This window comes from Colwellia chukchiensis, from assembly GCF_002104455.1.
Lineage (GTDB): Bacteria > Pseudomonadota > Gammaproteobacteria > Enterobacterales > Alteromonadaceae > Cognaticolwellia > Cognaticolwellia chukchiensis.
The window spans coordinates 57,672-115,342 of record NZ_NBOC01000010.1 but is presented as its reverse complement, the minus strand read 5'-3'; the positions used below and the strand labels follow the sequence as shown (position 1 = coordinate 115,342).

The following is a 57,671-nucleotide window of genomic DNA, read 5'->3' as shown; positions in this document are numbered from 1 at the left end:
CGCGCAAGTTGCTATTAATCACAACAAAAAAGGTAAGGGTAAGCTGGTTATTTCCTACAATGATTTGTCAGAACTTGACGGTATAGTCTCACGTTTTGGCTCATTTTAAGGATTTATTAACGGGAAAAAATGCCAACGCCAGACTTTATCTTTGCTAAATTATGGCGCGAAAAAGTAAAATGATGTCCGGCAATATTAAGCTTAATAATCGCGTGTTGTTAATTTAACTATTTGTTTTATATTTCGCACATAATATCAGTAAAGAAAGCCCTATTTTGTTGCATTAGCGCTGTAATTAAGTATACTTGCGTCGGATTTTTTAAAGAGAAAAAAATATCTTTAAATCTCTATAAGTATTACGAAAATTATCGTACGGAGTTTCTGGTGAGTTTATTTATTGATAATGAGTTAGCTAAGCCAGGCCGAAAATTTGCATTTAGACAAATTTTAATCGCGATAATCGTTGTGATAACGTTTTGTATAGCGACATATTTTATTTGGGGATTATCTTTTGCACACTCTGTATTAGCAGGTGGGGCAATAAGTATAATCCCTAATTTTATCTTTGCTCATAAAGCCTTTAAATATGCTGGAGCAAGATCGTCCGAAAAGGTTTTAGATTCCTTTTATAGTGGCGAAAAATTGAAATTAGTATTAACGGCGGTTTTGTTTGCGCTAGCCTTCAAATTTTTAGCGATAGAGCCGATAGCTTTTTTCAGCAGTTTTTGTTTAGTAGTGGCTTTGCCGTTATTAACACCTTTTTTGTTTAAACTTTAATCATTGGGATAATTAATATGTCTTCAGGTGCGGAAATTACCAGCCAAGAATATATTAAACACCATTTAACCAACTTATCTGTCGGCGAAGGCTTTATGGCCGTGCATATAGATACACTTGGTTGGTCGGTGTTTTTAGGCTTAGTTTTTATTATGTTGTTTCGTTCAGTCGCGAAAAATGCCACTACCGGTGTGCCCGGCAAGTTGCAATGTGCTGTAGAAATGATCGTTGGTTTTGTTGATGATAACGTTAAAAGTACCTTTCATGGTCATAACCCAGTTATCGCACCATTAGCGCTAACTATTTTTGTTTGGGTGTTTTTAATGAACGCCATGGACTGGGTACCCGTTGACTTAATCCCTACCATTGCTCAGCAAATTGCCGGTTTGTTTGGTGTTGCGCCACACGATGTTTATATTAAATCAGTACCAACGACTGACCCGAACATGACTTTTGCTTTAGCCTTAGGTGTGTTTGCCCTGATCATTTACTATTCAATTAAAGTTAAAGGTATTGGTGGTTTTATTAAAGAGCTAACCACACAGCCTTTTGGTCATTGGTCACTGTACCCCATTAACTTTATTTTAGAGATGGTTACCTTACTAGCACGTCCGTTATCATTAGCCTTACGTCTTTTTGGTAACTTATACGCTGGTGAGTTGATTTTCTTGTTGATAGCAACGATTGGTTTATTCCAATTACCAGTACATTTCTTGTGGGCGGCGTTTCATATTTTGATCATACCGTTACAAGCATTTATTTTCATGATGCTAACGATTCTGTATTTGAGTCTAGCTCACGAAGATCACTAAATTTTTTGCCTCGAAAGAAGCATGAATATAAGTTTCAACCTTAGTTTTTTAATTTTATAACTTTACTTAAATAATCGGAGATAAATATGTTATATATCGCTGTTGCTTTATTAATCGGTCTAGGTGCTCTTGGTACTGCGATTGGTTTTGGTTTACTTGGTGGCAAATTCCTAGAGTCTGCTGCACGTCAACCTGAATTAGCACCTCAACTTCAAGTGAAAATGTTCATCGTAGCGGGTCTAATCGATGCTATCGCGATGATCGGTGTTGCTATCGGCTTATACCTATTATTCGCAGTTGGTGCTTAATTTTTTAAGTTGTTTTTTTACCGCGAATCTGAATAGGAGATACATAAATGAATCTTAATATGACCTTAGCAGGTGAATTAATCGCATTTATCGTATTTGTAATGTTTTGTATGAAGTTCGTATGGCCGCCTATTATTGGTGCCATCGAAGCACGTCAGAAAACCATTGCTGACGGGCTTGCAGCTTCAGACCGTGCCGCTAAAGACTTAGAGCTTGCTCAAGAAAAAGCCACGGCGCAACTAAAAGAAGCGAAATCACAAGCAGCTGAGATATTAGAAGCTGCGAAAAAACGTGAAACGCAAATAGTTGAAGAAGCTGCTGCTAAAGCTCAAGCTGAGAAAGAAAAAATCTTAGCTGCTGGCCATGCAGAAATAGAAACGGAACGTAACCAAGCGAAAGAAGAACTACGACAACAAGTAGCGGTTCTTGCAGTAGCTGGTGCTGAGAAAATTCTCGAGCGTTCAATTGATGCCGCTGCACACAGCGATATCTTAGATAAACTTGTAGCTGAACTTTAAGAGGGAATAGAGCTATGTCTGAATTGACAACCGTCGCTCGTCCCTACGCTAAAGCAGCGTTTGATTTTGCTATTCAAGCAAATGCCGTTGATCATTGGTTATCAATGTTAGTATTTGCCGCTGAAGTTTCTGAAAATGAAACTATGACTAACTACCTTTCAGGTGGTGCGTCAGTTGAGCAAGCGACAGACTTATTTTTAAAAGTTTGTCAGGACCAGCTCGACAGCAATGGCCAAAACCTGATTAAGGTCATGGCTGAAAATCAACGTTTGTTGGTGCTACCACAAGTTTTGAGTCAATTTAGTGAATTAAAAGCTGAATATGACAAAGAAATTAACGTGGATGTAACGTCTGCTGTAGCACTTGCAGCAGAACAAGTAACGACATTAAGCGCCGCGCTTGAAAAGCGTTTGGCTCGAAAAGTAAAGCTCAATTGTGTTGTAGACGCAAACGTAGTCTCTGGCTTAGTAATTAAAGCCGGTGACATGGTCATAGATGGTTCAGTACGAGGTAAATTGAGCCGCTTAGCAACAACAATGCAATCTTAACGGGGAATAGAGCATGCAACTGAATTCCACTGAAATCGCCGAACTGATCAAAAATCGTATTGAACAGTTTGACGTCGTTAGTGAAGCTCGTAACGAAGGTACTATTGTGTCTGTAACAGACGGTATCATTCGTATCCATGGCCTTGCCGATGTAATGCAAGGTGAAATGATCGAACTTCCTGGCAACCGCTTCGCTATCGCGTTGAACTTAGACCGTGATTCGGTCGGTGCGGTAGTTATGGGTCCTTATGCGGATCTAGCTGAAGGCGTAAAAGTTAAAGGTACTGGCCGTATTTTGGAAGTACCAGTAGGACGCGGCCTTTTAGGTCGTGTAGTCAACACTCTAGGTGAGCCAATTGACGGAAAAGGACCAATCGACAACGATGGTTTTGCTCCTGTTGAAGTAGTAGCACCAGGTGTTATCGATCGTAAATCAGTTGATGAGCCTGTACAAACGGGTATCAAATCAATTGATGCAATGATTCCAATCGGTCGTGGTCAACGTGAACTTATCATCGGTGACCGCCAAATTGGTAAATCAGCGATCGCATTAGACGCAATTATTAACCAGAAGAATACTGGTATTAAGTGTGTGTATGTAGCCATAGGTCAAAAAGCTTCTACCGTAGCGAACTTAGTTCGTTCATTAGAAGAGCACGGCGCGTTAGATAATACTATCGTAGTTGTTGCGTCGGCTTCTGAAGCAGCTGCACTTCAGTACTTATCAGCTTACTCTGGTTGTACTATGGGTGAATACTTCCGTGACCGCGGTGAAGATGCACTAATCGTTTATGATGATTTGTCTAAGCAAGCAGTTGCTTACCGTCAAATTTCATTACTTTTACGTCGTCCGCCAGGCCGTGAAGCCTACCCAGGTGACGTTTTCTATCTTCACTCTCGTCTACTTGAACGTGCTGCGCGTGTAAACGAAGCATACGTTGAGAAGTTCACTAACGGTGAAGTTAAAGGTAAAACAGGTTCTTTAACCGCTTTACCTATTATTGAAACACAAGCCGGTGACGTATCTGCTTTCGTACCTACTAACGTTATATCAATTACCGACGGTCAGATTTTCTTAGAATCTAACCTATTTAACTCAGGTATTCGTCCTGCGGTTAACGCGGGTATTTCGGTATCTCGTGTTGGTGGTGCTGCGCAAACTAAAATCATCAAGAAATTAGGTGGTGGTATTCGTTTAGCCCTAGCACAATATGCTGAGCTTGCAGCCTTTGCTCAATTTGCTTCAGACCTTGACGACGCGACTCGTGCACAATTAGAGCATGGTCAGCGCGTAACTGAGCTAATGAAGCAAAAACAATACAGCCCATTGTCTATTGCTGAAACTGCCGTATCGTTATTTGCCGCTGAAAAAGGCTATTTAAACGATGTAGAAATCGCCAAAGTGGTAGATTTTGAAGAAGCATTACGTTCATACGTAAACAATGAACACGCTGAGTTGATGGCTACTATCAACGAAAAAGGCGACTATAACAAAGATATCGAGTCGGGTTTAGCGAAGGCAATTGAAGCCTTTAAAGCGACCCAAACTTGGTAATTAGTTAACCTTTTCGCGGAGAATAGTCATGGCTGGTGGTAAAGAGATTAAATCAAAGATTGGAAGTGTACAAAATACACAGAAAATCACCAGCGCAATGGAAATGGTTGCAGCTAGCAAAATGCGCAGAGCGCAAGATAGCATGGCTGCTTCTCGTCCATACGCTGAAAATATGCGAAATGTGATCGGTCACATCGCGCTTGGTAATTTAGAATATCGTCATCCTTATATGGAAGAACGTGAAGCTAAGCGTGTCGGCTATATCGTTGTCTCAACAGATCGTGGTTTGTGTGGTGGTTTAAATATTAACTTATTTAAACAAGTACTTGCAGATGCAGGTAAACATCAAGCAGCAGGCGCCGAGGTTGATTTTGCTGTTGTTGGTTCTAAAGCAACTGCATTTTTCAACAACATGGGTGCTAAAGTTGTTTCACAAGTGTCAGGCTTAGGCGATAACCCGTCACTTACCGATTTAATTGGTAGTGTGCGAGTGATGCTAAATGCCTATGACAACGGCGAAATAGACAGATTGTTCATTGTTTACAATAAGTTTGTAAATACAATGACGCAAAAGCCAACGATTGATCAACTTTTACCTTTGCCTAAGTCAGATGATGACGCAATTAAGCATCGCTGGGACTTTATTTACGAACCCGACGCTCAAGCATTGCTTGAACAGTTATTGGTTCGTTATACAGAGTCGCAAGTATATCAAGGTGTAGTTGAAAATCTCGCATGTGAGCAAGCCGCTCGTATGGTTGCAATGAAAGCTGCAACCGATAACGCAGGCGACTTAATCGATGATTTACAATTGGTATATAACAAAGCTCGTCAAGCAAGTATTACTCAAGAATTGAGTGAGATTTGTGCTGGCGCAGCAGCGGTATAAGCAAAGGTTCTTGATTTATTTATTAGTAAATAAGAGCACAGATTAGAGGATTAAACATGAGTACAGGTAAAGTCGTCCAAATCATTGGCGCAGTTGTGGATGTAGAATTCCCACAAGATGCTGTACCTCAGGTATATGACGCATTAAATGTAACTGAAGGTGATCTTGCTGGTTTAGTATTAGAAGTACAACAGCAACTAGGTGGTGGCGTAGTTCGTGCCATTGCGATGGGTTCATCAGACGGTTTGCGTCGTGGTCTGAACGTAGAAAACACAGGTGATAACATCCAAGTACCAGTAGGTACTGCTACTTTGGGTCGTATCATGAACGTATTGGGTGAGCCTATCGATGAAGCTGGCCCAATCGGCGAAGAAGAAAAATGGTCAATTCACCGTGCAGCGCCAGCGTATGCTGAGCAAGCAATGTCGAATGAACTATTAGAAACTGGTATCAAAGTAATCGACTTAGTTTGTCCATTCGCTAAGGGTGGTAAAGTTGGTTTATTCGGTGGTGCTGGTGTTGGTAAAACCGTAAACATGATGGAATTGATTCGTAACATCGCCATCGAGCATAGCGGCTACTCAGTATTTGCTGGTGTAGGTGAGCGTACTCGTGAAGGTAACGATTTCTATCATGAAATGAACGACTCTAACGTACTTGATAAAGTATCGTTAGTGTACGGCCAAATGAACGAGCCTCCAGGAAACCGTCTTCGTGTTGCGATGACAGGTTTGACTATGGCTGAGAAATTCCGTGACGAAGGTCGTGACGTATTATTTTTCGTAGATAACATCTACCGTTACACACTTGCTGGTACTGAAGTATCTGCATTGTTAGGTCGTATGCCATCAGCAGTAGGTTACCAACCGACACTTGCTGAAGAGATGGGTGTCCTTCAAGAGCGTATTACCTCTACCAAGAAAGGCTCAATCACGTCAATCCAAGCGGTTTATGTACCTGCGGATGACTTGACCGATCCATCGCCAGCGACAACCTTTGCTCACTTAGATGCAACCGTTGTACTTAGCCGTGATATCGCATCACAAGGTATTTACCCTGCTATCGATCCACTTGACTCTACTTCACGTCAATTAGACCCGTTAGTGGTTGGTGCTGAGCATTATGAAACCGCTCGTGGTGTACAATCTACACTTCAGCGTTACAAAGAGTTGAAAGACATTATCGCCATCTTAGGTATGGACGAGTTGTCTGAAGAAGATAAGCAAACTGTATCTCGCGCACGTAAGATCCAACGTTTCTTATCACAACCTTTCTTCGTTGCTGAAGTATTTACAGGTTCTCCGGGTAAGTATGTATCGCTTAAAGACACTATTGCTGGCTTTAAAGGTATTCTTGCTGGTGAGTATGATGATTTACCTGAGCAAGCTTTCTACATGGTTGGTTCTATTGAAGAAGCAGCTGAAAAAGCTAAAGACATGTAATGAAGGCTGGCGACTGGACACTGTTTTGGTTAACAGTCGCCAATTAGGAGGTCAACATGGCAATACTTTCTGTAAATCTTAATGTGGTCAGTGCTGAAGAAGAGTTATTTTCTGGCAGCATTGAATCATTACAGATCACAGGTAGCGAAGGTGAATTAGGCATTATGCCTGGTCATGCACCTTTGCTGACCTCACTAAAACCTGGTATGGCTAGAATCGTTAAGAAAGGTGGTGAAGAAGAAGTCATTTACCTTTCTGGTGGTATGCTTGAAGTTCAACCTAATAACGTTACTGTGCTGGCTGATATTGCAGTTCGTGGCGGCGATTTAGATGAACAAGCAGCTGAAGAAGCTAAACAACGTGCAGAAGAGAAGTTAAACGCTCGAAGCGATGATTTAGACTATGCTGAAGCAGCCGCTGAATTAGCACGTGCAGTTGCACAACTACGCGTTATTCAAGCGACCAGCAAAAAATAACCAGCTTATCGAGCTGACACTAAGTTTTAGTGATCAACAAAGCGACCTTTACTGCGGTAATGTGTCGCTTTTTTATTGCCTGTTTTTTGACAAGCCAATGGCCAATTTGACCAATATGCATTGTGGTGCAACAAATAATAAAAAATCTAAAAAAAACGCTCTTATAGAGCGCCTCTTCACTTTATCTACAAACTTTACAAAATCATAATTTAAGTCTACACCTAATATGTCCACACTTAATATGGTGTCATAAGAGAGCTAAGCTAATGGTGCATTAGCTTAAGGATAAATTATGTTCAATCACGATAATTACTGTAGCAAATGCTATACAAAGTTGCGTATTGTTTTAATTTCGCTAGCGACTTTCGCTTTGACAGCGACAGCTAGTGAAGAAGATGCCTTAGCAAAAGCGCAAGCACAAATGAATGCTGAGGTATTGTCAAAACCCTTCCTTGCCGAGCGACCAAAAGAAGTCGATTCCTATATAAAAAGCATGTTAGAAAAAAAAGTAAAGCCGCCTGAGTATTCAGGAACCTACTGGCGTCCAGGCTACACTTGCCGAGATTTATTGCGCTATAACTGGGTTCAATACCGTAATTGCCGCTATTACTATCGCTATTATGGGCGCTATTACCCTTATTAGTCGTGTATTTATTACAGAGCTGTAAATATAACTTAACAATAATTAACTAAAGGTATCTAAGATGAAAACATGGAATAAGTTTATAAAAATAACTTTTGTTGGTTTGCTTATCACGACATTAGCAAGTTGTTCAGCAATTCATACTTCGGTGGCAAAACGAAACTTAGACGTGCAAACCAAAGTCAGTACCGCCATTTTTGTTGACCCTGTCCCCGCTGAGCAAAGAAAAATTTACCTAGAAGTGAGAAGTGCAGTGATGGAGTTTGACCGTAATTCATTTCGCAAGGCACTTTCTCATCAATTAGTGAATAGTGGCAATGGCTACACTTTAACCGATAACCCCGACAACGCTCAGTATCGAATGAGTGTTTTTGTGCGAAACTTAGAGAAAACAACCCCTGAGGCGGCATCGTCTGCGTTAAGTGCAGGCTTTCAAGGGGTTGCTATAGGTGCTGCTGCATCAGCTGCTACAGGGGGCTCTTATCGCGGCGCTGCGGCAACTGGGCTTGCTGTTGGTTTGGCTTCAACCGTGGCTAATGCTTTTGTGCAAGATGTAGTGTATTTACTGGTTGCCGATATCCAGATCAAAGAGCGTGCTAAACAAGGGGTTATTGTACGCCGAGACTCAAAAATAAACTCGAAAATATCAGACGACGGTGCGACGACGCAAACCTACTCAGAAGCAACGAACTTGAAAGAGTACCGCACTCGGGTAGTCACCACAGCCAACAAGGCCAACTTAGAATTAGCCGAGGCGCAAAGCCTGATGTTTGATAAAACCGCATATGCCATGTCGGCGTTTTTTTAGTTAATAATAATGTTTTGACCTTAACCACTATTCTGAGCGATAGTGGTTTTTTATTTTAACTACCTGATATTAAGATACAAACACTTAGTATTACGCGGGACCAAGTATTAACTGGGTTTATATTAACCTTGCTGCTATTAATGCCCAGCTTTTCCGCTATCCACGCCAGCCCTAACACCAATATCTTCGCGCCCAGAACGCTAGTTTACTAGGCTGTAGTGTTGCTATGCCGCATTTTTAATCAAATCCATAAATTTGTTAATAAACTATTGATTTACAGAACCTTTACTCATAAAATGCAACGGAAAAAACCAATTTAACATAATATTAACAATAAGGAAGTCTCTTGATTATAGTTAAAGTATTAACCAGCTCGTTAGCCGTTGCTGTATGCGCAGCGTCATTAAATGTTTCAGCAGCTAATAAAGCGCCAGGCTCAGGTCCAAACCCATTTTCTGATTGTGGTATTGGTGCGGCGTTGTTTAAAGATACTAAATGGGCGGCAGTTACATCCAATGTGATCTGGGATGTAGGTACAACCGCTGTTACGTCAGCTACAGCTAGTCCTGAAACTTGTACTGGGGTAAAAGTGGTTGCGGCTAAATTTATCATTGATAACTATGATAATATTGTCGAAGAAATTGCTGAAGGTTCGGGTACGCACCTAACTGCTATGTATAACGTATTAGGCTGTGGCGAAACAGCACAAGCTGAAATGACGAGCAATATTCGTCGCAACATCGCAAACACAATTGCTGCTAGCGATTATCAAGAGCAAAGCTTAGTTGAAAAATCGTCGCATTTATATAGTGTTGTCAACGACTCTTCAGTGGTTAATAACTGCGCGGCCATCTAATTTATATTCATAATGCGTTTGTAATAGCTGCTGTATGGCAGCTATTTTTTTATCAATAAGAAACTCGTCGCTATGTTGCCTAGAACTATATTATTGCTGATTTTAGCATTTTTGCTGATCGCTAAAACACATGCCAGTGCATTGATCTCCCTGCCCTTTTCGGATCAGTTGCTATCGACAGTGGCAAACAAAAAACAGTGGCAACAGTTACTGAAAATAGATAATAAAAGCCTGATAAAAAGAGAAATATTTGCCATTCATTCGCCGAGCTTTTATTTTACAGAGCCAGCAGCATTGACGGCAAAAAACGAGCTGATAAATACTTTACATGCCCTACTATCAGCAAAACACTATGAGCAAAGTGATCAGCATCCGCAATGCCGGTTTCCCGCTCGCTATATTTGGCTGAAAAAGCAGTTTGACCTGTCACAGCTTACGCCTGTGGCTTGTGAAAAATACCAAAATTGGGCAAAACTGTCGTCCACTAAGTCCATTAGCTTAATATTTGCAACGGGCTATTTAGGCAACCCCGCCTCTTATTATGGTCATACTCTATTAAAGCTTAATGCGACATCTCAACAACCATCGGATTTATTGGATACCAGTGTTAACTTTGGTGCCGATGTGCCGGCCAATGAAGACCCAATCAGTTATATAGTAAAAGGCGTGGTTGGTGGTTATGAGGGGCGATTTAGCCATTCCAAACATTATTACCATAGCCAAAACTACTTAGAGAATGAACTGCGTGACCTATGGGAGTATCAACTTAATCTTGAGCAAGCTGATTTTCAATTTCTTGTTGCTCATATTTGGGAGCTTATTGCGCAAGACTATACCTACTACTTTTTTGATGAGAACTGTGTTTATCGCATGTACGAATTATTAAAGCTTATTGAAGGCGTTACCTTACCGGAATTGACTGCGCCATGGGTGATACCACAAGAGGTGGTGAGGGCTATCAATGTTGCTACCTATAAAGGCGCCCCTTTAGTTAAAAGCCAGCGTTATATACCATCTCGACAAGCAAAGTTTTACAACAAATATTGGCAACTGTCGGTACAAGCTAAAATTTTGGTGGCAAAAATAGTTGCCGAGCCAGAGCAACTGTCATTACTCGATAGTCAAAACGTCACGCCGATGCAGCGACGAAAAATATTAAGTACCTTAATCGACTATTACCAGTATTTACTTGCCGTGGATGACAAAGCAAAAGCAAAGCACAAACAGCGCTATACGCGTATTCTCGCGTATCGCTATCAGCAACCAATAGGCAAAGCAAAATTTAATAGCAAAGAGGCAGTTTCGCCGCATAATGCGCGACCATCGAGTTACCTACAACTGGGCTTATTACAAGCTAAAGATCATGGTAACGGCTATAGCATTAAGCTCAGGCCTGCCTATTATGATCAGTTAGACGCTGAAGTGGGTCATGTAAAAAATGGCGTATTAAAAATGGCCGAACTTGAATTAGCATATTTGTCTGAGCAACTCGCCATTAGTAGCTTTACTGTCTTTGAGGTGCTTAGTGTTAAAAACCAAGCCAGTGGATTGCCGCAGGACGGCTATGACTCGTGGCGTTTGTATTTAGGCATGAAAAAGCAGGCAGATAAATGCGTCAATTGTGCTGACTTTACCTTTCAAGCGGATAAAGGTTGGGCCGTGCCTTTAAGTGATAAAACCACAGTGGCGGCTTATGTTGGTGGCGCTTTAATCGAAAATTATCAACATCGCGGTAGGCTTTATGCATCTAGTCGTATCTCGTTAACACAAACCATAACTGCGCAATGGAATATATTACTGAATATAGAAGCAAGAAAATATTTAGAAAATGCGCAATTAACGCTCGTTAATTACAGCGCAGAAACTCGCTATAAATTTAACGTAAACAATCATTTTATGGACCTACGCTTGGCACTTAGTCAGTATCAAGCGCAAGTCAGTTTAGGTTATTATTGGTAGTAGCAGCGCTCAAAAATAAAAAGCTATTGTCGAAAGGCAATAGCTTTTAGCTTCTGCGCAAGCTGATGTAGTTACAGCAAGCATAAGCCTTGCGACTTATTAACTACTTGGCAAAGTTAAACTCTTTTGGTGGCGTTAACTGCAATAAATGCTGCACAAAGTAATCCCAGCGTTTGCGCATCATGTAAGGCTCTCTGGCAAAACCATGGCCGCGATTAGGTAACATTAACATATCAAAGTCTTTATTGGCGGCAATTAAGGCTTCAACCACCACTAAACTGTTATACGGGGTAACGTTAGTGTCTGTGGTACCGTGCGCGATTAACAACTTACCTTGCAAGTTTTTGGCAATTAATTGATTCGCTTGGCTATCATAGTTTGTACTGCCATCAGCTTGGCTGACTAAAGCACCATGGTATTTTTCACCCCACTCATCAGCATAGTTGCGATTATCGTGATTACCGGCTTGCGATACCGCCACAGAATAAAAGTCGGGGTAGGTTAATAAGGCGCGTGTTGAGGCAAAACCACCGCCTGAATGGCCCCAAATACCAACTCGGCTGCTATCAATCCAACTGTGCTTTTGCGCTAGTTGTTTGATTGCCGCAACTTGGTCGGGAATGCCACTATCGCCCATATTTTGATAATAAAAGTCATGAAAACTTTTTGAGCGCCCTGGCGTGCCAAGCGCGTCAATTTCAATCACTATAAAGCCCAACTCAGCAATGGCTTGGTTATCACCACGAGCGCTTCTAAAATGTCGACCACGAATGCTGCCAACTTGCGGTCCTGGATATAAGTAATTCACCACGGGATACGACTTGCTCGCATCAAAATCGCTGGGTTTATACAGTAGACCGTAGATATCGTGCTGATTATTACGATCTTTAACCACAAATGGGTTGGGGGGTTGCCAACCTGTGGCGCTAAGTTGGCTAATATCCATTTGTTCAATCATAAAGCCTGATTTACGATTAGTGCTGCGCACAAAGCTAACTTCAGGCTGGTTTGGTGCTGATACGCGATCTAAAAAAAATTCTGCATTTTTACTTAAGGTTACGCGATGGTGTTGCTGCTCAGGCGTTAATAAAGTTAAACCAGCACCATTTTTGTTAATGCTATATAAGTATTGAAAGTAAGGATCGCCACCCTCTTTACCAGCACCAGTAAATATTAATTTACCCGTATCTTGGTTAACATGTAACAGTTCAAGTACCGTCCAATCGCCTTGTGTGATCGGGTTTTTAATCTTGCCGTTAGTGGCATCGACTAGGTATAAATGTCCCCAGTTTGAACGCTGAGAAAACCAAATAAACTCTTCGCTTTGATCTAAATATTGCCAACTAATGCCATTGACGCCAGATTCGAAAAAACTGTCGGAGCTTTCGCTTAATACCGTGCGTACTTTACCTGTGTTAGCATCGGCAATTTTTAGGGTGGCGGTTTTGTGATCGCGTGTTGATGAAACAAAGGCAAAATGGCTACTATCACTGGCCCAGTCAATGTCCAATAACGCACCATCGCGACCGGCGACGTGATCAGTAATGGTTGATCTGTGCGCATCGGCTGGCATATCCAAAACAAGTACTTTAGCCTGCTCAATATCGATGACAACGCGCTTGATGGTGAAAATGTGCTCATCGCCGGGTAACGGATACTTCCATACATCAATCTCAGGGTGGCCAACCGTAGTCGAGACAATCGCCATTTCGCCGACGCGACGACTATCATGTTTAAAGGTAGTGAGTTTTGAAGAGTCAGGCGACCATTTTACCACAGGCTTAGTATCGCGTATCCAGCCGGCGTTGTTCGTGGCATAGCCATAATCTTGTACCCCGTCTGTGGTTAATTGCTTGTGGCTATTGGTGGTTAAATCACGCAACCATAAATTGTGATCTTTAATATAAACCGCAAGCTTGCCATTAGGTGCTAATGATTCACCTGCTTTGACCGTGCTTTCTAGCGCCTCACAGCTAAAGTTTTCGATATTACACTGGTAAGTTTTATCAGTGATTTTCAGTGTAATACTGTTTTTGTCACGCAAATTAAAGCGCTCAAAGGGCAGCTGGTCAGCGCGAGTATCTTTGCCAGTTGCTTGAGTTAGTGCATGAGCAAGTTTCTCATGATCAAATGCTAAATTTTTCGCTTTACTAACAGGGTCAACAATAAAAAACTGCTTACCTTGTGCCGTGTGGCTCTGATAAGTGAGTAAATTATTATCAGTCCACTGCGGATGTTCCGTGGTCGAAAATACCAGTTTTTCGGTATGTTTACTTAACTGGCGCTCTGCTTGCTGATATTTGTCGACTGATAATGACTCGGCATAGGCACTTAAGCTAGTTAAGCAGGTGAACACCAACAAAGACGATAGGTGTTTTAATTTAAAAACCATATATAACCTTTATTTATCATAAATAAAATAACAATAGTGGCGATATTATAGCACTGCTTAAATCTCAGCGTGTAAATATCCATGTTGGCGCTGTTATGATAATTTTTCGCCAATATAAGACTAAAGTCTAGGCAATTTTTCCGTTGTTTTAGACTTAGGTCTAATACCTAAATCGCGGCTAACTCACTAGTGTTATTAACACCATAACAAACTTACTTAATATTTAAGTACAACCGTCATCCTAAGCTAGAGAGTAATATGCGAAATTGTCGAGCACAACACCAAGGTTCAGTGCCATTATCCTGGCTGCAATCAAGCAATGGACAATGGCGTTATTTAACTGCGCAATATAATCAAAAACCAATAAAAAGTGCTACGACTGATCAAGATTATATCTGGTTGGTTACTCAAACATCACCAAAACATAAGGTTAGCGGTTATCGAATTGCTAATTGGCAGCTTGAGGGTGCTATCAAACAATTAGCCGGTGTTAATCAGGTGCTTGTTTTTGGTATTCCTCATGAGCAAAAAGGCAATGCGATTCATGTTTATATTGAAAGAGTGAATCAAAAAATAGATACCGCAATTTTAGCCATGGCGGTTAATGCCAAGCTAGCAAGTAGTTTTGGAGCTTTTGTTCGAGCAGATGTTATTCAATATGTCGATCAGCTGCCAGATGTTAGTAACCCAGTACAAGCAAGACAACGACTAAAAGCAAAAAAACTTATCATGAAGCTCGCGGCGTAAACGCAATAGCGGGCTCATTTACCAATAGCAATAAAAACACTGACAGAGTATGAAGCTAGTTGCTCTAAGGTTATAAAACGCCAAGCGCTAAATATAAATAGTTCAATTATTTAGACTGGTTTAACACAGGGGAAGTCACATGTTTAACAAAAACAAGCTGTTATTAGCAACTGGTCTACTGATTGTCGCGGGCAGTACACAGGCAAGTTATGAAATTAAATTGTCTGATAATGACACCATCACTTTTGGCGGCTATATAAAACTAGATACCCGTTACGTTGACGGTAATATTAACAGTATCACAAAAGATTATTGGGTTGGCGCAGGAACGGTTGGTGATATTTCACAATTTAGTTTTCGCGCCACTGAGTCACGTTTTAATACCAAATATGTGCATGGTGATGTTACTGGCTTTATCGAGTTAGACTTTCATGGTGGCGGCGGCAATGAAATAGTTTCTAACTCTGCAAACCCACGAATTCGTCATGCCTTTATTAAGTATAAAAATATTTTAGTGGGGCAAACTTGGTCGACCTTTGTCAACACCAGTGCATTAGCTGAGGCTGCAGACTTTGCGGGGCCACTTAATGCCGCCGCTTTTATTCGCCAAGGACAAATTCGTTATACCCATGGAAACTTACAAGTGGCCATAGAAAACCCAGAGTCAGATAAAGGCGACCCAAGCCAAGATTCAGTACCAGACGTGATTGCCAAATACACCTTTAACGGCGACTGGGGTAACGTATCAATAGCGGGCTTAGCACGACAGCTAAATACGGTCGGTGGTCAATCTGAATCTGCTTTTGGTTATGGTATTGCCGGTAAAATTAATACCTTTGGTAAAGATGATATTCGTTTTCAGTATCATGGTGGCGAAACCGGTCGTTATGTTGGCGTGGTTGCAGCGCGAGATTTAGTGGGTGAAGAAGTAGAAGAAACTACGTCTTATATGGTGGCTTATCGTCATTTTTGGACTGATAACCTACGTTCAACCGCATTTTATGGTAGAACCACCACAGCAACCGCAGATGCCGATAGAAGGCATTGGGGGGTTAATATTTTTAAAAATTATACCAAAGCACTATCGTTTGGTGTTGAGGTCGGTAACTTTGAATCTGTCGATCAAAACGCTGATTCAGACTATGTACAATTTTCTGCTAAATATGTGCTTTAACTTGGCTGCTGGTTAGGTAATAAAGCACGCGCCTAGCTTGGTAAAAATAGGCAAGGCGCGACTAACCAGCAACATCTTGCGTTTACAACCGGTTATAGAGGTTGTTTTGGGGAAGCTATGCTTCCCCTTTTTTTTGATAAATGCTTTATGGCAGGCGTGTATTTAAACGGTTATTTTTTTAACTTGGCAAAAGCATCAGCAAAGGCGTTACCCATAGCAGCATTAGATACGGCTTTTGCTTGGGCTTTATTTTTGCGCTGAGCTTCAGGTTTTCTGTTTTGCGCTTGGTTTTTTGTTGCTTTTGCCGCCGGTTTTCCTTGCGTTGTGGTTATCGCATCATCTAAGCGCATGGTTAAACTAATACGTTTACGCTCAGGGTCAAGCTCCAATACTTTAACTTTAACCACTTCACCCGCCTTTACTACCTCATGCGGGTCACTCACAAATTTGTTGGTGAGTGATGAAATATGCACTAGCCCGTCTTGATGAACGCCAATATCAACAAAAGCGCCGAAATTAGCCACATTAGAAATAACACCTTCGAGTATCATGCCAACTTTCAAGTCGTTAATGGTGTGAACTCCTTCTTGAAAGTTAGCCGTTTTAAACTCAGGGCGCGGATCGCGTCCTGGCTTTTCAAGCTCACTAATAACATCTTTGATGGTCATTATGCCAAAGCTATCGTTTGTTAAGCTTGTAACATCAATATTTTCAAGGGCAGATTTATTGCCGATTACGTCATCAATTTTAGTGCCTAGTTGTTGCGATATTTTAGTGACTAAACCGTAGGTTTCAGGGTGCACTGCAGAGTTATCTAACGGATTGTCACCGTTGCGAATACGCAAAAAGCCGGCGGCTTGTTCAAATGCTTTTGGCCCTAAGCGTGGTACTTTTTTTAGTTGGCTGCGGTTATTAAAACGCCCGTGTGTGTCACGAAAATTCACAACATTATTAGCCATGGTTTTATTTAAACCAGACACTCTTGATAATAAAGGCGCAGAGGCGCTATTTAAGTCAACCCCAACCGCGTTTACACAATCTTCAATCACATCGTCCAAACTTTGGCTAAGTTTGCTTTGGCTGACATCGTGTTGATATTGACCAACACCAATGGCTTTTGGGTCAATTTTAACAAGCTCTGCTAATGGGTCTTGTAAACGGCGGGCAATAGATACCGCACCACGAAGAGAAACATCTAAGTCAGGAAATTCTTTTGCGGCAAACTCTGAGGCAGAATAAACCGAAGCGCCCGCTTCGCTGACCATAACTTTTGCTGGCTTATTTTCGCCTAGTTTGGCAATGACTTCAGTAACGAGTTTATCACTTTCGCGTGATGCGGTGCCGTTACCAATGGCAATCAGTGCCACTTTATGTTGTTGACATAAATTGACTATGGTGCGTACGGACTTATCCCAATGGTTTTGTGGTGCGTGTGGAAAAATAGTTGCGGTATCAACTAACTTACCTGTGGCATCAACGATGGCCAGTTTACAGCCGGTGCGTAAACCCGGATCTAATCCTAAGGTAACTTTTGCACCAGCGGGTGCAGCCATCATTAAATCATGTAAATTGCGCGCAAATACGTTAATGGCTTCAACTTCTGCATCGTCGCGCAGCTTGCCCAATAACTCAGTGGTTAAGCTTTGTTTTAACTTGAGTTGCCAAGTTGCATGCACCACTTTTGTTAAAAACGCTGCCGCGGCTTGTCCTGTTAAACGCAAGTTTAGGTGCTCGGTAATAAGTTGCTCGGCACTGGAAAAGCCCCCGTCTTGACCAGGATCTACGTCGATACTCAGTGCTAATAAGCCTTCATTACGACCGCGCAACATGGCCAGCATGCGGTGTGACGGTACGTTTCTTAATAATTCAGTATGTTCAAAGTAGTCGCGATATTTTGCCGCTTGATTGGCTTTTCCTTTAACGAGTTTGCTACAAAGGTGCGCTTGCTTGAGTATGTGACGACGTAACTTTTCGATTAAGTTGGCATCTTCAGCAAAGCGTTCAACAAGAATAAACTGCGCGCCTTCTAGCACCGACTTTTCATCGCTAAAGCCTTGTGCTTGATTAATAAAAGCACGAGCTTCATGCTCAGGGTTAAGTTGCCAATTTTGGTAAATTTTTTCTGCCAAGGGGGCTAAACCGGCGGCAATGGCCACCTGCCCTTTGGTTTTTCTTTTCGGTTTAAAAGGTAAATACAAATCTTCTAAGCGGGTTTTGTTGTCGGCTTTGTTTAACTCGGCAGCTAACGTTGGTGTTAATTTCCCTTGTTGCTCAATATTGGCTTTAATTACCTCTCGTCGATCGTTTAAGTCGCGCAAATATACCAAGCGTTGTGCTAGCTGGCGTAAATGGTTGTCATCAAGCCCTTGCGTCGCTTCTTTGCGGTAGCGGGCAATAAATGGCACGGTGGCACCTTCATCTAAAAGTGTGATAGCCGCATTGATTTGTGTCGTTTTTACATCAAGTTCTTTGGCAATTTGTTCAGCGATCGGGGTCATTTATTTGTAGCCTTAGTGCTTTTTATACGTTGGTATGTTTACGAAATTAAACTCGGGCTCAGTATAACCGCAACACAGGCGATATGCGATATCCGCACTATGCTACTTTTGCTTTGCACCTTGGCTAAATGGATTTTAATAGAGTGAAAAATAAAAAACCGCTACAATAACGGGTAATACTGTTACGTTTTTTAATCAAATAAAAATAATCGGAAAAATTATGGCTCTCTCTGTTGTTATTCTTGCTGCGGGTAAAGGTACTCGTATGCGCTCTGCCTTACCTAAAGTACTGCACCCTGTTGCTGAAAAACCTATGGTGTCGCATGTAATTGACGCCGCCCGCCAAGTTGACAGTGAAAATATTTATTTGGTTTATGGTTTTGGTGGTGAACTATTAAAAGCAAAAATTACCGGAGACGACTTAACCTTTGTTGAACAAAAAGAACAACTTGGCACAGGTCATGCGGTAGATATGGCATCGCCCTTTTTAGCCGATGATGAAGATGTGTTGGTATTGTATGGTGATGTGCCATTAACACAAGTTAGCACTTTACAGCGCTTAATTGCGGCTAAACCTGCTAATGGTATGGCATTGTTAACCGTGCATTTAGCTAATCCAACTGGTTATGGTCGCATTATGCGCGATAGTGCAGGCACGGTAGTGGGTATTGTTGAGCAAAAAGACGCCACAGCAGAGCAGTTATTGGTTAATGAAGCCAATACCGGTATTTTGCTGGCAAACGGGGGGGATTTAAAACGCTGGTTAAGTAATTTATCGAGTGACAATGCGCAAGGTGAATATTACTTAACTGATATTATTGCCGCCTGTCATCAGGAAGGTAAAGCTATTGCGACTGCGCACCCTGACAGTGAAATTGAAGTTGAAGGCGCGAATAACCGTGTGCAACTGGCCGGCTTAGAGCGCGCTTATCAGCTGAGAAAAGCCGAACAACTGATGATTGAGGGTGCTAGCTTGCGCGACCCAAACCGCATTGATATTCGTGGCACAGTCACTGTGGGGCAAGAAGTTGAGATCGACATTAACTGTATTTTTGAAGGCAAGGTCAGTATTGCTGATAATGCCCGTATTGGCGCCAACTGTATTTTGAAAAACTGCACTATTGGCCAAGGGGCGGTAATTAAACCTAACACTCTGATTGAAGACGCTATTATTGGCGAGCTAGCGTCGGTAGGTCCCTTTGCCCGTATTCGTCCAGGTTCAGAGTTAAAGCGTGATGCCCATGTGGGTAACTTTGTAGAAATGAAAAAATCAACTTTAGGTGCCGGCGCGAAAGCAGGACATTTAAGTTATTTAGGTGACGCAGAAATTGGCAGTAACGCCAATATAGGTGCTGGCACTATTACCTGTAACTATGATGGCGTAAACAAGTTTAAAACGGTGATCGGTGCTGGTGCCTTTATTGGCTCTAACGCCTCACTAGTAGCGCCAGTGACTATTGGCGATATGGCAACAACCGCTGCTGGCTCAGTGATCGTCAAAGATGTTGCCGAGCATGAGCTCAGCGTTGCCCGCGGAAAGCAGCGTAATATCAGTGGTTGGCAGCGACCGAGTAAAAAATAGCCCTTGCCTGTTTGCTAAGTTTGCTTAATGCACTCATATTAATGGAGTGCATTTTTTTTGGATGAAAAAACCACAACAAGCTGCTGGTTTGGTAAAACACCACATTATTATTCTTCGGCTTTTAGATAATTATTGTTTTTATTTTCAGCTTTTGTTCTAATAGCTAAGTTTTAAATCGAAACTTATAAGAGCCAAACGAAAGCAATGTCAAAACGAAACACCCAACAACGTCGTCATACTATTATTGCCGAATTAAGTAATTTAGGTGAAGTAAGTGTAGATAGCCTAGCTAAAAAGTTTGATACCTCAGAAGTCACTATTCGCAAAGACTTAGCGGTTTTAGAAAATAGTGGCTTATTACTGCGCCGATATGGCGGTGCCGTGCCTTTACCTCATGAAATAATCGAGCCAAAAACAGAAAAAGTTTCGAAACGAAAGATAATTATCGCCAAAACAGCAGCATCGCTGATCCGTGACCATAATCGTATTATTTTAGATAGTGGCAGCACCACCTCAGCCTTAGTGCGCGAGCTTAGTGCTAAACAAGGCTTAGTGGTGATGACTAATTCGTTAGCAATTGCCTCGGACTTACATGCGCTAGAAAACGAACCAACGTTATTAATGACAGGCGGCACCTGGGACCCACATTCAGAGTCGTTTCAAGGGCAAGTGGCAGAAAGTGTTTTACGCTCTTATGATTTTGATCAACTGTTTATCGGTGCTGACGGTATCGACTTAGCGCGCGGTACTACAACCTTTAACGAATTGTTAGGATTAAGCCGAGTCATGGCAGAAGTGTCGCGTGAAGTTATTGTTATGTTGGAGTCGGAAAAACTCAATCGAAAAATCCCCAACTTAGAAATACCTTGGGAGAAAATTCACACGTTGATCACAGATGCAGACATGCCTGAAAACGTGCGAAGTGAAATTATTAAACAAGGCGTTAACCTCGTTATCGCCAGTTAAAAAGGATAAAAAATATGTGTGGAATTGTAGGAGCTGTCGCACAACGTGATGTCGCCGATATCTTAGTCGAAGGGTTAAAGCGTTTAGAGTATCGCGGTTATGACTCGGCAGGTGTCGCCATTATTGACAATGAAAACCAACTTAATCGTGCGCGCCGTTTAGGTAAAGTGCAAGAGCTTGCCGACGCTTTGCAGGCCAAGCCAATTGCCGGTGGCACAGGTATCGCCCATACGCGTTGGGCAACCCATGGCGCGCCAAGTGAAATTAATGCCCATCCGCATATGTCGTCAGAAACAATTGCCGTGGTCCACAACGGCATTATCGAAAACCACGAGCAACTGCGCAGCCAATTGCAAGACTTAGGTTATCATTTTAGCTCTGAAACAGACACCGAAGTAATTGCCCACTTAGTGCATCACGAATTAAAGTCAGCCAAGAGTTTATTAGCCGCAGTACAAGCGACCGTGAAACAATTAGAAGGGGCTTACGGCACAGTAGTAGTGGATACACGCGATAAAGATCGTGTGGTTGTGGCACGCTCAGGTAGCCCACTGGTGATAGGTTACGGCGTGGGTGAAAACTTTATTGCTTCAGATATTTTAGCCTTATTACCCGTGACCCGTAAGTTCTCTTTTTTAGAAGAAGGTGATGTTGCCGAAATTACCCGTTTTGAAGTTAACGTGTTCGATATTGACGGCAAACCAGCGGTGCGTGAGGCTAAAGAGTCAGAAGTGTGCCATGATGTTGGCGATAAAGGCGAGTACCGTCATTACATGCTCAAAGAAACCTACGAGCAACCGACAGCGATTCGCAATACTTTAGAAGGCAGATTACAAGGCAATATGCTTGATAATCAAACCTTTGGCGCTGGCGCAGACGCAATTTTTCAAGAAATAGAGCATGTGCAAATTATTGCCTGTGGTACCAGTTACCACTCAGGCATGGTGGCGCGTTATTGGTTAGAAGCACTGGCAGGCGTTTCTTGTAATATTGAAATTGCCAGCGAATTTAGATATCGCCAATCACATGTACCTAAAAATGCCTTATTAGTGACTATTTCACAGTCGGGCGAAACCGCTGATACCCTAGCCGCTTTGCGTTTAGCGAAAGAAATTGGCTATCGCGCCAGTTTAACCATTTGTAATGTTGCGGGCTCGTCGCTAGTGCGAGAGTCTGACTTAGCCTTTATGACCAAAGCTGGCGCAGAAATCGGCGTTGCTTCAACAAAAGCCTTTACCACACAGCTAGTTGGCTTATTAATGATGACCCTAGCCATAGGGCAGCATCATGGCATGTCAGTAGAAAAGCAAAATGACATTGCACAATCGTTAATGACCTTGCCAAATAAGTTGGAAGAAGTATTAGCCTTAGCCGGCTCGATTGAAGAGTTAGCAGAAGACTTTGCCGATAAGCATCACGCGCTATTTTTAGGTCGTGGTGATCAATACCCAATCGCAATGGAAGGCGCGTTAAAGCTTAAAGAAATTTCCTACATTCATGCCGAAGCTTACGCCGCAGGCGAATTAAAACATGGGCCATTAGCACTGATTGACGCTGAAATGCCAGTAATTGTCGTGGCACCAAAAAATGACTTAATTGAAAAGCTTAAATCAAACGTTGAAGAAGTACGCGCACGCGGCGGTTTAATGTATGTGTTTGCTGATGCCAGTGCCAACTTTAGCAGCGACGACACCATGAAAGTGATCAACGTGCCGGTATGTGATGACTTAATTGCGCCGATTGTTTACACCTTACCGCTTCAATTATTGTCTTACTATGTAGCTATCATTAAAGGGACAGATGTTGACCAACCAAGAAATTTAGCAAAAAGCGTTACTGTTGAATAGCTTAGGTTAAAAAAACTTTTTTGTGCGCGTTAAATAATGATCGTAACAGTGTTTAATGTGCGCTACTAAAAATAAAGTTTGAAACTTATAAGTTCGCTACTGATAAAAAGTAAGAAACAAAACGGTCACAATATGTGGCCGTTTTGCATATCTAGTTGAAGTAGCCATGTACCTCATTTGGAGTCTAGCAATGACTGGGAAGCCCATTTAGCAATTTAGGCTGACACAGAATTCTGAACGCTTTCAGGCCTGTCGGTTGGAAAAAGGGACACCTAATGATTAATATAAAACGGCTCTGACCCCATTTTCTTTTGTACGGTTAACCATACATCATGGCGCATTGTTTTACGTTGTTCTTCGGCTAAGCTCTCAGTAAGTTCTCGACATGCGTCACTTAAAGTTCTGCCTTAGCTTTCAGTTATTAGCTGAGCTAAACGCTTTGTTTCTTTATCAATTATAAATTGAATTCGAGTATCCATAGAAATTACCTCAAAACTAACAAGGTACACACAAATGTTAGCGCCGAGATTATATCAAGGCAATTATCAAGTTGCTCAAACGGACAAAACAGTTGGCTTGCCTCACTTGGTTCGGTATTGTAGCTAAACTATTTTTAGCTGCTTAGCAAAGAGTTAGGCATAGTGAAGTGAGGACGACCTCACCTCTCAGTTTCGTTAGGGGACGGCCCCAAGGTTAATTGAGAGGTATTTATGGGCTGGGTAATTTTGTTTATCGCTGGTCTTTTGGAGATTGGTTGGGCTATTGGATTAAAGTACACAGATGGTTTCACAAAGCTATGGCCTACTGTTGGCACGGTGATTTCGCTGGTTGCAAGTTTTTTATTGCTAGGTTTGGCTCTGAAAACGTTACCTGTTGGTACGGCCTATGCGATTTGGGTGGGTATTGGTGCTGTAGGCACGGCGCTTCTAGGAATATTATTGTTCGGAGAGTCTGCTGACGTCCTTAAGCTAGTCAGTTTAGGGCTGATTTGTGCGGGTATTGTTGGTCTTAAATTGGCTCATGCCTAACAAGGTGCTGCACTTTGATAAATTACTCGTAGCGCTTCTAATTTACCGGTGAGCGCGGCGTCAGGCAGGTAAGGATGTGTCGTGATTATCGTCAATAAAAAAAGTGAAAACTTAGCTTTTCTGGTTGTACTTGGTGTATTACTTATTTTGCTTGTTCATTATTTTAGAGATAATTATAAAACAGGCTCTACTATATCTTTATTATTGGGCGTAGCTCCTAACTTTATAACAGCCTTTTGTTTCCCTGCTGTGTTTATCGGTTTCAAAAATAAAATTGAAAAATATCGTGGTAAGATAAACCCTTTTAAATGGTTTACCTTTTGTACTTTATTATGTCTAATTATCTTAATATGTTGGGAGTTTAGACAAGCAGAACTAGATAATTTTGTCTTTGATAAAAATGATATTTTAGCGAGTATTTTTGGGGCGATATTATTTTTATTTTGTTGGCCTTTTTTACGTGGCTTTGTAAAACCTGCCTAAAAAGAGGTTTTAAGTTGGACAGAATAAAAGGGGTCAGAGCCGTTTTAAGAATAATTTGGCGCAGGTTAAAAGTTAAAGATCCTGTTACAGTTTTGTGTAACGACTTAGGTTAAATAACAACTTTTAAGCGGTTTTTTGAATTCTATCATCAATCGATTCAAGGCTGTTTTCCAATTTATTATTGGCATCATCCACTTTCTAGATGTTTGCTCAATCGCTAAATAAATAACCTTTCTTGTAGAATCTTCATGAGGAAACAACTTACGTTTCTTGATAGCTTTACGAATGATGCAATTGAGTGACTCTATTGCATTGGTTGGGGAAATGGCCTTGCGAATATCTTCAGGTTAGTTAATGAGTGTCCTGATGTTTTGTCAGTTATTTCGTCATGAGCGAGATATGCTCGGGGTAAGATCACAATATTAAGTTACACGATTAAGTTTGGTAATTTTCTAACTAAGCGCTTTAATTAAAAGGTGCGTATTGGCATCACGTTTAGGTGCTGGTGGTATGAAAATTAGCTGACAACCATAGCGACAATAACAACTGGCTGCCAGCTTGCTATAACATTAGGTTAATAGTGAGGAAAAACATATGAATAACCCTATAGGTTGGTTTGAAATTTATGTTGCAGATATGGCGCGAGCGCAAAAATTTTATGAGTCTGTTTTTAACATTAGTATGGAAGACTTAGGCGATCCCACTGATGCGAATATTAAAATGAAGGCGTTTCCGTCTAATATGGAGCAATACGGTGCCACGGGCGCTTTAGTGCAAATGGCCGGTGTTAGCGCGGGTAATAATAGTGTGATGGTTTATTTTTCGTGCCAAGACTGCGCCGAAGAAGAATCGCGTGTTGAGTCATCTGGCGGTAAAGTCGAGAAACCGAAGTTTTCAATCGGAGAGTACGGTTTTGTGTCTATAGCCATTGACTCCGAAGGTAATATGTTCGGCTTACATTCATTAGGGCAATAACATAAATTGCGTTTATTAGTGCTTGTTATAAGTGCGCGTTCAGTCATGGTTTGTAGTTTTAGGGGCAAAACTATCGATGCTGACACTGGTAACATTTTAGCGAATTTAGTGCTACAATTCTTGGTGTTTAATACAATATTTTCTTTACAAGACAAAGTGTTATAAAACCGCTATTACTATCGTAAATAGCGTATTACTTTGTAGTAGCAGCCTAGTTTAGGTCATTATATTGACTAGCCACTAAGCTTAAGCGATGGAGCCGTTTATGTTCGTTATTGATCAGGTAATTTTGTTGGCCGCGGTGTTAATTTTGCTCGGTATTATTTCGAGCAAGTTGTCAGCAAGATTAGGTTTGCCTGTACTGGTCTTATTTTTATTGGTTGGTATGCTCGCAGGTGAAGACGGCCCCGGTGGTATCATGTTTGATAATGCCGAAGCCGCTCATGCACTTGGTACGCTAGCATTAGCATTGATTTTGTTTGATGGTGGTTTGCAAACCCCGTTTAAAGCCATCAAGCAGGTTTGGCGGCCTGCGTCGGCATTAGCCACGTTAGGGGTGTTAGTTACTGGCGCTGTTACTGGCGTTGCTGCCGCTTATATTCTCGATATTCCATTACTGCAAGGGTTGTTGCTTGGCGCAATTGTCGGTTCAACTGACGCTGCGGCAGTGTTCTCGCTGTTACGAAATGCGGGTATTCACCTTAATAAAAAACTCAAAGCAACGCTAGAAATAGAAAGTGCCTCGAACGACCCTATGGCGATATTTTTAACCGTAGGTTTATTGGAAATCATAGTCAATGGTATTGAGCCAGGTTCAGGACTATTGCTGATGTTTATTGCCCAAATGGGCCTAGGGGCACTGGTTGGTTTTGCCGTAGGTTGGTTATCGGTGCGCTTAATTAATCGTATTCACCTTTCCGCGTCAGGGCTTTACCCTGTGTTAGTGGCAGCATGTGGTTTACTGTCGTTTGGGGTCACGGCTAATATTGGCGGTAGTGGCTTTTTAGCGGTGTTTATAACGGGTGTGGTCATTGGCAATAGCCGTTTTGTTTTTCAACGTAGCACGTTTTTATTTCACGACGGCTTGGCATGGTTAAGTCAAATTACTATGTTTGTGGTGTTAGGTTTGTTGATCACCCCCACATTGTTGCTTGATATTTGGTTAGAGGGGCTACTAATTGCCTGTGTGTTAATTTTTATCGCTCGACCGCTAGCCGTCACGCCCGTGTTGGCACTGTTTGGGTTTAAATTACGAGAAATTACACTCGTGTCCTGGGTGGGGTTACGAGGCTCAGTTCCTATTATTTTGGCGATCTTTCCGCTGATATTTGGCCTAGCTAATGCGGCACTCATTTTTAATGTCGTCTTTTTTGTGGTGCTCATTTCGGCAACGTTACAAGGCTCAACATTACCTTGGATGGCAAGAAAGCTAAACTTAACCTTACCACCGCCAGCAACACCGGCGGCAACCTTAGAAATAACCCAGTTGGGCGATGATGATGCAGATATTGTTGAGTATACACTTGGTCGCGAGTCGCGCGCAGTAGGTCGACGTTTATCACAACTTGCCCTACCAGATAGCACTGTCATGGCGATGATTAGCCGAAATGGCAAAATTATTCCGCCACGCGGCTCAACGCTTTTACATGCCCAAGATCAGCTATTTATTGTGCTTAAACCTCATGCTAGAGAGTTTGTTGATTGCGTTTTTTCAGCGACAGTGGCACAACAAAAACACGAACTGCCATCGCAAGAGTTACGCGTAAAAGCAAGTACTACCTTGGCAGATGTTGCGCTTTCTTACGACTTAATTATTGAAGGCGACCCAGAATACTCGCTAGCGCAGGTTATTAACTCGCAACTGCCTGCTGGGCCACAATTAGGGAGCGTAGTGCAAATCGCAGGTATTGAGCTTTGTGTTCGTGAAATGGTGGAACAACGTATTATCACGGTAGGGATAATTGAGCGCCAAGGCGATAATTAACACCGCCATGATAGTAACTTAAGGATTAGTCCGACATTAAAGGAATGAAAACATGAATAGTATGAGTTGGTTACGGGTAGCGATTATTGGATTTTTCCTCTGTTACAATAATGTCAGTGCACAGGAACAAGGTAAATTTGTTTTTGCAACTCATACTAAGCCACCCTTAAGTCAGCAACTTGAAGCTATTTATCAAGCAGCGTTTCAACATATGGGGCATGTTGCTGAGTTTGTTACTTTACCGGGCAGAAGAATAGTACATGCGGTTAACAGTGGCGATATTGATGGCGATGCCTCAAGGCTGAAATCGTTTAAACAACTATCGACGGATAAAACCGATAACTATTTACTTGTTGATGAGCCGGTTTTAAATATTGATTTGGTGGTAATTGTGCGTAAAGAGCTAGACTTCTCACCCGTTCATTGGTCAAAGGTAAATGAAGGTCGCGTTGCTTACATCAGCGGCTCGATGAAAATTCAAAAACACGTGGCAATTCCAAATAGAAAGCCCCTACCTGAAGCCATTGCGGTATTAGAAATGGTCAAGCGAGCACGAGTTCGCTCGGCAATACTTTTTAAAGCAGTTGCGGTTGAGCTTTTTAACAAGTATCCCGCATTTCACAAAGACTTGAAGATAATCTCAACCCCGATCGAGTCGTTTAATTTATACCCATTTTTACATAAAAAGCACCAAAATTTAAAAGTACCGTTACAAAAAGCGTTACAAGCTATCAAAGCAGATGGCCGCTATCAGGCAATAATAGAAGGCGGATAGTCGCAAGGTATAATCGTCAGCAAGCAGGTTAGTGAGATTGTATTTTATGCTGTTAATTATCAGTATAATAGATAGACTTATTTCTTAACTAAATAGGCTATTATAGAGACTAGAGTGGGTGACTTAAACAGTAAGAACAAATAGCAAGGAGATGATATGTCTAAATTGCAACGCATATTATATGTTGAAGATGAGCCCGATATTCAGCAAGTTGCCGAGTTGACCTTAGAAACCGTAGGGGCTTTACCCTAAAAACCTGCTCTGACGGCAGCCAAGCACGCTAACAGCAGCAGGTTAACAAATGTTGCCAATAAATGACGAGTTTTTTTGGCTGCATAACGTATAGCGCCTCGCTTAATACCTAAAACATTGCCGGCTAGCAGAATATATTTATCAGTTAATAACCTTGCACTCATGAGCATTTTTATAATTATTGATCGCTGATCATGTCACCAGTATATGCTTAAAGGCGCATAAGGGAAAGTTGATACTATGCAGAAAGCTCGCGTTAACCTAGTTGCTAACTTATTGTGAAATAAACTGAATATATTCAAAAGTTCAGGTTAACTCGGTTAGCTAGGCAAGGCTTTTGTCACGTTGAACCGACATTAGCCTTTTTTAAGATCTCTTTCTCCTCCTTCAGTTATTTGGCTTCTTTTCTTAGCCTTTTAGGCTCACCTTCATTCAAAGTGACACCTTAGGCTCACCTTCAAAATTGGCTTTCCAGTTATAACGTAATTTATCGGTAATCCCTAAAGGTGTCGCAGCCTCAGGGACGCTGTAGCGTTGCGCGGCTAATAATGCTACAGCTTTTTCTTTAACTCAGTCGTCTAAGATTTTTTATTCTTTTTTGTCATTTAACAGCTCATTAATTGGGTTGTTTTCCACTATTAAAGTGTCCTGTTTAATCAGTTTACGTGGAAAGTGCAGACAACGCTTGCGCAAGGCAAAGTAGATGGTTGAAGAAAGTAAAATCGAATCCAAGCTGGCAACTTGCGTGATTGAAAAGTAGTCGTTAGAACTCAGCCATCCTATGATACAGCCAGAAAGCCAGGCATAAATTGCTGACCAGTGATTGTTTTTTATCTTATCATGCTCGCTAGTCCTTTTGCTATTGAACCAGAAGTTAAGGCAGTAAATCGCCCCCACTGGTGGAATCGCTATTCCGAGTAAAATAAGGAACTCAATAAAATAGCTTTGCACATCGGTAAAGGCAATGGCGGTGCCCAAAATGCCGATAAATAGCGTGATGTTTCGCAATGAAAACGTAGGAAAAATGGTATTTATCGACAAACTTGATGAATACAAGGTCAGGACATTAGAGGACCAAGAAGACAGCAATAATAAAAAGAATGCTGGCGCGCCAATACCAATACCAACCATCACTAAAATTAAGTCAGACTGTTGACTAATAATCGCAGGAATACTGGTTAAGGTCAGCACTAAGGGAAAAGCAATAACCAATGCTAGGCCGGCGGCTAGAGAAGCGCCTTTTGGGCTTTTGGCAAAACGGCTATAATCGGGTTGAATGACAACGCCGGCAATATAGGCGCCAACAACAGCAGAGATAGCAGAAGTAAAAGATAGCTCACTTTTCACTTGCCAAAGTAGCTCAGCATCGGGTGACTCTAATGCCTTATATGCGGCGGTCATTATAAAAATCACCATCAAAGGCACCAACCACAAGGCCAGCTTATCAATGCCTTTAAAGCCTTTAAGTGAAACCCAGAGCATTAAAATACTGCCAACAATCAAGTAGAGCGCGTGCGGAAGGTGAACACCTAACGACGAGAGCACGGTATTGGCGGCATCACCGAACATTTTACAGATCACGCCGTACCAGCCCGCTAAAGTAAAGGCGACCATGGCATTAATAAACTTAGAGCCTTGCATGCCAAAAGCATTTTCAATAAGTTTTGAAGCCGATAGCCGAGTCACACTGCCCACCCAGCTCGTACAAGCATTCATGGATCCAAGAATTAATGCCCCGCAGATGAAGGCCGTGGTCGCGGCAATAAAGCCTAAACCACTGCCAATTTGTGCCGCCATTAAAAATGCCGGAATACCAATAGTGCCACCAATGATCACAAGGGCAATATGCCCTGATGATACGGTTTGGCTATCAGGTACCCGCTGTAGGCTATAGTCATTTGAAGGGGAAGGCATTAGCCTTCTCCATGATAGTTATAAACCGATTTTGCATAGTCAAGCGAGACATAGCCGTTTTTAAGATCATCGGCTATTGCCTTAGGGTCGCGTTGCTTAGGGTCACCAAAACCGCCGCCATTAGCCGTGATCACCCGCACTATATCACCGGTATTGGTCTTTACTTCGGTGGCCATTGCATGACGCTCAGTACTGCCGTCAGTACGCAACACCTCAATGCGATTGAAGGTACCAGCTTCACCGTCTTTAAGACCCCATGGCGGAACTTTGGCACGACTATAAGCGCAGGTTAGAAAGCTGTTATCATTGCGAATGATATAATCAAGCACTATGCCCTTGCCACCACGAAATTGCCCGGCACCGCCATCTTCATCATTCAATGCTAATTGTCCGACAGTCACGCCATAGCGCGCTTCGGCAATTTCTGCTGGACAGTTAAAAGTATCACCATGCATGGGACTGAACATAGCATTAACACCATCGAAGCCTTTGCCCGCGCCCCAGCCACCAATTTCTGGTTCGACAATAGAATAATGATTATTGGTATCGGGATGGGTCCCACCCATAATGGTGGCACAAATCGAAGAAAAGCTACCTGCGGGTAATTGGTCAGTTACCTGCTCAGCGAGACAGCGCCACAGTAAGTCGCTTAATCGGATCAAGGTTTCAAAATAAACGCCGCAAGCCGCCGGTGCTTTCGCATGGTAAAGATTGCCTTCCTCCGTGAGTACTTTCATGACCCTAAAACAACCACCATTGGCCATATTGCGATCGCCAATCAAGCCCATTAAGGTGAGCTGGCAAGCCAGCAAGGTACCATCTCGGGAGAGGTTATTGGGACCGCTGCTTTGCGCTGGTGCCTTGGTTAAGTCGACAATAATTTCATCGTTGACAATATCCAACTCGATATTGAGCTTGGTACCATCATCTAGCAGCTCTTGAATTGTGTAGTGACCGTCAGGCAGCTTACTGATAGTTGCTCGTGCCATTTTCTCGCCAAACGCTAGGTAGTTGTCAACGGCGGATAAATAGACCTCAACGCCGTATTTGTCGGCCAGCTCGATAATGCGTTTTGCGCCTAATCTTAATGCGGCAATTTGCGCCCACATATCCCCTTTTAAAAATTCCGGCATTCTGGAATTACATACCACGATGTCGAAAACGCCAGAAATTGGCTGATCATCCGCAAAAATGCGTACCGCAGGAATTCTAATACCTTCTTGGAATATTTCAGTAGCATCAACCGACATTGAGCCGGGCGACTTGCCAGAAACATCGTTCCAGTGCGCGATATTGACCGTCCACGCAATGATTTGTTCTTGATAAAAAACCGGTTTAAGCAGCACCACATCATTTAAATGTGTCACGCCGCCATAATAAGGGTCGTTGGTGATAAAGATATCGCCATCATGAATGTTTTCGACGCCATGTAATTCAATAATTTTGGCGACTGATTTATCTAAGGCACCGACAAATGCAGGAATTCCTGAGCCGGCACTAGCTAATTCGGCATTGGGCGTGACGATGGCGGTGGCCATATCCAGTACTTCATAAATAATTGGGCTCATTGCTGTTTTGCCAATGGTGGAAAACATTTCGTCACTGATTGCCCGTAATGAGTTTTGAATTATTTCATAGGTGATTGGATCTTGTGTGCTCATTTCGAACCTCCAGTGTTATTAATGCTGATGATAATGTTGGCATACTCATCAATGTATACGGACTGCTCCGGATGGATCACAATGGTGGTACCGGTTTGCTCTATCACCGCGGGACCGTTAAACGCCATTTGTGGCTCAAAGAGATCACCGTTATAGATGACGGCTTTATGCTGACCCTCTAATGCGTAGTCGACGACACGTTCGCCTTTAATGGTTTCGTTTGTCAAGCGGCCGGTTTTCTGTTTTTCGGCGAGTTTAATTTTGCCGATATCCGCTTGTCCGACCAAATGTAAACCAACCAATTCAACTGCAGTATCCAAGCGATAAGTGTATTCTTTTTCATACATAGCTTGGAATAGCTCTTTTACTGGCGCTAAATCAGCTAATTGCACCGATAACGGCAGGGGCACTTCGATGGAATGCTCTTGATTTAAGTAACGGAATCGGCCGAAAACTTGATAGCTGGTTTTTTCTTCAGGCAAGGCTTCACTGATAAAAGAGTCCTTGAGTTCCAGATGTAACTGACTGATTTGCTCATTGATAGAGGCAATGTGCTCGCCATGCCAAGGACGTAAATAGGTCATGATACGGTCACGGCGAATATCTGACATCATCATACCCCAAGCAGAAAACACCGATGCGGTTGCAGGGATAATGACTTTTTTGATGCCCAACTCTGCGGCAAGCGCGCAGGCATGCATGCCGCCACCACCACCAAAAGCCACCATGGTAAAGTCGCGCGGGTCATGACCTTTGTTGATCGAAACCAATTTTAGGGCATTAACCATATTATTGTTGGCGATACGCACAATACCACTGGCGACCTCGCCCGCAGAGAGTTGTAGTTGCGCTGCTAACGCGTCGAGTGAGCTATTGACCGAGGCCATATCTGCTTTGATTTCACCACCACAAAAATATTCTGGATTGATCCGGCCTAAGGCTAAATTGGCATCTGTGGTGGTGATTTGATCACCGCCACGCCCATAGGCGACAGGTCCTGGTGAGGCAGCCGCACTTTGTGGTCCAACATGTAATTTACTAAACTCATCGACCCAAGCGATAGAGCCGCCACCATTACCTATTTCGACTAAATCCACCACAGGTACCATAATCGGGTAACCCGAACTGGTTTGGCTACGCTCGATATAATAATCAGAGCCAATCGGCACTTCGCCATCATTAATTAAGGTACATTTTGCCGTGGTGCCACCAATATCAAGGGCAATAATATTATTTTCCCCGATGATTTTTCCTAAGGCCGCCGCGCCCCAAAAACCACTGGCAGGACCCGATTCAACCATAGTAATCGGTACTTGCTTGGCTGAATTTAAGGTGTCAACGCCACAGTTTGACTGCATCACATAAAGTTGACCAGCAAAGTTACGGTCAAGCAACCCTTGATTTAGCTTTTCCAAATAACGCGAGGCGATCGGTTGAACATAGGCCGATAATACCGCGGTGCTAGTCCGTTCATATTCACGCCATTCACGCGACACTTGATGCGAGCAAATAACTTCAAATTCTGGCGCTTGTGCCAAAATCGCCTCGGCAATGGCCTTTTCATGGCAAGGGTTGATATAAGCATTTAATAAGCAAATCGCGATAGCTTCAACACCCTCTTGTCGCATTTTTTGTAAAATGTCCGGTAAGGCCGCTAAGTTCAATGGCTGCTCAACATTGCCTTGATATGAGATACGCTCTTGGATTTGAAAGCGTAGAAAACGTGGTACATAAGGCTCCGGCTTTTGATAACTCAAGTTGAAAAAGTCTGGGCGGTCACCTCGTCCGATTTCGAGAATGTCTCTAAAGCCTTGTGTGGTGATCAGTGCCGTCACCGCGCCTTTACGTTCAGTTAGGGCATTGATCACTACCGTCGTACCATGAGCCATTAAGTCAATATCTTCAGCGTTGACGTTTGCCTTCTCTAAAACATTTAGCACACCTTGCTCAAAGTTGGGCGGCGTGGTATCACTTTTAGCGGTTTTTAGCTGTTGAATACCGGTGGCTGAATCTTCGCTAAAACAGACTAAATCAGTAAAGGTTCCACCGACATCGGTGGCGACAAATATTCTTTCAGTCATGGTTATTCCTTACAGGTCGAATTGGATAAAAAAGCGATGGCAAGCCAAGGCAATAATTGCTCTAAAGGCTGTAAGTCAGAGTGTAAATAAGCACCATCTTCTGCGAGCATATTCACCGTTCCTATCACCTTTGAGTGCATGACCACCGGCCAGTTAATTACCGAGCCTAAGCCAAGCTCGGCAATTAAGGCATGGTCAAAAAAGACTTTCGCGAGCTCGCTGTGTTGGTGAGCAACAAAAACTTGTTGTTGCTCAATAACACGCGCGGTCCAAGCATTTTGCTCAATTGGCTTTAAGCCGCCAATGCTGTAGCTACCTTCATTCGAGCTGTAAAGCCTTTTGGCTTTTAATGCCGTCATATCCACTTCGCTAAAGGTCAGTAACTTGATGGTAAAATGTCGACTTAACTCTTCTTGTAAGGCGATAAAATATGCTTTTGTGTTGCCCTGCTTTAGCGCCGTGGCTAAAGCAGCTTCATTGATAGCTAAATTCATCATTATTCCATGGTCCAACGCAGTTCAATACCAAAGCTTCTTGGGGTCGCAGTTTGCGCAAATCCACCTAATACCCATTCCGCGTTATATTTCTTGTCAAAAATGTTTTTCGCCCATAAGTTAACGCTCCACTGGCCATCGTCACTATTAAAACCAATGCGACTGTTGACTAGATTAAGCGCTTTTCGCGCGGTACTATTTTCGGTATCCCAATATTGTTGGCCTCGGCGCTCGGCATCAAGGGTGACCATAGTCAACCAGCCAGCAATGATTTCTGTACTATATTGCAGACCAAGATTGACGGTGTAATCAGGTACATAAGGAGCCTTATTGCCGTTGTCTGAAGGGGCTAATGAAAAGCTTTTTATTTCACTGTCGGTGATACCCACACCACCATAAACATCAAAGTTGGATGCTAACGAGGTTTTAAAATCAAACTCGCCACCAATCAAATTCACTTCATCAATGTTCGCTAGCACCTGAGCACCCAAGGCTCCTACGAATAAAAAGTAATGTTGATTATCAATCTTGGTATTAAAAACCGCGGCGTTAAAACGTGTGGCTTCTTTGGGGTAAAGCGCTTTAATACCGGCTTCGATATTAGTGGTTTCTTCTGCTTTATATAAGTCAGTTACCCCTTGTACACCAATGGTACTTGCCAGTGCAGCAACACCATTTTGATTAAAGCCACCACTGCGGAAGCCTTGAGAATAGGTGGCATAAAGTGAGATGTTATCTAAACCTGTGTAGGAGTAGGAAACTTTAGGCTGGAATTTTTTAAACTCCTCGCTGCGCACTTGCCCCGAGTCGCTATCAAAACTTAGCGGTGCGCGGTTAGTTTGTTCACGCTTGTCAACATCATAACGAGCGGCGACTGTTAACTCTTGGCTTGCTGCAAAATTGTAGTTAAATTGCGCAAATACCGCGTAAGCGTTATTGGCGTTATCATCAGCGGCAAATGTTTGTGTTGGGCTGATATCATTGGCGACAGTAGGATCTCGGTAAATTACCGGTAAACCTAAGCCTAAATCTAAGCCGGTACTTGAGGAAATAAAGCGGTCGGTTGTTAAATGATATGCACCAGCAATCCAGCGCAAGTCTTGATCATCCGCTGAGGTTAAACGTATCTCATAACTGCTGGCGTCTACGTCGAGGTATTGAGTTTGAGTGCCATCGAAAGCATTTTCACCAAACGGCGAATTAGCCGAAATAGCGCGAGAATACGGGAACTGATCACCACCATAAACTTCTTCTAGGGTATCTTTAGCGGTGATAAATGATAACAGGCCTAAGTCTAACTGCCAGTCTAGCTTTAAGGCGATTGATGAGATATCGCGTTCGTTGTAACCCAAGTTATTCGCTTCAATTTCGACACTGGCATCATTCGCATCATTAATGCCAAACAGTGGTTGATAAACGTAATTTAATGCCCCTGCTTCTGATTTACCTTTAGATAACCTAAGATCAGCGGTAAAGTCATCAGAGATTTGCCAGATAAAGCGACTGCGGACATTCGAGTCTTTTTGAAAGTCGACTTCGGTATTTAAGTAAACATTATCAATCAAACCATCAAATTCTTTATGTGAAGCGGTAACACGGTAAAGAAAGTTGTCAAATAACTGACCACTGACTGCGCCGGTCAGTGACTTTAAGCCACCATTACCGATATCGGTTTCAAGGTAACCCGAGGTTTCTTCGGTTGGCATTTTAGTGGTGATATTGATTGCACCACCAATGGCATTACGACCGTAAAGCGCGCCTTGAGGGCCTTTCAATACTTCAATTTGCGCAATATCAAAAAGATCTTGGTTAAATTGATTCGGGCTAATTTGCAGTACACCATCAACGGAAACGGCAACAGGCGACTCACCATTTCTTACTTGTGATAAACCACGGATAGTAATAAAGCTAGTGCCAGCATTTTGTGCTTCTACCATGGTCATATTTGGGGTCAGAGCGATAAAGTCACCTGCTCTTTCAATGCCCATATCTTCTATTTCTTGTTCTGAGAAGGCGGTTATGGCAATAGGCACATTTTGAATACTTTCTTTGCGCAGTCGTGAAGTGACTTGGATCACTTCAATTTCTTTCACTTGCTTGCTGTTGTTTGCCACGGTAGTGTCGTTGTCGGCGGCCATAGCTGTCGGCATTGTCAATGCACTGGCTACCGCGACTGCACATAATGATATTTTACTATGATGCTTTTTTATAATTGTCATACCTTTCCCCGATAGTGATACTTTTAATGTCCAAAATACTCAGAATTAATTGAACGACGGTCGTTGCTTAGTTCAAATCCATACTAGGAGTAAAAAATGCGAGCTTCAATTAGTGCAAGGAGTAGGTCCGCAATAATAAAAAAACAGACCTACCCGATCAGGTAGCTTTTAAATAACAATAAAAGCTATACTTTAAAGGTGTGCTTATGGGATTAAGATTTTACCGAATGTAATAGGGGACAGTTTGCAGCTATTTCAACCACTATCTATTTTAGAGCAAAAATTTCGCATAGCCGAGCAGCGCGTTAAATTAACCGAGCGTAAAGATTTACTCGAACGCTTGTCCTCAAATCGGCATATGGCACTGACCACGATTATCAGTCCGGCAGGTTTTGGCAAGTCGACCTTAATGGCACAACATATAAAATCACTTAACCAAGCAGAAGAAAATAAAACCGTTTGGATTGCTTTGGATGCGTCCGACAATGAAGCGAATCAGTTTTTTAGTTTACTTTGTCATGCGCTGGTTTTTATTAATATTGCCGATAAAAGCTTATTGGCTCGCGCTAACAATAGCTCAGCTAAGGCTGATTTTGTTAGCTTCAGCCAAGAGATTTTAAATGTTATTCAAAAGAGTCAGCATCAGATTTATTTGTTGTTTGATGATTTTCATTTCATCTCTGACCCGATTATTGCGGCTTTTATCGACCGCCTGCTCTATTATTGCCCTAAACACTTACATTTAATTATTACCAGCCGAGTACTACCAAGTTTTGAGCTTAGCCCACTCTATGCGCAAGGGTTATTGTTTAACCTTAGTGCTGAAGAACTGAAATTTTCCTTAGCAGAAACTCAGCACTTATTAAGCGAGTTCGTCAGCGAAAAACAGTTAGCGCTATTGCATCGGCAAACAGAAGGTTGGCCGGTTGCGTTACAGCTTTTGCGTTTATGGTATCAGCAAAACCCCCATACAGATCCGACGCGAGTATTAACCAATAATATTGATACGCTTACCAGCTACATGAAAGAGCAAGTATTTGAAAAGTTTGATCTGGCTACGCAAAATTTTTTACTAAAAACCTCCTTTTTAGATCGTTTCGATATTGAGCTGGCTAATTACGTGTGTGAAATCGACAATGGCGCGACGATTATTGCCGGTATTAATGAGCAGCAATCACTTATTATTTCTTTAGATCAAGAGCATACCTCATTTCGTTATCACCATTTATTTTCCGACTTTCTGCAACAAACTTTTGTGATGACAGTAGGTGAAAGCCAATGTAATGAGCTACGCAGTAAAGCTGCGCTTTGGTTTGCTGAAAAAACACATTTAAATGAAGCGATCAGTCAGTGTGTAAGAGCAAAAAATATTCAGTTAGCGAAGCAGTTGCTCACCAAAGCGGGTGGTTGGCAAATGATTTTAACTAAAGGTATCGGCTATGTTGAATCTTTGCTGAGCCATTTCAGTAAAAAAGATATTACTGAGTCACCGACCTTGGGTTTGCTGCAATGTTATTTTTATCTAAAACTCGGCCAAGTGGTTGCCGCCGAAGAGCAATACCAAGTTGCTGAACTTATCCATCAAGATCTTATTGCCTCGGGCTATGAGTCTGACGCGAGTACTCGCGACTTTGTGGTGATGAGGTTTATCGTTAAAATTTATCTTGATCAAATTCTTGAAACCAATCAATTACAAGCAATTAATAATGCCATTAAGACCTTTGCCTTAAATGATCATTTAGGTCGAGGCACTTTACTGGCTTTTGAGGCGTTGCTTTATAACCAATATGCCCAGTTTGAACTCGCTGAGCAAACGGCTGTTAACTGTAGCCGAGAAATGCAACTTGCCAATTGCTGGGTGGGTGTGAATTACATTACTTTACATCACGGCCAAAGTAAGGCTTACCGAGGGCATTTAGAAAGCGCCTTGTCGCTATTTGATCATGCGAGAAAACTAGCTGAAGAGCATTTAGGTATGGATAGTGGCTTGCAATCAATGGCTATGTGTTTAACCGCCAATATTTATTATCAGATGGGGCAACTGGATAAAGCAAAAGCCTTACTAGAACACAGCATTATCGCGTTAGAATTACGAGATTGTTGGTATGATATTTATGCGGTGACCTTCAAACTGGCGATTAATTTGGCACTGGCAGATAACGACGAAGCCACTTGTTATGACTACCTTGCGCGTGGAGAAAAAACCGCCCGTAGTCGAAAGTTATGGCGACTAGAAATGTTATTGGATGTGCTGGCCCAGAAAGTTGCCTTTCATTTTAACCATAAGGATTTATTTGCCACTTTAAATAATAAAATTATCCGCGAAAAATACTGGTCGGAAGAACTGCATTTGTGGCAAGTCAAAGGTGAATACCATACGCTGCAGGCCATTTATTTTTTACAAAACAATGTCGCGAACAAAGCCATGTTTCATACAGAAAAATTATTGAAAATTTGTACTAATAGCAAGCAAATGATTGATATTGCAAAAGCAAAAATAATTCAGGCTATCGCGTATTCATCGTTGGACAGTAACCCGAAAGCATTCAATATTTTGCTGGATGTTTGTCAAGATTGCGCTAAATATAAAATAAAACAGGTTTTTTATGAAGTGCCGGCGAGCATAGAATATTTACTTATAAAATTTAAAAAACATAGTGGTCATTTACTAAGTAAACTTGCGTTAGATTTCATTAACGATGTCATCAATGGTTTTAAAAAAAACAGCCATTCAGATTTTGCTAAATTTGGGCTTTCACATAGAGAGCAACAACTTATTCCGCTACTTACGCAAGGAAAAAGCAACAAACAAATCAGTGCGAACTTAGGTATATCCGAGAATACGGTTAAATTTCATTTGAAAAACCTCTTTGCCAAGATCAATGTCAGTAATCGCAATAAAGCGAGCATTTTTTTCATCAGCAATGGCTACGATCTTTAGCCTTATTATTGAAATACGATCAGCGTTTTTGATCATTACAGGTATATTAGCCCGCAGGTTGAGACTGACTTACGCTTAATAACGAGTAGCAAGCTTATTGCTAACGTAAGCCAGCGAGTTGGTTTTGTCGAGCAGACATCATCAACACCCCAACGAGTATGCTCTAATCTTAGCCGCTATTTATTGTCCATACTTTCCAGCCAATAGATTAATGTCCGCACCAAAGCACCTGTTGCACCATCAGGACCTAGATCGCTCTCAGCAACCTGCCAAGCTGAGCCAGACATATCGAGATGGGCCCAAGCACAATCTTCAGAAAAGTGCTCAAGAAATGAAGCAGCAACCGATGCAGAGCCTGCTAGTACGCCGATATAATTAGGCGCTGGCATATTTTTCATATCGGCAATATGGGAGTCTAATGACGCCAAATAAGTTTTACCTTGCGGTAATCGCCACATCGGCTCATTCGCTTGCTCCGCTGCTTGCAAAAGGGCCGAGGCTAGTTGGTCATCGTTGCTAAACATACCAGTACAACCATCACCTAAAGCAGCAACGACAGTGGCGGTCAATGTCGCAACATCAAGCAAAAAATTAGGTCGATATGTGCGACATAAATAAGTATTTAAGTCAGCTAAAACCAGACGACCCTCAGCATCTGGAAAGGTCACTTCCACCGAGGTCTGGTTTTTCATCGCAATAACATCTCCTGAGCGATAAGCATTGCTACCGGGCATATTTTCTACGGCGCCAAAAGCAGCGACAATACCGATATCAAGCTTTAACATCGCAATCGCTTGCATCACGGCAATAATGGTTGCTGCGCCTGCCATGTCCATTTTCATCAAGCGTTGCTGACTTTCTGATTTAATGGTTAAGCCGCCGGCATCAAAAGTTACGCCTTTACCTGCAAGCGCAATTACCGGCTTTTTGTCACCGTGAATACCACGCCATTCCATCACACAAACCGCCGAGGTTTCGACACTGCCTTGCCCAACTGCTAGCGTGGCTGGAAAATCATCAGCCAGTGCTTGATCGCCACTAAAAATTTGCGTTTTCACCTGATATTGAGTTAAGGCTTCTGCCATTGAGCACAATGCCATAGGTGTCATGACCGAGGCGGGCTCAAGCACTAAGTTGCGAGTTAAAAATATCGCATCGGCGATCGCTTTTAAGCGCTTAAAGGTTAACTCGGCTGCTATTGGCTTTACGTCATTCGCCATTAAGCTAAGACGTTCAAGCTGAAATGACTTTACTGTACGATATTTTTCAAAACGATAGGATTTTAACAGTGCACCGAAAGCCACATGACTGAGTATGGCTTCAGGGCTGGCGGTAGTGTCTGTGTTATCGCTGAGGTAAAACGCTAATGAAGATAGTGACGGATTTTTTGCATGAGCACAGACTTTACCACCAATAACTTCCCATTGATTTAAAGTCATAGCCGCGGCGTTGCCTAGGCCAATCAATAGTATGTGGTCTGGGCCAACGCCCGCAGGACAAGCCAAATCTACTGTTTCGCCAAAAGCGCCGCTAAAGCGAGTTGTAGCGAGACTGCGCGCAATCGCACCAGTCATGATGCTATCAAGTTGCTTGCCAATAGCACAAAGTTGCTTAGACTCTGGCAGTGCTATTACCAACAAACCTTCAGTTGGCATGGTAAATAAACGAAAATCAATGTTCATAACTTTCAACCTTTAGTTACTAATCAAAGTGCCGCTATGGCGATAATTTCTATTTTCAAACGCGGATCATACAAAGCACATTCAGCCGTGGCTCTGACGGGGAGACTATCTGCGTCTAGCCATTGCTCATAAGCGTCATTAAAATCATCAAAATAGCTAAAATCACTTATCCAACATTGCAGTGATAACAATTTAGACTTGTCTGTGCCAGCGTTAGCCAAGGCCGCATCAATTGCGGCGAAGGTCTCTTGGCACTGACTAGTCATATCACCCTGATAATTTTCCGCAATCATACCTGATAAATACACAGTGTCGTTGTGTACCACACTTTGTGAATAATACTTACTGGGGTTATTTCGATTAATCATTTTTAGTTGTTCCTAGTGATAATAAATTGCCTAAAGCAGTGAGCATTAGCGAGCTTAGTGGGCCAATAAAAGTTGTTGATGAAACGTATACAAACATTAAATATCATTGTGCTTTAGTAGCAATCAACAGTATTTTATGTCACCACAACGTTAGTAAAAGCACAGGCTTACTACAAGCAATACCAAGGGTAGGGCAATGTAAATTAAAAAATAACCTACCCAGCAGAGTAGGTTAGATGGCGGTACGCAAGCTAGTCGTCACTCACTTCAACAGTGACCATGATGCTTAATTGACGATTGCAAGCGTGAACATATAGCGTGCTGTAAGTGGCTGTTATTTATAGCGCATTGACGTTTTAGCCTTCAAGTTTTCTTGGTCAACAGAGCAGTGTTGAGTGCGGCGACTACTCGGTACTTAGTGGCGCAGCGCAATGTTTATCGCCAAGCCGCAGCAAAATTCCGGCAATATTGCTGCTCGCCTCAAGTGTCGCTATTGCACCTAGCCATCATTAGTTGCGTATCTTTTTTGTTGTTAGCATAAATAACGACTAACCTATAGTAGGAACTGCTTTTTAAATACACAGAGGAGCTGATTATGTTACGTTGGGCGCTAGTCTTTTTAATTGTTGCCTTAATTGCGGCAATATTAGGCTTTAGTGGTATTGCCGGTGCTGCCGCTGGTATAGCTAAAATTATCTTTTTTATTTTCGTTGTGTTGTTGGTTGTTTCGTTAATTGCCAATGCATTGCGTGGAAAATCACCAAAACTATAGGGAAAAACACATGACATTTATGAAAAAACTATCAAGCGTACTAATAATCTCAACGGCCATGTTTGGCTTAAGCGCATGCAGCGATAAAGAGCCAGAAAGCACAGGGGAAAAAGTTGACAAAATGGTAGAAAAAGCCGGTGATAAAGTCGGTGTCATGAAAGAAGAAGCGAGCAACGCCCTTGAAGCTGCGGGTGAAAAAGTTGGCGAGATGAAAGAAGCCGCCGGCGAAAAACTCGGTGAAATGAAGGAATCTGCCGGCGATAAGCTTGGTGCAATGAAAGAGTCTGCCGCTGATAAGCTAGGGGAGTTCAAGGATACCGCCGGCGATAAATTAAGTGATATGAAAACCGATGCTGGTAATGCCATTGAAGATGCTTGTGAAAAAGCTAAAGCAAGCGCCGGTGCCAAGGATAAAGACTGTTAATTTATAGTCGCTTTTCATGAAAAAGGCCTGCCAAGGCCTTTTTTTATGGCTAGTTTTTAGATTTTTCGGTTATTGTTCTGCCTGCAATAGCTTTGCTGCTTGATTAAGGCTTGGTTTAAGTTGCTGAAATATAATTAGTATATTTTTTTAGTGCTGTTTTTTTATTTATTTTGGGAATAAACCCCCGGCGTCACCCGTTATCTCAGTGTCATTAACGTAAATAGACATCAGAGGAAGCAAACATGACTAAATTAAATAAAATTGCACAAGTATTAGTATTAAGTGGCATGAGTTGTTGGGGCGCGATTGCACACGCGAGCGACGTTGAAGTCAAACATAGCACGCAAGTTAATCAGCAAGCGAATGCGTCAGCACAAACAAACAATGCTGACAGCTCAGCATCAGCGCAAGCACAAGCTTCAACATCGGTGAATAGTAACTCACAACTTACTGCCAGCAAGAGTGACTCAACAAGCACGGAATCGGCTCCAGATGATGCAGAGCAAGCGACGTCAAAAACGGCACCAGCAATTGCCACTTCACAAACACTTGATAAAAATGTTCAACTTGTCAGTGCCTTAGCTAGTAACGCAACAACAGGTGCAAATGCTGCTTTGGCTATAACCGCAAACACCACCACAGCATTGGCGCAGACATCGCAGCTCGCGACGTCGGTTAACGAAACGACAAACGTCGCATTGACGACATTGCAAGCGCCGGCTGCATCGAGCAAAGATGTTGCAAGCGAGTCAACGTCGGCCGAAACAGATAATGCCCTTGATAACAACTCAAGCGCGCATACGATCGCCAGTAATAGTCAACAACTCAGTCAGCTTTCCGCCGGCGTTGGTGAGGATAGCAATATTAGCTCTGCGGCGAGCACGACTGTAGCAACAGCTCTGAGTCAAGTTACTCGTGTTGATTTACCCAGCTTAGCGCAAACCGATGCGGCAGCTGAGCCACAATCAAGCCTGCCGAGCACAGATGCTTTAGCAAACAATACCGTGGCAAACTTGGCCTTGAGCTCAACGTTAGAAAATAGTGCTGCACTCAGTACTCAAGTTGCGCAGCAGGTTACCAGCAATGCCACCAAGGCAGTGACATTAGATGCTGCGGCGCAAACCACACAAGCACTTGAACAAACGGTGACGGCCAATGTGAATCACGCAATCGCCTCAAGCGCTGAGATGGCAGTAACAAACAATGTTAATCAACAAGTTAATAGCTTAGTAAGCGAGCAAGTAAGCGCTGAACTAGCGGCGGCTACTGCTGCTGAAGTTGCTAGCACATTAGCAAATGATTTAGCCGTTGGCTTGTAATATTGCGCAGCTAAATGCGCCAGTTGAACTGGCGCTTTTTATATTTTTGAGGTGATTAACATGAAGTATATTATGGCAAGTGTCGGGGCTTTATTTTCTATGCCGTTACTGGCGGCAGTTACCACAACAGCGCCCGTTACATTTAATGGTGAAGTTTCCATCGGTGTGATAAGTAACTCAGCTTTGAGTATTGATGAGTTAGATGAAGTGAGCTCACAAGCCGATAGTGGTATTGAAAAAAACGCGGCAGTAGCCGGCGTATGGCAGGTTAACGAGCAAGCGAAAATTTCAACATCGTACCGCTTTCAAGCACAAGACTATAACGAATTTGATGCCTTTGACCTTTCGTTGCATCAGGTAAGTGTTGATGCGAGCTATAAATGGCAGCAAAAAGCGCTTGGGCTGCGCTATGATGGCGCAAAAGCAATATTAGCCGGCGAGCGCTTTTTAACTTTTCAACAAGCCAGTATGTATTTAGGAACTTATTTACAACCGAGCACGTTTTTGCGCACAAGTGCTAAAGTTAAACGTAAACAATTTGCACATGTAACCGACCGTGATGCTGATGCTTATGGGGCTAATGCTTCGTTATTTCACTTTATTAACGACGGTAAGACTATGTTTATGTTGGCGGTTAGTGCTGATAAAGAAAACGCTGTCGATCCACAGTTTAGTCATTATAGCTACGGCGTAAATACCAAGTTTTCGCAAAAGTTTACCGCCTTGGGTTTCGCGCAAACTGCAGCGCTAGCTTGGCGTTTTCAGTCGAAAGACTTTCAGTCGGTAAGTCATGAGCAACTGTCAAATCAGCAGATGTCGAGTCGTGATGAGCATCAACATGTTTTTCAAGCACAATGGCAGTTAGCATTTAATCGCTACTTAGCATTGGAAAGCCAACTTGAATATGGCGACTACCGTTCACAACTGGATAGCCAAACCTACAGTCAAACCAAGTCCTCTCTAGCTATTAAAGCAAAATTCTAGCGCCGTAATATCGCGCCAATACCATAAATGGGGTCCTTACCTTGCGGTCCAAGATCAATGGCTAATTGATTTAAGGCCGCTTTAAGGGCTTTTTTATTGTCTCCATGTGTCGCTTTTAAACAAGCGATAGTAGCCGTAACCACAGGAGCCGCGATTGACGTCCCAGATTCTCGTCCTAACTCACCACCACTTTGGGCGGTAGCAACATTGACCCCTAATGCTGCGTAATCAATATAATCGCCGCGATTAGACCAGCGATAAGGCTTCTGCTGTTGATCTATTGCGCTCACGGCAATGACACCTTGATATGCCGCAGGATACATAGCCGGCGCCGCCGGACCTTCATTACCGGCGGCGGCAATAACCCAAGCGCCTTTGGCAATAGCAGCATTTAATACCCGCTGTAATATGTCATTTTCAGGGCCCGTTAAACTCATGTTGATCACTTTTATGTTTTGCTCTAACAGCCAGTTAAGCCCAGAAATAATGGCTGATAAGGTTGCCCCTTGGGCATAGTCTGACTGTTGATAAAACACCTGCGCAGCATAAACTTTAGCTGCAGGCAATAAGGGGGTCAGGTGTTGGCTGTTGCCAACGAGTAAGCTAGCGATAACGGTGCCGTGGTGTAGTGATGCAGTTAAGGTGTTAGGTAAGAATGATTTTTTGGTTATGTCGGCGTGGCTAAGTGCGGCATGCTCAGTATCGACAGCACTGTCGACTATGCCCACTGTTACTGGTGACTGGCAAATATGGGCTTGGCTTGTAGTGCTTAATGGTGCATTAAAGTGCGGACTATCTTGTGGTGCATTAGCCTGGCTTTGTGCTTGATAAATATGGTTTCTTGCTAAACTTTGCATGGCTTGTGTTGATAAAAGCTTGCTTAAAGCAGATTTTGAGTCTAATGCGGTTGGCACCTGAAACCGTAATAAGGCAAGCCCTAAGCCTGTATAATGAGACTCACTCAGTATTTGAGCGCCATGACTTATTAAGCGCTTTTTGCTGTCATCGTCTGCTAATAATAGCCATTGCCCTTGTACCGCACGCCAGCCTTGTTCAACTTCGACATCTAACCATAGCGCTTGCCCAGCACTGTTGGTTATCGCTAATGATTTCGGTAGTGCAGTTAGGGGTTCAGTGCTAACACTGTTTACATCAGGTAATGTGCTAAGTGCAAAAGGTGGTAGTGCTATTGGCCGAGTATGGGTGGGGATAATATTGCTTGTGCTTTCTGTAATCGCATTGATTTGTCCTAGCATCTTGCCTGTGGTTAGTTGCTGGGCGGGTATTAATGTACTGACGGAGCAAAGTAATACCGTCGTTAACGCTAATAATTTCATGTTAACCTAAAGCCTAAAATATAAGTATGTGGTTTATAAAACGTTTCAAGTGAAAATAAATTTCCTTTTTTATGGAATAAATTTTTTTTACAAACGTCTTCTTTAGTAAGAGGAGTAAAAAACATGAATCAGACCATTGAAAATATACTACCAATGCTTAGACGCTTTGCCTACTCGTTAACGGGAAATAGCGCTGACGCCGATGACTTAGTGCAAACCAGCCTAGAAAAAATGTTAACAAAACCTGTGCCGACTGGCGTAGAGGTTACGAAATGGGCGTTTAAGGTGTGCCGAAATGTCTGGATTGATGAGTATCGCGCACAAAAAGTGAGGCAAAATGCTACGCGTAAACCTGAGTTACAAGAGCAGCAAAGTATTGATGAGTCGTCAAATTTTGAACAAAAAGAGCTGTTGTTACAGGTCAATCAAGCCATGAGTCAGTTACCAGACGAACAACGGGCTATTCTCGCCTTAGTGGCAGTACAAGGGATGTCTTATAAAGACGTGGCAAGATCGATGGAAATTCCATTAGGGACGGTGATGAGTCGATTATCAAGGGCACGAAGTACACTATTAACCTTGATCAAGCCTCAGCAAATAGGAGCAGAATTATGAACATCAGTGATGAAATGTTAAGCGGGTTTATCGATGCTGAGCTGAGTGAAGAAGACATGGAAATAGTGCGCCTTGCGCTAGAAACAGATGATGAGTTAGTGATGCGCTTAGCCGACTTAGCCCAAGCAGATCAATGGGTTGCAGAACATGCTGCAGTCATAGATCAGACGCCAATACCAACGCAACTAGTGCACTTAGCTCAAGCGGTTGATCGTCAAGTAGCCAGTGCTCAAGTTACTGAGCCGACAAGCAGCGCAAATAATGTGGTGCGTTTATCACACTGGCGAAATGTCACTAAGCACCTACAAAAACACGTCGCGCTAGCTGCGGGGATAGCCATGGTATTTGGTGTTGGCACCGTAACTTTAATGCAATCACAGCAACCAAGCTTACTGAGTGCTGGTGTGATACAAGCTTTAGAGCAAACCCCCAGTGGCACAACTTCAAGCACAGCAACAGGCGTGAGTATCGTGGCGAATTTAAGTTTTACCGATCATGGCGGTCATTATTGCCGACAGTTTCAACACCAGAATGAGCAATCTGCCAGTATTAATATTGCCTGTAAAGAAGGTGAGCAATGGCAATTGAAGGCGTCAAAAGCTATTGCTTTACCTGATAACAACGCATATCGCACCGCGTCGCATAACGGCCAACTTGATGATGTTATCGATACTCTGATCAGCGGTGAGGTCATGGATAGAACACAAGAACAGCATGCCATTAATAATAATTGGCAAAACACGCAACACAATCAAGGGGAATAATCATGAGAAACTTTACAACCATCATATTAATAGCGTTTTTACTAACGGCATGTGCATCTAAGCCTGCGTATCGCCCAGCAGCTAATGGCTCTGTTGGCTATAGTGAGCAAAAAATTACTGAAGACAGGTTTCGAGTACAGTTTAAAAGTATTTCAACGAGTGTTGCTGATGCGGCTGATTATGCCTTATTAAGATCTGCAGAACTGACTCAGCAACAAGGCTATGACTGGTTTGTTGTTACGAGCAAAGAAACCTTTGTCGAGTCAAAAAAAGTTGAACCTGCCTCGGCTATTGGCTTGTCGCACCAACAACGTATAGAGCGTCATTGTGGTTTGTTAAGCTGTGAAACACACCGCCGGCCAGCCAATGAGATTGGTGTTACCTTGACGAGCGGCAGTAACCGTAAAGAAGTACACAGTATTTTAGAAATTCGTCTCGGCAAAGGGATGAAGCCAAATGAGTCGAGCTATAGTGCGCTTGATGTGATTGAACACTTATCTCAAAAGCTGAATGCTCAGGCTAAGTAACGGCTTTTGGGTCGCCAATAGTACCATAACAGCAGCTGTAAAAGCCTTTAGTCGTTTTTGATTAAAGGCTTTTTTAGTGCTTAAGCTAAGCCATAGCGTGAAAATAAACTACTATTTTATAAAGCAGCAGTATTTGTTAGGCGAGCCGTTAAATACGATAGCGTTAGGAAAAAAAATGAATAACAAATTGGCGCCATTAATCGAAAAAACCCAAGCGAGTTTTTGGTTTATTCCAAGTTTAATGATGATATTTTCGCTGTTTCTGGCGGCGGTTAGTATTTATATTGATGTCATGCAACCGCTAGACGTCAAAAGCGTTTTTTCTATTTTATATCAAACAGATGTCAGCGCAGTCCGCTCTTTATTAGCGACTATTGCTGCGGCGATGATCACAGTTACCAGTATCGCGTTTTCTATTACAATTGTGACATTAACGCTAGCTTCTTCACAATTTGGTCCACGTTTAATGCGCAACTTTATGATGGACAAAGCCACGCAATTTGTTTTAGGAAGCTTTATTGCGACATTTGTATTTTGTATTTTGTTGTTCTGCGCTTTGAGCTTTCAAGCGCCATTTGCTTTTAAACCTGGCATTTCGGTTGCGCTTGCCATCGCCCTGACCTGTTTCAGTATTTGGATTTTAATTTTTTTTATTCATCATGTCGCAACTTCAATTCAGGCTGATGTGGTGATTGATGGTGTATTTTGTGAGCTACAAAAGCATATTACTGCCTTGTTTCCTAAAACATCAGGCGAGGCAAAGAGCCACGCTGAGCAATTTTCAGCACAGCAAAAGCAAGACTTGACGCAACATCAGGTCCTTGCTCCCGTCAGTGGCTATCTGCAACTGATAGATCAAAAATGTTTACTTGAGTTGGCGACAGAGTCAAAGTGTATTATTGAGTTGCACTATTTAGCGGGTAACTTTATCGTGGAAAATGCCGTTGTTGCTACTGTTTATGCCAAGCATGATATGCAGCAAACGCTAGCAGAGGATATTACTCAACATATTGTCTTAGGTGCTTTTAGAACACCGGTACAAGATCCTGAGTTTGCCGTACATCAATTGGTTGAAATTGCCTTGCGTGCGCTATCGCCCGGCATTAACGACCCCTACACTGCCATCACCTGCATTGATAAACTAACCGCTGTATTATGCACTTTAACCGACAAAGATTTTCCGCCAACTCATATTTTTGTTGAGCAGCAGTTACGCGTCATTAATAAAAGACTGGCGTTTAGCAGCATTGCAACCGCAGCGTTTGATCAAATCAGGCAACAAGGTCAAGGAAATTTAGCCGTGACTATTAGAATGTTAGATTGCTTATACGCACTGGCAACACAAGCAAAGTCATCAGAACAAGTTAATTTTGTTAATACGCAAACCGAGATGATCCAGCAGCAACAACTTGAGCAGTCGATCAGCGAGTGTGATCGTGAGCAGTTAGTCAGACGCATTAAGCGTATTAGCCATTACACGCAGTCGCGCTAGCTTGTTGCCAAGCGAAGTAACCACAGGCTACTTGCGGTGAATGAGTAAAACTGAACAGGCCAGCATGCAAAGGATACTGGCCCAATTATTAGGTTTGTTTAAACGTTAATATCAATTATTAACCGCATCTTGGATCGCTTGACCGGCTTTTTCTAGATCTTTGCCAGCGCCTTCCACGGTCGCACAAGCGCCTAAGGTAGCAGATAACAATATTAGGATAAAAAGCGACTTTAACTGTGCGTAGTAGCGTTTAGCATTCATTTTTAGTTCCTTGTATAGCGTAAAAATAACATATTAAAGTGTCAGCAGCGGCAAGTATTATAGCAGTAGCCTAGCAGCGCAAAAACCCATAATCGCTTTTATATTACCGTGCTAGTTAACCAAAATGTTTAATGACTTAGGCAGTATTTCTATGCTTAATTTGCTGGCAGAAAACACCTCACCATCAATAACATAGTCAAGTTTATGAGCAGCGCTTATTTGTACTTTTTTTGCGTTTGTATGCTCGCTTTGTAGTGGTTTTGCCTGCGGTGTTAAACCTGATAAGGCTAATTCAGCCAAGCTGAGCATATTACTGCTTATATTTTTTTGCGGTGGCAACCAAGTAATATCAAGTAAGCCATCTTTAATATTGGGCTCGCCACCACCTTGGGCTAATACCGTGGTAAATGGCGCGGCATTGGCAATAACGAGGCTTGTGGTGTCAATGGTTTTACTTGCTTGGTCATCAAACTGAACTTGTAAGCGTAATACTTCATTGCGATTCATTGCTTGCCATAACGCTTGTAAGTAGGCGAATTGGCCACCATCATCTTTTTCGGCACGATTGGCACGGCTGATCATTTCATTTTCAAAGCCTAAACCCGCTAATAACAATAGCAAGTTGCCATTGCACTTTGCACTGTCAACTTTTGTTGTTTTGCCAGCAATAATAGCATCACATGCTACGCCAACTGGGATCAGCTTAGTATGAAAGCCAAACAATACATGTGCCAGTGCATTGGCAGTGCCCATGGGTAATATACCCATAGTGATATCGGTTTGTACGATTTCATTGGCCACTTCGGTTAGCGTACCATCACCACCACAGGCAATAATGGTTTTGGCACCCTCTGCAATCGCTTGTTGGGTTAATGTTTGTGCTGAGGTTTGTGCACTGGTTTCTAAAATACGCAATACAAAATGTGTCGATAAACGTTGCAAAACTTCCGCTTTATTCGCCGGCCACTTGCCACCACCTGACACGGGATTAGCAATTAACCAAATACTGGGCGTTAGCGTTAATGTACCCGCTTGATGAAAACCGCTTAATGCCGATAATTGTGTTTTATTGAGGCCTGCAGTTGCTCGAATACCTTGAATTTTTTCTAGCGCTTGGGCCACGGTTAGCGACTTATCTTTGCTTAATAAGTATGCCGCCATAACCAACACTGAGCGACCACGGCCTAACGCACAATGCACCACCACAGCGTTGGAGTTTAGTAATTGGTTTTCTATCCAGTGTATGGCTTGTGTAAGCTGTTTAGCGGCAGGACTTTTATGATCTAATACTGGTAAATTAAGGTAATTAAGTTGTTGGCTTTCAGCACTCCAGTCTAGACCATCAAATTCCGCCGTTACATCTAATATTGCTGTGATACCCTCGGCTTCTAAGTTGGCAATATCGGAAGGAAATAATCGACAAGCCAGAAAGAGCTTGTCATCAATTTTTTGCAAGGCCGGCACCTTGTCGTGCTTTCTCGCCCATGCATTGTATAACTGGGTACCAAGTAAAAAAGGAATAAACAGCCAACGAATGTAGACGGGAATACTACCGTTTTGTTTTTTTCTGAAAATCCAAGGTAAATCAAAAATATAAGCTAAACTGACTAAGGCTAGCGAAAACCCTAACCAAGCAAAAATGAGTTGCGAAAATAGGGTGTTACTTAATAGCACGCCAGCAAATGCGAGAATCGCACCGATAAGATAGTACTTCACCATAAACATTAATCACCCCCCTACCGCTATTATTTAGTGGCTTGTTAATGACTATATAAATTTAAGCTGCAAACCTAAGCCAATACGTTGCTGTTGGCGATTATAGTCAATAAGCGAGTCACCATAGCCGGTAAAATATTGCAGTAAAACATCGTATCGCTTATTGATCGGGTAAGACAAGTTTAGCTCTATGCTACCTTTGTTATCGCTTGTTTTTAGATTGTTTCTCAGTAGCGCCATAATATTAAACTTACCCAATTTTGTACCATAACCAAACTCGACATGGCCTAAGAAATGAGTGATATCAGGGTTGTCATCACCAGCAGAGTCAAACGGGTCACTTTTCTCATCTTCTTTGATGCGATACCAGGCCTTAATATGATAAAACGAATGTTTATCGCTAAATATTGCTGAGGCGTAAATACGGTTCCAACTGCGCGAACGCAAGCCACTTTGACCATTGGATTGATGACTAAAGCCGAAACGGGTTTGATTAAACTTAAAGCCAGCAAATGTTAAATCATTATGCCAAGCATAAAATAGCTCAGGCTCGTAATTAGTTTCTCTAAAAGGTTTAGAAACTTCACTATTATAAACTTGCCAAAACGATACCGCGGTAAAGCCAAAATATAAGCCAGAAGCGTTTAACTTGGGTTGGTAAATAGGCAGCTTAACGCTAATTTGATATTTTGCCTCAAGGTGATCAACATTTTCGGTATTTAATCCCACGGCATTAATCGTGTTTGGGTCACTGACATAACTAAAGGGTAATAAGTAATTTAACCTATGTTGTGACAATGCAAATGGGTTGGTTACCGCTTGCGCCACAGACTCAACCCGCTCATCTAGTATTGATGTTGATACGCGTGATGTCGGTTTTGTTTCCGTATTGTTCTGTTGTGCATGTAGATTAAAGCTTAATAATAAAGCCGCTATTAGCAGTAATAATTGATGAAAACGTGTGCTTAAAATGTTGTGCGCAGCGTTAGCTAAACATAGTGCTTTTAAATCCATTTTAATTCTCTAGATATATTGAGTCGAGTGGCGGGGTTAAGGTCTAAAAGCCACTTGCCAGTTGGTAGCCATACTAGTGGACTCTTTTTAAAATAACAAATCGTGCTCGCCATTGTCTATGACGTGATTAGTAATAACAAAGGTTTCATAGTGGCGAACGAGTATCAGATTTATCTTTGTAATTAATAAAGCGGGTAAAGTCGATAGTTTGGGTTTAGGTCCAGATAATCACACCAAGTTTTAAAGTGTTGGTAGTTAAAGCGGCTATCAGTACTGGTGATCCAATCAGAAGTTGATTTTGCTCGCAATTGAAATTTCTTTTGATAGCCATCAATAGCGACAAAACAAGCCAGTGCGGTTAAGGTTTCATTTTTAATTTTTACCTGCGTAAAGCCTTGCTTAGACTCACCAAATATTAAGGTAAATTTGGGTAATGCCGTCGATGCGGGACTAAAAAGGAGGAAAAAAATATAAAAAGCAGACTTGATTTTCATAACTTAACCTATTGTTTTAAAGGTACTTAAATATTGTTGCTGGCAAAAATTATGATGCTAAATCGTAAAATCTTGCGATATTTTGTCAGTATACCATTGAAAGCCATGGCGAGTGTCTCCATAACTGTTATTAACAATAAAAAAGTGTCTAAAAACGACAATGATTAAAGACGCAGTAAACAAGAGAAATTATTAATGGCTAACATCACTCCAATTAGAAAAGAAAAGCACCAAAACATCAAAGTAGCGGCACAACGTGACTTATCGCACGTTGCCAATCAGCATATAGCCCCAATCACAGCGCCAGAATACTCACAAGCGGCTACTAGCTACCCCGTTATTATTGTAAAAGACCAAGGTTCAGAGCGCTACCGCAGTGTGGTTATGTTAGGTTTAGAGGCGGGTGAAAACCTTTATCACAAAGAAGGTTCGTGGAATGCAGTGTATATTCCACAAAGCATTTCAATGGCACCATTTTCATTGGGTGTTGATCCAGATAAAGAAAAAACCTTAACAGCCTGCATTGATTTAGACAGCAAGTTTGTTGGTGAAGATAAAGAACATGCCTTGTTTGACGAAGAAGGTAACGACACTGAGTTTAGTAAAAATGTTCAAGACTCTTTAGGGCGGTTATATGACAATGAAGTGATGAATGAAAAGTTCATTAAAGAGTTAGTCGACAATGACTTACTCTTAGAGCTTGAGTTACATATTAACTTAGCGTCAGGTGAAACCAAAAAGCTGATCGGCTTATACGGTATCGATGAGAAAAAAGTACAAGCGTTAAGCGATGAGCAAGTGCTTGATTTTCATAAGCGCGGCTTATTTATCCCGATCCACGCTATGTTAGGTTCGGCAGGACAAATTAATCGCTTAGCGCAATTACGAAACTTAAGCGAGTCAACCGCGAAAGTGAACGCGATTCGCTTTTCTCCGGTGACAGTTGACGAAGAAAAATAATCGTTAAATAAGCTGATTGTTAATAAAAGGGCCGTTTGGCCCTTTTTTTTGAGTTGAACTTATCTTTTTAAAGCTTTATGTTTAATACTAAATAAAAACTAAACCTCTGCTAGGAAGATTTGGTTGCAGATTTTTAATTGATCTAGGGTTAAGGATGTATACCACATGACCGAACAGAAAAAGTTACCCATTGATATTGAAGAAAATATTCAAAACTTAGCCGGCGATATTTATTTACAAATTGAAGATAAAATTACTGCACTGCTCAGTCACTACAGTGATAATATGGAAATTAGCGCTGACGTTATTACCCACCACCCTACGTTTATTGCCTTAGAAAAACAGCAACAAAACCAGCAACAGCAAGCTGAACAACAAGCAAAAGAATTCACTAATCAGCTCGCTAAGCTTGAAGCAGAAAGAGAAAACCAGCAAGCACAAATAACGCAATTACAAACCGATTTACTCAATGCTGAAAAGCTGAATCATGCGAAATTAACCGACTCTGAATTAGAGTTAAAAGAACAGCTTACCGAAAGCTCGGTATTAGCCGCTGAAACGGCGAAATTAACACAAGAAAACATTGAACATCAACAACAATTAAAGGCGCAGCAGGCTGAAGTAACCCACTTAACTGAGCAGTTAAAAGCCCTAGAAGTTGAACATCAATCTTTACTTAAAAACGATAAAGCCAAAGCCGCTACATTAAGTGTACAAAATCAACAGCATTCGGAGTTGCAGCTCAAGTATGAACAAGTGTCCAGTGAGCTAGAGTATTTAAAAGCTGAACAAGAGCAAAAAATATTAGCTGGTAAAGAAAAATCAAGCCATGAGCAGCAGCAACTCATTGAGTTAGAAGCACAAAATAAAGCATTGCAAGTGCAATTAAAAAATGAGCAACTAGCGTTACAACAACAAAAAGAAAGCACACTTAACGTTGAGCGTGAAAATAACGAGCTTAAAGAAAAACTGCATCATGTTGAGCAAACTTTGGCTAAAGTTGAGAGTAATGCGCAAGTTGCCAAGCAAGAGCACGACCATGAAAAACAACAATTAGAAAAAAAATGGCAGCAAACACAAACAGCAAGCGCCGAAGAAATTACACAAGTTAACGCGGATAATGAGCAATTAATGACGCAAAAACGTGAGCTAGAACGCGAACAACAAAAACTTGCCGCGGAAATGGCAAAAGCGAATGAAGCGTTGGCCGCAATGAAGAAGCAACAAGCACAAACCCAAGACTCACTATCAAGTCTAACGGTAGAAACTCAACAGCAGCAAGCAACAATTGCCAGCTTGAGCGCAGAAAAAACACAACTCCAAGCCTCACTAAGTAAAAACACAGCGCAATTTGAGCAAACACAAGCGCAACAATCACAGCAAATAACGACCTTAACTGCAGAGTTAGCAGACGAGGTAGCGGCGCATAATGCAGCGCAAGAGAATATCGCGCAATTGCAGCAGCAAAATCAAGCCCATAGTGACGCGTTAAAGCACTTAGAACAAGCAGCTGAAAAAGCGCAAAGCCAACAAGCAGCAGAGATTAACGCTTTGAACATCGAGCTTGCTGATGTGGTGGCAGCGCATCAAAATGCCCAAGCGAGTATCAACAAATTACAACAGCAAAACCAAGCACAAAGTGAAGAAATGGCGCGTTTGCGGCAACAAATTGAAAAAGAACAAGCGCAATTTCAAACAACACTGGCACAGCAAAATCAAAGTCAGCAAAATGCCGAGGCTGAGCATCAACAGCGTATTGCGGATAAAGATAAGGCGCTGGCAAAACAGCAACAACAGGCGGATAAGCGCCATGCTGAATTATCAGAAAACTTATCTCGCCAGACCACGGAGTTAACACAAGTCAAAGATACGCTGGTTAATCTCGAGCAAGAACACAGCAAAGCTATGACTAATACGGAAAACCTAACGCAACAGTTAAGTGATAAACAGATAGAACTCAGCCAATTAGAGAACGACTTAGCGGCTGCCCATGAGGCAACCGCCAAGAGTCGACAATGGCATCAAGAAAATAAAGATAAACAAGAGGCGGAATATAATAAGGCGCGGGAAACCATTAAATACCTGCGTGATGAAAACCATGAGTTAAATAATAAGTTAGAGCACCAGGTTACGGTGCTTGAAGATAAACTGACTGAGTATCGCTTGCGTTTTGAGTATGCGCAAAAACAATTAACCAAAGCAGAAAAATAACGTAAAAATATTGATATTATTTTTGGCGATATATCAGAGTAACCAGCAGAGATACTGACACTTAACACGATTTTAGGTATATAATTGCCAGATATTTTTTATTATCAGATCCGAGATTAAACGTGGCAATTCATTTACCCCTCAACAAGCTAAGTATATGGCAACAAGTGGCTTTTTCTGCCGCGCTACTTGAGCGCATGTTACCGAATTATCAACTATTTGCCGAGCATGCTGACTTTGGTAATGTAAAAGTGTTGCGAAATCAACTGGATTTAATTTGGCAATGGCTAGATAAAGCCAACCGGTGCAAAATTAATTACCAAGCGCAACTGACTAAACTAGAAGCAGAAGTGCCTAACCCTGAAGATTTTGATTTTTTTGGTGTATTTCCCGCGCTTGATTGTGCCATGGCGCTAATGTCGTTATTACAAGCTATGCAAGAGCCCAGTGATGACGCTTTCGCTAATGTCAGTAAATTGTCGGAAAATAGTGTCAGCTATTATGTCGAGTTGAGCTTAGCACAAGCCATTGACGATAATAACCACCATGATGAAGTGATTATTTCACCACAACAAATCGCACAGCACCCGTTAATGCAATGGGAAGTTGCCACCCAAAATGAATTGTTCGACTTTATAAAACAGGCCCGCGAAAACAAAGCCAGTTGTTTGCAGGCCAAAGCTATGGTGCTGGAAGAAGGCTTATCAAATTTGGGGATAGAAATTAGCGCCTGATCGCTATGTTTTAAAACCCTTATGTCTTTTGTTAACTACTACGCCATGCCGATCATTCAACGGCTGTTTTTGCTCCGTAGCCTAGCTATCGTGATCCAGCTATTAACAGTACTGATTGTCTATTTTGTCATGTCATTACAAATCGCATTACTGCCGCTAATGGCGGTCATTGCGGTTGAAAGTATCTTTCATATTTTTAGTATTTGGCTATTTAGGCAACGTGAGGCTGGCAATAGCGCGATTGTTTTTCAGTTGCTAGCCGATGTGGTTTTTTTAACCGTTTTATTGTCACTCAGTGGTGGTGCGACCAACGCTTTTGTTTCTTTGCTGTTGTTGCCTATTGTCATTGCCGCAGTCAGCTTGCCCGCCAGTTATTTACTGTTTATCTCGAGC

At 42.2% G+C, this 57,671-nt stretch carries 51 protein-coding genes and 1 pseudogene (2 of these 52 cut by a window edge); 37 read left to right on the top strand and 15 right to left on the bottom strand.

Annotated elements, in window-relative coordinates; all coding sequences use genetic code 11:
• The 14 genes from B6K83_RS12180 to B6K83_RS12115 form a co-directional block, all read left to right on the top strand.
• Positions 1–109 carry the 3' end of a ParB/RepB/Spo0J family partition protein gene (locus tag B6K83_RS12180; RefSeq protein WP_085285199.1) on the top strand. 782 nt of this gene lie to the left of the window's left edge, so only the last 109 of its 891 coding nucleotides appear in the window; its start codon lies beyond the left edge, outside the window; the stop codon is at positions 107–109.
• A gap of 275 nt (positions 110–384) precedes the next feature.
• Positions 385–777, top strand: coding sequence for an ATP synthase subunit I (locus tag B6K83_RS12175; protein WP_233143983.1), 393 nt, complete (start codon positions 385–387; stop codon positions 775–777).
• Positions 778–794: 17 nt separating this feature from the next.
• The gene (gene atpB, locus B6K83_RS12170; protein WP_085285198.1) at positions 795–1,589 is read left to right on the top strand and encodes a F0F1 ATP synthase subunit A; all 795 of its coding nucleotides are present in this window, start codon (positions 795–797) and stop codon (positions 1,587–1,589) included.
• A gap of 86 nt (positions 1,590–1,675) precedes the next feature.
• Entirely contained in the window at positions 1,676–1,897 is a 222-nt protein-coding gene (atpE, locus tag B6K83_RS12165; RefSeq protein ID WP_076417406.1) for a F0F1 ATP synthase subunit C, read from the top strand.
• Positions 1,898–1,944: 47 nt separating this feature from the next.
• Complete coding sequence (atpF, locus tag B6K83_RS12160; RefSeq protein ID WP_085285197.1) at positions 1,945–2,415, top strand: F0F1 ATP synthase subunit B; 471 nt, start codon at positions 1,945–1,947, stop codon at positions 2,413–2,415.
• 14 nt (positions 2,416–2,429) lie between these two features.
• Positions 2,430–2,963, top strand: a complete 534-nt coding sequence (gene atpH / locus B6K83_RS12155; protein ID WP_085285196.1) for a F0F1 ATP synthase subunit delta — start codon at positions 2,430–2,432, stop codon at positions 2,961–2,963.
• 13 nt (positions 2,964–2,976) lie between these two features.
• Positions 2,977–4,518: a F0F1 ATP synthase subunit alpha gene (gene atpA / locus B6K83_RS12150; protein ID WP_085285195.1), complete on the top strand. Its 1,542-nt coding sequence runs from the start codon at positions 2,977–2,979 to the stop codon at positions 4,516–4,518.
• Positions 4,519–4,546: 28 nt separating this feature from the next.
• Positions 4,547–5,407, top strand: coding sequence for a F0F1 ATP synthase subunit gamma (atpG, locus tag B6K83_RS12145; RefSeq protein WP_085285194.1), 861 nt, complete (start codon positions 4,547–4,549; stop codon positions 5,405–5,407).
• Between the two features lie 56 nt (positions 5,408–5,463).
• Complete coding sequence (gene atpD / locus B6K83_RS12140) at positions 5,464–6,849, top strand: F0F1 ATP synthase subunit beta (RefSeq protein ID WP_085285193.1); 1,386 nt, start codon at positions 5,464–5,466, stop codon at positions 6,847–6,849.
• Between the two features lie 56 nt (positions 6,850–6,905).
• Positions 6,906–7,325 carry a F0F1 ATP synthase subunit epsilon gene (locus B6K83_RS12135; RefSeq protein ID WP_085285192.1) on the top strand — a complete coding sequence of 140 codons (420 nt, stop codon included), beginning with the start codon at positions 6,906–6,908 and terminating at the stop codon, positions 7,323–7,325.
• A 292-nt stretch (positions 7,326–7,617) separates the two neighbouring features.
• Positions 7,618–7,968, top strand: a complete 351-nt coding sequence (locus B6K83_RS18440; RefSeq protein ID WP_085285191.1) for a hypothetical protein — start codon at positions 7,618–7,620, stop codon at positions 7,966–7,968.
• A 61-nt stretch (positions 7,969–8,029) separates the two neighbouring features.
• Positions 8,030–8,776, top strand: a complete 747-nt coding sequence (locus B6K83_RS12125; RefSeq protein WP_085285190.1) for a complement resistance protein TraT — start codon at positions 8,030–8,032, stop codon at positions 8,774–8,776.
• Positions 8,777–9,122: 346 nt separating this feature from the next.
• Positions 9,123–9,632 (top strand): DUF3015 family protein, encoded by a 510-nt coding sequence (locus B6K83_RS12120; protein WP_198951687.1) that lies wholly within the window; start codon positions 9,123–9,125, stop codon positions 9,630–9,632.
• Between the two features lie 72 nt (positions 9,633–9,704).
• Positions 9,705–11,591 carry an Lnb N-terminal periplasmic domain-containing protein gene (locus B6K83_RS12115; RefSeq protein WP_085285189.1) on the top strand — a complete coding sequence of 629 codons (1,887 nt, stop codon included), beginning with the start codon at positions 9,705–9,707 and terminating at the stop codon, positions 11,589–11,591.
• Positions 11,592–11,694: 103 nt separating this feature from the next.
• On the opposite strand, the gene B6K83_RS12110 is transcribed toward B6K83_RS12115, so the two are convergent.
• Positions 11,695–13,983 (bottom strand): S9 family peptidase, encoded by a 2,289-nt coding sequence (locus B6K83_RS12110; RefSeq protein ID WP_085285188.1) that lies wholly within the window; start codon positions 13,981–13,983, stop codon positions 11,695–11,697.
• Between the two features lie 258 nt (positions 13,984–14,241).
• On the opposite strand from B6K83_RS12110, the gene B6K83_RS12105 reads away from it, so the two are divergent.
• Together B6K83_RS12105 and B6K83_RS12100 are read left to right on the top strand one after the other, a co-directional pair.
• Entirely contained in the window at positions 14,242–14,730 is a 489-nt protein-coding gene (locus B6K83_RS12105; protein ID WP_085285187.1) for an AMP-binding enzyme, read from the top strand.
• Between the two features lie 139 nt (positions 14,731–14,869).
• Positions 14,870–15,904: a DcaP family trimeric outer membrane transporter gene (locus tag B6K83_RS12100; RefSeq protein WP_085285186.1), complete on the top strand. Its 1,035-nt coding sequence runs from the start codon at positions 14,870–14,872 to the stop codon at positions 15,902–15,904.
• 170 nt (positions 15,905–16,074) lie between these two features.
• Here the strand turns inward: B6K83_RS12100 and B6K83_RS12095 are convergent, their stop codons facing one another.
• On the bottom strand, positions 16,075–18,402 hold the full coding sequence (locus tag B6K83_RS12095; protein WP_085285185.1) for a Tex family protein: 2,328 nt from the start codon (positions 18,400–18,402) through the stop codon (positions 16,075–16,077).
• A gap of 220 nt (positions 18,403–18,622) precedes the next feature.
• Between B6K83_RS12095 and glmU the strand changes: the two genes are divergently transcribed.
• From glmU to B6K83_RS12065, 5 genes are all read left to right on the top strand, one after another.
• Positions 18,623–19,984, top strand: coding sequence for a bifunctional UDP-N-acetylglucosamine diphosphorylase/glucosamine-1-phosphate N-acetyltransferase GlmU (gene glmU / locus B6K83_RS12090; RefSeq protein ID WP_085285184.1), 1,362 nt, complete (start codon positions 18,623–18,625; stop codon positions 19,982–19,984).
• Between the two features lie 204 nt (positions 19,985–20,188).
• Positions 20,189–20,950 (top strand): DeoR/GlpR family DNA-binding transcription regulator, encoded by a 762-nt coding sequence (locus B6K83_RS12085; RefSeq protein ID WP_085285183.1) that lies wholly within the window; start codon positions 20,189–20,191, stop codon positions 20,948–20,950.
• Positions 20,951–20,964: 14 nt separating this feature from the next.
• Entirely contained in the window at positions 20,965–22,797 is a 1,833-nt protein-coding gene (gene glmS, locus B6K83_RS12080; protein WP_085285182.1) for a glutamine--fructose-6-phosphate transaminase (isomerizing), read from the top strand.
• A gap of 710 nt (positions 22,798–23,507) precedes the next feature.
• Positions 23,508–23,825 (top strand): quaternary ammonium compound efflux SMR transporter SugE, encoded by a 318-nt coding sequence (gene sugE, locus B6K83_RS12070; RefSeq protein ID WP_085285181.1) that lies wholly within the window; start codon positions 23,508–23,510, stop codon positions 23,823–23,825.
• A gap of 81 nt (positions 23,826–23,906) precedes the next feature.
• A complete protein-coding gene (locus tag B6K83_RS12065) occupies positions 23,907–24,308 on the top strand; it encodes a multidrug resistance efflux transporter family protein (protein ID WP_085285180.1) in 402 nt (133 codons plus the stop codon).
• Positions 24,309–24,412: 104 nt separating this feature from the next.
• On the opposite strand, the pseudogene B6K83_RS18215 reads toward B6K83_RS12065, so the two are convergent.
• Positions 24,413–24,655, bottom strand: a pseudogene (locus tag B6K83_RS18215) (transposase); the annotation flags it as partial.
• Between the two features lie 247 nt (positions 24,656–24,902).
• On the opposite strand from B6K83_RS18215, the gene B6K83_RS12060 reads away from it, so the two are divergent.
• The 3 genes from B6K83_RS12060 to B6K83_RS12050 all read left to right on the top strand — a co-directional run bounded on the left by B6K83_RS12060 (position 24,903) and on the right by B6K83_RS12050 (position 28,042).
• Complete coding sequence (locus tag B6K83_RS12060) at positions 24,903–25,283, top strand: VOC family protein (RefSeq protein ID WP_085285179.1); 381 nt, start codon at positions 24,903–24,905, stop codon at positions 25,281–25,283.
• A gap of 265 nt (positions 25,284–25,548) precedes the next feature.
• Positions 25,549–27,267 carry a potassium/proton antiporter gene (locus B6K83_RS12055; RefSeq protein WP_085285242.1) on the top strand — a complete coding sequence of 573 codons (1,719 nt, stop codon included), beginning with the start codon at positions 25,549–25,551 and terminating at the stop codon, positions 27,265–27,267.
• A 52-nt stretch (positions 27,268–27,319) separates the two neighbouring features.
• Positions 27,320–28,042, top strand: a complete 723-nt coding sequence (locus tag B6K83_RS12050) for a substrate-binding periplasmic protein (protein ID WP_085285178.1) — start codon at positions 27,320–27,322, stop codon at positions 28,040–28,042.
• An 840-nt stretch (positions 28,043–28,882) separates the two neighbouring features.
• On the opposite strand, the gene B6K83_RS12045 is transcribed toward B6K83_RS12050, so the two are convergent.
• The 5 genes from B6K83_RS12045 to B6K83_RS12025 are packed head-to-tail and all read right to left on the bottom strand — an operon-like array spanning position 28,883 to position 36,663.
• A complete protein-coding gene (locus tag B6K83_RS12045; RefSeq protein ID WP_085285177.1) occupies positions 28,883–30,208 on the bottom strand; it encodes a cytosine permease in 1,326 nt (441 codons plus the stop codon).
• Entirely contained in the window at positions 30,208–31,869 is a 1,662-nt protein-coding gene (locus tag B6K83_RS12040; RefSeq protein WP_085285176.1) for a hydantoinase B/oxoprolinase family protein, read from the bottom strand. The genes B6K83_RS12045 and B6K83_RS12040 overlap by 1 nt, the downstream gene beginning before the upstream one ends.
• Positions 31,866–33,950: a hydantoinase/oxoprolinase family protein gene (locus tag B6K83_RS12035; protein ID WP_085285175.1), complete on the bottom strand. Its 2,085-nt coding sequence runs from the start codon at positions 33,948–33,950 to the stop codon at positions 31,866–31,868. Before B6K83_RS12035 ends, B6K83_RS12040 begins: the two co-directional genes overlap by 4 nt.
• A gap of 2 nt (positions 33,951–33,952) precedes the next feature.
• Positions 33,953–34,447 carry a GAF domain-containing protein gene (locus B6K83_RS12030; protein ID WP_139175568.1) on the bottom strand — a complete coding sequence of 165 codons (495 nt, stop codon included), beginning with the start codon at positions 34,445–34,447 and terminating at the stop codon, positions 33,953–33,955.
• Positions 34,447–36,663, bottom strand: a complete 2,217-nt coding sequence (locus tag B6K83_RS12025; RefSeq protein WP_085285173.1) for a TonB-dependent receptor — start codon at positions 36,661–36,663, stop codon at positions 34,447–34,449. Before B6K83_RS12025 ends, B6K83_RS12030 begins: the two co-directional genes overlap by 1 nt.
• 244 nt (positions 36,664–36,907) lie before the next feature.
• On the opposite strand from B6K83_RS12025, the gene B6K83_RS12020 reads away from it, so the two are divergent.
• A complete protein-coding gene (locus B6K83_RS12020; RefSeq protein ID WP_085285172.1) occupies positions 36,908–39,604 on the top strand; it encodes a LuxR C-terminal-related transcriptional regulator in 2,697 nt (898 codons plus the stop codon).
• A 176-nt stretch (positions 39,605–39,780) separates the two neighbouring features.
• On the opposite strand, the gene B6K83_RS12015 is transcribed toward B6K83_RS12020, so the two are convergent.
• Positions 39,781–41,286 carry a leucyl aminopeptidase family protein gene (locus tag B6K83_RS12015; protein ID WP_085285171.1) on the bottom strand — a complete coding sequence of 502 codons (1,506 nt, stop codon included), beginning with the start codon at positions 41,284–41,286 and terminating at the stop codon, positions 39,781–39,783.
• Between the two features lie 23 nt (positions 41,287–41,309).
• Positions 41,310–41,654 carry a RidA family protein gene (locus B6K83_RS12010; protein ID WP_085285170.1) on the bottom strand — a complete coding sequence of 115 codons (345 nt, stop codon included), beginning with the start codon at positions 41,652–41,654 and terminating at the stop codon, positions 41,310–41,312.
• A gap of 595 nt (positions 41,655–42,249) precedes the next feature.
• Between B6K83_RS12010 and B6K83_RS12005 the strand changes: the two genes are divergently transcribed.
• From B6K83_RS12005 to B6K83_RS11990, 4 genes are all read left to right on the top strand, one after another.
• On the top strand, positions 42,250–42,426 hold the full coding sequence (locus B6K83_RS12005; RefSeq protein WP_085285169.1) for a DUF1328 domain-containing protein: 177 nt from the start codon (positions 42,250–42,252) through the stop codon (positions 42,424–42,426).
• Positions 42,427–42,436: 10 nt separating this feature from the next.
• The gene (locus tag B6K83_RS18680; RefSeq protein WP_158088352.1) at positions 42,437–42,850 is read left to right on the top strand and encodes a hypothetical protein; all 414 of its coding nucleotides are present in this window, start codon (positions 42,437–42,439) and stop codon (positions 42,848–42,850) included.
• Between the two features lie 242 nt (positions 42,851–43,092).
• Positions 43,093–44,169, top strand: coding sequence for a hypothetical protein (locus B6K83_RS11995; RefSeq protein WP_085285167.1), 1,077 nt, complete (start codon positions 43,093–43,095; stop codon positions 44,167–44,169).
• Between the two features lie 60 nt (positions 44,170–44,229).
• Entirely contained in the window at positions 44,230–45,153 is a 924-nt protein-coding gene (locus B6K83_RS11990) for a hypothetical protein (protein WP_085285166.1), read from the top strand.
• Here B6K83_RS11990 and B6K83_RS11985 read toward each other — a convergent pair.
• On the bottom strand, positions 45,150–46,490 hold the full coding sequence (locus B6K83_RS11985; protein ID WP_085285165.1) for a S8 family serine peptidase: 1,341 nt from the start codon (positions 46,488–46,490) through the stop codon (positions 45,150–45,152). The genes B6K83_RS11990 and B6K83_RS11985 overlap by 4 nt on opposite strands.
• Positions 46,491–46,613: 123 nt before the next feature.
• On the opposite strand from B6K83_RS11985, the gene B6K83_RS11980 reads away from it, so the two are divergent.
• From B6K83_RS11980 to B6K83_RS11965, 4 genes are all read left to right on the top strand, one after another.
• Positions 46,614–47,105, top strand: coding sequence for an RNA polymerase sigma factor (locus B6K83_RS11980; protein ID WP_085285164.1), 492 nt, complete (start codon positions 46,614–46,616; stop codon positions 47,103–47,105).
• Positions 47,102–47,869 carry an anti-sigma factor family protein gene (locus tag B6K83_RS11975; protein WP_085285163.1) on the top strand — a complete coding sequence of 256 codons (768 nt, stop codon included), beginning with the start codon at positions 47,102–47,104 and terminating at the stop codon, positions 47,867–47,869. The genes B6K83_RS11980 and B6K83_RS11975 overlap by 4 nt, the downstream gene beginning before the upstream one ends.
• Positions 47,870–47,871: 2 nt before the next feature.
• Positions 47,872–48,396 carry a CC0125/CC1285 family lipoprotein gene (locus B6K83_RS11970; RefSeq protein WP_085285162.1) on the top strand — a complete coding sequence of 175 codons (525 nt, stop codon included), beginning with the start codon at positions 47,872–47,874 and terminating at the stop codon, positions 48,394–48,396.
• Positions 48,397–48,571: 175 nt separating this feature from the next.
• On the top strand, positions 48,572–49,888 hold the full coding sequence (locus B6K83_RS11965) for a DUF2254 domain-containing protein (RefSeq protein WP_139175562.1): 1,317 nt from the start codon (positions 48,572–48,574) through the stop codon (positions 49,886–49,888).
• A gap of 111 nt (positions 49,889–49,999) precedes the next feature.
• Here B6K83_RS11965 and B6K83_RS11960 read toward each other — a convergent pair whose 3' ends face one another.
• The 4 genes from B6K83_RS11960 to B6K83_RS11945 all read right to left on the bottom strand — a co-directional run bounded on the left by B6K83_RS11960 (position 50,000) and on the right by B6K83_RS11945 (position 53,373).
• Complete coding sequence (locus B6K83_RS11960; protein WP_085285160.1) at positions 50,000–50,149, bottom strand: entericidin A/B family lipoprotein; 150 nt, start codon at positions 50,147–50,149, stop codon at positions 50,000–50,002.
• Positions 50,150–50,260: 111 nt separating this feature from the next.
• Entirely contained in the window at positions 50,261–51,874 is a 1,614-nt protein-coding gene (locus B6K83_RS11955; RefSeq protein WP_085285159.1) for a diacylglycerol kinase family protein, read from the bottom strand.
• 42 nt (positions 51,875–51,916) lie between these two features.
• Positions 51,917–52,879 (bottom strand): phospholipase A, encoded by a 963-nt coding sequence (locus B6K83_RS11950; RefSeq protein ID WP_085285158.1) that lies wholly within the window; start codon positions 52,877–52,879, stop codon positions 51,917–51,919.
• A 182-nt stretch (positions 52,880–53,061) separates the two neighbouring features.
• Complete coding sequence (locus B6K83_RS11945; protein WP_085285157.1) at positions 53,062–53,373, bottom strand: hypothetical protein; 312 nt, start codon at positions 53,371–53,373, stop codon at positions 53,062–53,064.
• Positions 53,374–53,568: 195 nt separating this feature from the next.
• On the opposite strand from B6K83_RS11945, the gene B6K83_RS11940 reads away from it, so the two are divergent.
• The 4 genes from B6K83_RS11940 to B6K83_RS11925 all read left to right on the top strand — a co-directional run.
• Entirely contained in the window at positions 53,569–54,333 is a 765-nt protein-coding gene (locus B6K83_RS11940; RefSeq protein WP_085285156.1) for a SapC family protein, read from the top strand.
• A gap of 165 nt (positions 54,334–54,498) precedes the next feature.
• Positions 54,499–56,544 (top strand): coiled-coil domain-containing protein, encoded by a 2,046-nt coding sequence (locus tag B6K83_RS11935; protein ID WP_085285155.1) that lies wholly within the window; start codon positions 54,499–54,501, stop codon positions 56,542–56,544.
• 122 nt (positions 56,545–56,666) lie between these two features.
• Positions 56,667–57,278 carry a YjaG family protein gene (locus B6K83_RS11930; RefSeq protein ID WP_085285154.1) on the top strand — a complete coding sequence of 204 codons (612 nt, stop codon included), beginning with the start codon at positions 56,667–56,669 and terminating at the stop codon, positions 57,276–57,278.
• 21 nt (positions 57,279–57,299) lie between these two features.
• Positions 57,300–57,671 carry the start of a sensor histidine kinase gene (locus B6K83_RS11925; RefSeq protein WP_085285153.1) on the top strand. 888 nt of this gene lie beyond the right edge of the window, so 372 of the gene's 1,260 nt are visible here — the first part of the coding sequence; it begins with the start codon at positions 57,300–57,302; the stop codon falls past the right edge of the window.

Excerpts from the sequence above, each read along its gene's own strand:
- atpB (WP_085285198.1), top strand. The coding sequence starts at position 795 with ATGTCTTCAGGTGCGGAAATTACCAGCCAAGAATATATTAAACACCAT.
- atpE (WP_076417406.1), top strand. The coding sequence starts at position 1,676 with ATGTTATATATCGCTGTTGCTTTATTAATCGGTCTAGGTGCTCTTGGT.
- atpF (WP_085285197.1), top strand. The coding sequence starts at position 1,945 with ATGAATCTTAATATGACCTTAGCAGGTGAATTAATCGCATTTATCGTA.
- atpH (WP_085285196.1), top strand. The coding sequence starts at position 2,430 with ATGTCTGAATTGACAACCGTCGCTCGTCCCTACGCTAAAGCAGCGTTT.
- atpA (WP_085285195.1), top strand. The coding sequence starts at position 2,977 with ATGCAACTGAATTCCACTGAAATCGCCGAACTGATCAAAAATCGTATT.
- atpG (WP_085285194.1), top strand. The coding sequence starts at position 4,547 with ATGGCTGGTGGTAAAGAGATTAAATCAAAGATTGGAAGTGTACAAAAT.
- atpD (WP_085285193.1), top strand. The coding sequence starts at position 5,464 with ATGAGTACAGGTAAAGTCGTCCAAATCATTGGCGCAGTTGTGGATGTA.
- B6K83_RS12135 (WP_085285192.1), top strand. The coding sequence starts at position 6,906 with ATGGCAATACTTTCTGTAAATCTTAATGTGGTCAGTGCTGAAGAAGAG.
- B6K83_RS18440 (WP_085285191.1), top strand. The coding sequence starts at position 7,618 with ATGTTCAATCACGATAATTACTGTAGCAAATGCTATACAAAGTTGCGT.
- B6K83_RS12125 (WP_085285190.1), top strand. The coding sequence starts at position 8,030 with ATGAAAACATGGAATAAGTTTATAAAAATAACTTTTGTTGGTTTGCTT.
- B6K83_RS12115 (WP_085285189.1), top strand. The coding sequence starts at position 9,705 with ATGTTGCCTAGAACTATATTATTGCTGATTTTAGCATTTTTGCTGATC.
- B6K83_RS12110 (WP_085285188.1), bottom strand. The coding sequence starts at position 13,983 with ATGGTTTTTAAATTAAAACACCTATCGTCTTTGTTGGTGTTCACCTGC.
- B6K83_RS12105 (WP_085285187.1), top strand. The coding sequence starts at position 14,242 with ATGCGAAATTGTCGAGCACAACACCAAGGTTCAGTGCCATTATCCTGG.
- B6K83_RS12100 (WP_085285186.1), top strand. The coding sequence starts at position 14,870 with ATGTTTAACAAAAACAAGCTGTTATTAGCAACTGGTCTACTGATTGTC.
- B6K83_RS12095 (WP_085285185.1), bottom strand. The coding sequence starts at position 18,402 with ATGACCCCGATCGCTGAACAAATTGCCAAAGAACTTGATGTAAAAACG.
- glmU (WP_085285184.1), top strand. The coding sequence starts at position 18,623 with ATGGCTCTCTCTGTTGTTATTCTTGCTGCGGGTAAAGGTACTCGTATG.
- B6K83_RS12085 (WP_085285183.1), top strand. The coding sequence starts at position 20,189 with ATGTCAAAACGAAACACCCAACAACGTCGTCATACTATTATTGCCGAA.
- glmS (WP_085285182.1), top strand. The coding sequence starts at position 20,965 with ATGTGTGGAATTGTAGGAGCTGTCGCACAACGTGATGTCGCCGATATC.
- sugE (WP_085285181.1), top strand. The coding sequence starts at position 23,508 with ATGGGCTGGGTAATTTTGTTTATCGCTGGTCTTTTGGAGATTGGTTGG.
- B6K83_RS12060 (WP_085285179.1), top strand. The coding sequence starts at position 24,903 with ATGAATAACCCTATAGGTTGGTTTGAAATTTATGTTGCAGATATGGCG.
- B6K83_RS12055 (WP_085285242.1), top strand. The coding sequence starts at position 25,549 with ATGTTCGTTATTGATCAGGTAATTTTGTTGGCCGCGGTGTTAATTTTG.
- B6K83_RS12050 (WP_085285178.1), top strand. The coding sequence starts at position 27,320 with ATGAATAGTATGAGTTGGTTACGGGTAGCGATTATTGGATTTTTCCTC.
- B6K83_RS12045 (WP_085285177.1), bottom strand. The coding sequence starts at position 30,208 with ATGCCTTCCCCTTCAAATGACTATAGCCTACAGCGGGTACCTGATAGC.
- B6K83_RS12040 (WP_085285176.1), bottom strand. The coding sequence starts at position 31,869 with ATGAGCACACAAGATCCAATCACCTATGAAATAATTCAAAACTCATTA.
- B6K83_RS12035 (WP_085285175.1), bottom strand. The coding sequence starts at position 33,950 with ATGACTGAAAGAATATTTGTCGCCACCGATGTCGGTGGAACCTTTACT.
- B6K83_RS12030 (WP_139175568.1), bottom strand. The coding sequence starts at position 34,447 with ATGATGAATTTAGCTATCAATGAAGCTGCTTTAGCCACGGCGCTAAAG.
- B6K83_RS12025 (WP_085285173.1), bottom strand. The coding sequence starts at position 36,663 with ATGACAATTATAAAAAAGCATCATAGTAAAATATCATTATGTGCAGTC.
- B6K83_RS12015 (WP_085285171.1), bottom strand. The coding sequence starts at position 41,286 with ATGAACATTGATTTTCGTTTATTTACCATGCCAACTGAAGGTTTGTTG.
- B6K83_RS12010 (WP_085285170.1), bottom strand. The coding sequence starts at position 41,654 with ATGATTAATCGAAATAACCCCAGTAAGTATTATTCACAAAGTGTGGTA.
- B6K83_RS12005 (WP_085285169.1), top strand. The coding sequence starts at position 42,250 with ATGTTACGTTGGGCGCTAGTCTTTTTAATTGTTGCCTTAATTGCGGCA.
- B6K83_RS18680 (WP_158088352.1), top strand. The coding sequence starts at position 42,437 with ATGACATTTATGAAAAAACTATCAAGCGTACTAATAATCTCAACGGCC.
- B6K83_RS11995 (WP_085285167.1), top strand. The coding sequence starts at position 43,093 with ATGACTAAATTAAATAAAATTGCACAAGTATTAGTATTAAGTGGCATG.
- B6K83_RS11990 (WP_085285166.1), top strand. The coding sequence starts at position 44,230 with ATGAAGTATATTATGGCAAGTGTCGGGGCTTTATTTTCTATGCCGTTA.
- B6K83_RS11985 (WP_085285165.1), bottom strand. The coding sequence starts at position 46,490 with ATGAAATTATTAGCGTTAACGACGGTATTACTTTGCTCCGTCAGTACA.
- B6K83_RS11980 (WP_085285164.1), top strand. The coding sequence starts at position 46,614 with ATGAATCAGACCATTGAAAATATACTACCAATGCTTAGACGCTTTGCC.
- B6K83_RS11975 (WP_085285163.1), top strand. The coding sequence starts at position 47,102 with ATGAACATCAGTGATGAAATGTTAAGCGGGTTTATCGATGCTGAGCTG.
- B6K83_RS11970 (WP_085285162.1), top strand. The coding sequence starts at position 47,872 with ATGAGAAACTTTACAACCATCATATTAATAGCGTTTTTACTAACGGCA.
- B6K83_RS11965 (WP_139175562.1), top strand. The coding sequence starts at position 48,572 with ATGAATAACAAATTGGCGCCATTAATCGAAAAAACCCAAGCGAGTTTT.
- B6K83_RS11960 (WP_085285160.1), bottom strand. The coding sequence starts at position 50,149 with ATGAATGCTAAACGCTACTACGCACAGTTAAAGTCGCTTTTTATCCTA.
- B6K83_RS11955 (WP_085285159.1), bottom strand. The coding sequence starts at position 51,874 with ATGTTTATGGTGAAGTACTATCTTATCGGTGCGATTCTCGCATTTGCT.
- B6K83_RS11950 (WP_085285158.1), bottom strand. The coding sequence starts at position 52,879 with ATGGATTTAAAAGCACTATGTTTAGCTAACGCTGCGCACAACATTTTA.
- B6K83_RS11945 (WP_085285157.1), bottom strand. The coding sequence starts at position 53,373 with ATGAAAATCAAGTCTGCTTTTTATATTTTTTTCCTCCTTTTTAGTCCC.
- B6K83_RS11940 (WP_085285156.1), top strand. The coding sequence starts at position 53,569 with ATGGCTAACATCACTCCAATTAGAAAAGAAAAGCACCAAAACATCAAA.
- B6K83_RS11935 (WP_085285155.1), top strand. The coding sequence starts at position 54,499 with ATGACCGAACAGAAAAAGTTACCCATTGATATTGAAGAAAATATTCAA.